At 58.5% G+C, this 44290-nt stretch carries 43 protein-coding genes and 2 pseudogenes; 12 read left to right on the top strand and 33 right to left on the bottom strand.

What is annotated here, in order from left to right:
* Window positions 1–126: 126 nt before the first annotated feature.
* From PHT20_RS10275 to PHT20_RS10260, 4 genes and pseudogenes are all read right to left on the bottom strand, one after another.
* A pseudogene (locus PHT20_RS10275) lies at window positions 127–228 on the bottom strand (NADH oxidase); the annotation flags it as partial.
* A gap of 45 nt (window positions 229–273) precedes the next feature.
* Window positions 274–765, bottom strand: coding sequence for a benzoate 1,2-dioxygenase small subunit (gene benB, locus PHT20_RS10270; protein WP_366520921.1), 492 nt, complete (start codon window positions 763–765; stop codon window positions 274–276).
* Complete coding sequence (gene benA, locus PHT20_RS10265) at window positions 762–2081, bottom strand: benzoate 1,2-dioxygenase large subunit (RefSeq protein ID WP_301020460.1); 1320 nt, start codon at window positions 2079–2081, stop codon at window positions 762–764. Before benA ends, benB begins: the two co-directional genes overlap by 4 nt.
* Before the next feature lie 126 nt (window positions 2082–2207).
* Window positions 2208–3452, bottom strand: coding sequence for an amidohydrolase (locus PHT20_RS10260; RefSeq protein ID WP_301020465.1), 1245 nt, complete (start codon window positions 3450–3452; stop codon window positions 2208–2210).
* 598 nt (window positions 3453–4050) lie between these two features.
* Between PHT20_RS10260 and PHT20_RS10255 the strand changes: the two genes are divergently transcribed.
* On the top strand, window positions 4051–5925 hold the full coding sequence (locus tag PHT20_RS10255; RefSeq protein ID WP_301020459.1) for a sigma-54-dependent Fis family transcriptional regulator: 1875 nt from the start codon (window positions 4051–4053) through the stop codon (window positions 5923–5925).
* A gap of 9 nt (window positions 5926–5934) precedes the next feature.
* Window positions 5935–7152: a benzoate/H(+) symporter BenE family transporter gene (locus tag PHT20_RS10250; RefSeq protein ID WP_301020458.1), complete on the top strand. Its 1218-nt coding sequence runs from the start codon at window positions 5935–5937 to the stop codon at window positions 7150–7152.
* Between the two features lie 52 nt (window positions 7153–7204).
* On the opposite strand, the gene PHT20_RS10245 is transcribed toward PHT20_RS10250, so the two are convergent.
* The 21 genes from PHT20_RS10245 to PHT20_RS10145 all read right to left on the bottom strand — a co-directional run bounded on the left by PHT20_RS10245 (window position 7205) and on the right by PHT20_RS10145 (window position 27246).
* On the bottom strand, window positions 7205–10651 hold the full coding sequence (locus PHT20_RS10245) for a pyruvate carboxylase (RefSeq protein WP_301020457.1): 3447 nt from the start codon (window positions 10649–10651) through the stop codon (window positions 7205–7207).
* Window positions 10652–10851: 200 nt separating this feature from the next.
* Window positions 10852–11061 (bottom strand): 2-hydroxymuconate tautomerase, encoded by a 210-nt coding sequence (locus tag PHT20_RS10240; RefSeq protein ID WP_301020464.1) that lies wholly within the window; start codon window positions 11059–11061, stop codon window positions 10852–10854.
* Between the two features lie 6 nt (window positions 11062–11067).
* On the bottom strand, window positions 11068–11856 hold the full coding sequence (dmpH, locus tag PHT20_RS10235; protein ID WP_301020456.1) for a 2-oxo-3-hexenedioate decarboxylase: 789 nt from the start codon (window positions 11854–11856) through the stop codon (window positions 11068–11070).
* Between the two features lie 13 nt (window positions 11857–11869).
* Window positions 11870–12901, bottom strand: a complete 1032-nt coding sequence (gene dmpG, locus PHT20_RS10230) for a 4-hydroxy-2-oxovalerate aldolase (RefSeq protein WP_301020455.1) — start codon at window positions 12899–12901, stop codon at window positions 11870–11872.
* 14 nt (window positions 12902–12915) lie between these two features.
* Window positions 12916–13827 (bottom strand): acetaldehyde dehydrogenase BphJ, encoded by a 912-nt coding sequence (bphJ, locus tag PHT20_RS10225; protein WP_301020454.1) that lies wholly within the window; start codon window positions 13825–13827, stop codon window positions 12916–12918.
* Window positions 13828–13847: 20 nt separating this feature from the next.
* Window positions 13848–14642 carry an SDR family oxidoreductase gene (locus PHT20_RS10220; protein ID WP_301020453.1) on the bottom strand — a complete coding sequence of 265 codons (795 nt, stop codon included), beginning with the start codon at window positions 14640–14642 and terminating at the stop codon, window positions 13848–13850.
* Window positions 14643–14654: 12 nt separating this feature from the next.
* Window positions 14655–15248 carry an antibiotic biosynthesis monooxygenase gene (locus tag PHT20_RS10215; protein WP_301020452.1) on the bottom strand — a complete coding sequence of 198 codons (594 nt, stop codon included), beginning with the start codon at window positions 15246–15248 and terminating at the stop codon, window positions 14655–14657.
* 16 nt (window positions 15249–15264) lie between these two features.
* Window positions 15265–16047, bottom strand: coding sequence for a 2-oxopent-4-enoate hydratase (gene dmpE, locus PHT20_RS10210; protein WP_301020451.1), 783 nt, complete (start codon window positions 16045–16047; stop codon window positions 15265–15267).
* A 98-nt stretch (window positions 16048–16145) separates the two neighbouring features.
* On the bottom strand, window positions 16146–16985 hold the full coding sequence (locus PHT20_RS10205) for an alpha/beta fold hydrolase (RefSeq protein ID WP_301020450.1): 840 nt from the start codon (window positions 16983–16985) through the stop codon (window positions 16146–16148).
* Window positions 16986–16996: 11 nt separating this feature from the next.
* The gene (locus PHT20_RS10200; RefSeq protein ID WP_161124055.1) at window positions 16997–18457 is read right to left on the bottom strand and encodes a 2-hydroxymuconic semialdehyde dehydrogenase; all 1461 of its coding nucleotides are present in this window, start codon (window positions 18455–18457) and stop codon (window positions 16997–16999) included.
* A gap of 18 nt (window positions 18458–18475) precedes the next feature.
* A complete protein-coding gene (locus PHT20_RS10195; RefSeq protein WP_161124056.1) occupies window positions 18476–18907 on the bottom strand; it encodes a heme-binding protein in 432 nt (143 codons plus the stop codon).
* Window positions 18908–19092: 185 nt separating this feature from the next.
* Window positions 19093–20004 (bottom strand): LysR family transcriptional regulator, encoded by a 912-nt coding sequence (locus PHT20_RS10190; RefSeq protein WP_161124057.1) that lies wholly within the window; start codon window positions 20002–20004, stop codon window positions 19093–19095.
* 267 nt (window positions 20005–20271) lie between these two features.
* Window positions 20272–21141 (bottom strand): transporter, encoded by an 870-nt coding sequence (locus PHT20_RS10185; protein ID WP_301020449.1) that lies wholly within the window; start codon window positions 21139–21141, stop codon window positions 20272–20274.
* A gap of 86 nt (window positions 21142–21227) precedes the next feature.
* Window positions 21228–22172 (bottom strand): catechol 2,3-dioxygenase, encoded by a 945-nt coding sequence (locus PHT20_RS10180; protein ID WP_301020448.1) that lies wholly within the window; start codon window positions 22170–22172, stop codon window positions 21228–21230.
* 35 nt (window positions 22173–22207) lie between these two features.
* Window positions 22208–22555 carry a 2Fe-2S iron-sulfur cluster binding domain-containing protein gene (locus tag PHT20_RS10175; protein WP_301020447.1) on the bottom strand — a complete coding sequence of 116 codons (348 nt, stop codon included), beginning with the start codon at window positions 22553–22555 and terminating at the stop codon, window positions 22208–22210.
* A 13-nt stretch (window positions 22556–22568) separates the two neighbouring features.
* Window positions 22569–23633 (bottom strand): phenol 2-monooxygenase domain-containing protein, encoded by a 1065-nt coding sequence (locus PHT20_RS10170; protein WP_301020446.1) that lies wholly within the window; start codon window positions 23631–23633, stop codon window positions 22569–22571.
* A 78-nt stretch (window positions 23634–23711) separates the two neighbouring features.
* Window positions 23712–24068 (bottom strand): phenol hydroxylase subunit P4, encoded by a 357-nt coding sequence (locus PHT20_RS10165; protein ID WP_161124061.1) that lies wholly within the window; start codon window positions 24066–24068, stop codon window positions 23712–23714.
* Window positions 24065–25624, bottom strand: a complete 1560-nt coding sequence (locus tag PHT20_RS10160) for an aromatic/alkene/methane monooxygenase hydroxylase/oxygenase subunit alpha (protein WP_301020445.1) — start codon at window positions 25622–25624, stop codon at window positions 24065–24067. Before PHT20_RS10160 ends, PHT20_RS10165 begins: the two co-directional genes overlap by 4 nt.
* Before the next feature lie 26 nt (window positions 25625–25650).
* Window positions 25651–25920: an MmoB/DmpM family protein gene (locus tag PHT20_RS10155; RefSeq protein WP_161124063.1), complete on the bottom strand. Its 270-nt coding sequence runs from the start codon at window positions 25918–25920 to the stop codon at window positions 25651–25653.
* A 39-nt stretch (window positions 25921–25959) separates the two neighbouring features.
* Complete coding sequence (locus tag PHT20_RS10150) at window positions 25960–26955, bottom strand: aromatic/alkene monooxygenase hydroxylase subunit beta (RefSeq protein ID WP_301020444.1); 996 nt, start codon at window positions 26953–26955, stop codon at window positions 25960–25962.
* A gap of 51 nt (window positions 26956–27006) precedes the next feature.
* Complete coding sequence (locus tag PHT20_RS10145) at window positions 27007–27246, bottom strand: phenol hydroxylase subunit (protein WP_161124065.1); 240 nt, start codon at window positions 27244–27246, stop codon at window positions 27007–27009.
* 408 nt (window positions 27247–27654) lie between these two features.
* On the opposite strand from PHT20_RS10145, the gene PHT20_RS10140 reads away from it, so the two are divergent.
* From PHT20_RS10140 to PHT20_RS10130, 3 genes are read left to right on the top strand one after another with little or no spacing between them, the layout of a single operon-like run.
* Window positions 27655–29355 (top strand): sigma-54-dependent Fis family transcriptional regulator, encoded by a 1701-nt coding sequence (locus PHT20_RS10140; RefSeq protein WP_301020443.1) that lies wholly within the window; start codon window positions 27655–27657, stop codon window positions 29353–29355.
* Window positions 29356–29359: 4 nt separating this feature from the next.
* Window positions 29360–30079, top strand: coding sequence for a GntR family transcriptional regulator (locus PHT20_RS10135; RefSeq protein ID WP_301020442.1), 720 nt, complete (start codon window positions 29360–29362; stop codon window positions 30077–30079).
* A 27-nt stretch (window positions 30080–30106) separates the two neighbouring features.
* Entirely contained in the window at window positions 30107–30283 is a 177-nt protein-coding gene (locus PHT20_RS10130; RefSeq protein ID WP_366520920.1) for a pirin-like C-terminal cupin domain-containing protein, read from the top strand.
* 185 nt (window positions 30284–30468) lie between these two features.
* Here PHT20_RS10130 and PHT20_RS10125 read toward each other — a convergent pair whose 3' ends face one another.
* From PHT20_RS10125 to PHT20_RS10105, 5 genes are all read right to left on the bottom strand, one after another.
* Entirely contained in the window at window positions 30469–31137 is a 669-nt protein-coding gene (locus tag PHT20_RS10125) for a trimeric intracellular cation channel family protein (RefSeq protein ID WP_301020441.1), read from the bottom strand.
* A 251-nt stretch (window positions 31138–31388) separates the two neighbouring features.
* Window positions 31389–31886: a hypothetical protein gene (locus PHT20_RS10120; protein ID WP_301020440.1), complete on the bottom strand. Its 498-nt coding sequence runs from the start codon at window positions 31884–31886 to the stop codon at window positions 31389–31391.
* A gap of 14 nt (window positions 31887–31900) precedes the next feature.
* On the bottom strand, window positions 31901–32581 hold the full coding sequence (locus PHT20_RS10115) for a phospholipase (protein ID WP_301020439.1): 681 nt from the start codon (window positions 32579–32581) through the stop codon (window positions 31901–31903).
* Window positions 32582–32597: 16 nt separating this feature from the next.
* A complete protein-coding gene (locus PHT20_RS10110) occupies window positions 32598–33413 on the bottom strand; it encodes a class III extradiol ring-cleavage dioxygenase (RefSeq protein ID WP_301020438.1) in 816 nt (271 codons plus the stop codon).
* A 45-nt stretch (window positions 33414–33458) separates the two neighbouring features.
* Window positions 33459–34091: an NAD(P)-binding domain-containing protein gene (locus PHT20_RS10105; protein ID WP_301020437.1), complete on the bottom strand. Its 633-nt coding sequence runs from the start codon at window positions 34089–34091 to the stop codon at window positions 33459–33461.
* A gap of 166 nt (window positions 34092–34257) precedes the next feature.
* On the opposite strand from PHT20_RS10105, the gene PHT20_RS10100 reads away from it, so the two are divergent.
* The 5 genes from PHT20_RS10100 to PHT20_RS10080 all read left to right on the top strand — a co-directional run bounded on the left by PHT20_RS10100 (window position 34258) and on the right by PHT20_RS10080 (window position 40662).
* Window positions 34258–35139 (top strand): LysR family transcriptional regulator, encoded by an 882-nt coding sequence (locus PHT20_RS10100; protein ID WP_301020436.1) that lies wholly within the window; start codon window positions 34258–34260, stop codon window positions 35137–35139.
* A gap of 284 nt (window positions 35140–35423) precedes the next feature.
* Window positions 35424–35666 carry a pirin-like C-terminal cupin domain-containing protein gene (locus PHT20_RS10095; protein WP_301020435.1) on the top strand — a complete coding sequence of 81 codons (243 nt, stop codon included), beginning with the start codon at window positions 35424–35426 and terminating at the stop codon, window positions 35664–35666.
* A 422-nt stretch (window positions 35667–36088) separates the two neighbouring features.
* A complete protein-coding gene (locus PHT20_RS10090; RefSeq protein WP_301020434.1) occupies window positions 36089–36712 on the top strand; it encodes a tyrosine-type recombinase/integrase in 624 nt (207 codons plus the stop codon).
* A 366-nt stretch (window positions 36713–37078) separates the two neighbouring features.
* The gene (locus PHT20_RS10085; RefSeq protein ID WP_301020433.1) at window positions 37079–38308 is read left to right on the top strand and encodes an IS110 family transposase; all 1230 of its coding nucleotides are present in this window, start codon (window positions 37079–37081) and stop codon (window positions 38306–38308) included.
* Window positions 38309–38808: 500 nt separating this feature from the next.
* Window positions 38809–40662, top strand: a complete 1854-nt coding sequence (locus PHT20_RS10080) for a PAS domain S-box protein (protein ID WP_301020432.1) — start codon at window positions 38809–38811, stop codon at window positions 40660–40662.
* 570 nt (window positions 40663–41232) lie between these two features.
* Here PHT20_RS10080 and PHT20_RS10075 read toward each other — a convergent pair.
* Complete coding sequence (locus PHT20_RS10075) at window positions 41233–41376, bottom strand: hypothetical protein (protein WP_301020431.1); 144 nt, start codon at window positions 41374–41376, stop codon at window positions 41233–41235.
* 118 nt (window positions 41377–41494) lie between these two features.
* Between PHT20_RS10075 and PHT20_RS10070 the strand changes: the two are divergent.
* Window positions 41495–41686, top strand: a pseudogene (locus PHT20_RS10070) (hypothetical protein); the annotation flags it as partial.
* Window positions 41687–42101: 415 nt separating this feature from the next.
* On the opposite strand, the gene PHT20_RS10065 reads toward PHT20_RS10070, so the two are convergent.
* Window positions 42102–42563, bottom strand: coding sequence for a transposase (locus PHT20_RS10065; protein WP_301020430.1), 462 nt, complete (start codon window positions 42561–42563; stop codon window positions 42102–42104).
* Between the two features lie 366 nt (window positions 42564–42929).
* On the opposite strand from PHT20_RS10065, the gene PHT20_RS10060 reads away from it, so the two are divergent.
* Window positions 42930–43352 (top strand): transposase, encoded by a 423-nt coding sequence (locus PHT20_RS10060; protein ID WP_366520919.1) that lies wholly within the window; start codon window positions 42930–42932, stop codon window positions 43350–43352.
* A 573-nt stretch (window positions 43353–43925) separates the two neighbouring features.
* Here the strand turns inward: PHT20_RS10060 and PHT20_RS10055 are convergent.
* Entirely contained in the window at window positions 43926–44207 is a 282-nt protein-coding gene (locus tag PHT20_RS10055) for a hypothetical protein (protein ID WP_301020429.1), read from the bottom strand.
* Between the last annotated feature and the right edge of the window lie 83 nt (window positions 44208–44290).

Below are 44290 nucleotides of genomic sequence, written 5' to 3'. Positions count from 1 at the left end.
TGTTGATTTTTCCTGGGGTGGCTGACATTACATTGCTGGATCAAGCGATTTCAGCAAATATCGTGTCACTCTTTCATTGGGGAAATCCGCTCGTTTTACCTTTTCGAGGGGATGGGCTCATTTAGCCATCTTGGCCCGGTAAGCGGCGTCGCAGACCAGTTCGTCGGCATCGCAGGGGATGATGCGCGAGACACCGTCTTCGAACTGCAGCGCAATGTTGTATGACATGAGAGCGGTTTCCTATGAAAAGTGGCAGAGGGCTATTGGATGAAATCAGATGTGGTAGACGTCGAGCCAATGGTGGATGCGGTCGTTTTTTAGCACCACGTACTTGCGCTTGATCACCGGCTTGGCACCCGAGGTGTCAATGGTGTAGGTGGAGTGGCCAAAATACACGTCGACAATGCTGTAGCGGTAAGCGTGTGTGGTCCAGTTGAAGCGCACTTCCACACTGTTTTCGTCCTGCTTGAGCACTTCAATGTTGTTCACCGCATGACCGACACGGGTGTCGGGAATCGCCGAAGCGGCGCGCTCGGTCTCGATGCGGAAAATGCGGTCTTCCAGACCGGCGCGGCTGGGGTAATAGATCAGCGAGACTTCTTTTTGCGGATCGGTGGTGAGCTCACCGTCATCGTCCCAGGACGGCATGTAGAACTCGACGTCCGGCGCGTAGAACGCCAACCAGTCATCCCAGCGGCGCTCGTCAAGGGCGCGGGCTTCCTGGTACAAAAAGCTTTGAATGGATTCGTAACTCAGCATCATTATTCTCCTTGTGTTTGTTCAGCGGCGTAAGCCTTCTTCATGGTGTCAAGCCAGTATTCGTGCTGGCCGATGTACAAACCTTCATCTTCTGTCTTGATGCAGCTGAGCTCGGGCTTGAGGCCGATCAGGTCCGCCGTGGCATCCGGCCCCTTGACCCAATGCGTGGCACCGCGGCTCATGTCGTTCCACTTGACGATGCGGGCCTCATAACCAGTTTGGCAGGCACGGAACTCTTCCAGGTCGTCGGGTGTGGCCATGCCGCTGGCGTTGAAGAAGTCTTCGTACTGGCGCAGGCGGCGGGCGCGGGCTTCGGCCGGTTCGCCCTTGGGCGCGATGCAGTAGATGGTGGCTTCGCTCTGGTTGACCGAGATCGGGCGGATGGTGCGGATCTGTGAGCTGAACTGGTCCATCAGGTAAACATTGGGGTACAGGCACAGGTTGCGCGACTTGCGCAGCATCCAGTCGGCACGTTCTTCGCCAAACTTCTCAACCCATTCGGCACGCTTGGCCCACAGCGGACGGTCTTCCGGGTTGGCCCAGTTGGTCCACAACAGGATGTGGCCATGCTTGAACGAGTAGGAACCACCCCCTTGCTGCGCCCATTTGCCGGCGCTCATGGCCTTGATGGTGTCGACCTTGCCGTCGGCGCCGCGACGGCCGGTGGTGGCCGCGTAGTTCCAGTGAACAGCGGTGACGTGGTAACCGTCGGCGCCGTTTTCAGCCTGCAGCTTCCAGTTGGCATCGAAGGTGTAGGTGGAGGTGCCGCGCAGCACCTCAATGCCTTCGGGAGACTGGTCGACGATCATGTCGATGATCTTGGTGGATTCACCCAGGTGCTCGGCAAGCGGCAGCACGTCGGCCGCAATGCTGCCGAACAGGAAGCCGCGGTAGCTGTCGAAAGCGCCGATGCGCACCAGGTCATGGCTGCCTTCGCAGTTGAAGCTGGGCGGGTAGCCAGCGTCGGCAGTCTGGTCCTTGACCTTGAGCAACTTGCCGCTGTTGTTGAAGGTCCAGCCGTGGAACGGGCAGGTGAAGCTCGACTTGTTGCCCTTCTTGTGGCGCGCCAGCGTGGCACCGCGGTGCGTGCAGGTGTTGGCGAAGGCATTGAGCTTGCCGTCCTTGCTGCGGGTGATGACAACTTGCTGGCGACCCAGGTAGACGGTCATGTAGTCGTTGATGTTGGGCAACTGGCTTTCGTGGCCCATGAACACCCAGTTGCCTTCAAAGATGTACTTCATTTCCAGCTCAAAGAGCTGCTCATCGGTGAAGGCCGCCCGGTCGAGCCGATGGACATGCTTGACGGCATCGTCTTCGAGCATGGCATCGAGTTGACTCAGCTTGGTCGCGTTATCTACGTTGGTCTGTATCACACTGATCTCCTGTTGGCTGTTTAAAAATGGTTCGGCTAAGGTTTTGAATGCAACATGCTGCTTGTTTTTTGGCGCTCAGCGCTGCAATGCCGTGAGCACCGCCAAACTCATTGCCTTGACCGAGCTCTTGATGGTCGGCTCGGGCACTGGCGCAAAGGACGGCGAGTGATTTCCCGGCAAGGGCTTACCGCCCGGTCGCCTCGACGCCTCGACATCCTTCGGGTCATACACACCCACGAGGAAGAACATCGCCGGGACGCCCGCATCGGCGTACTCTGAGAAGTCTTCACTTGGGGTAATGGGCGGCATGCGCTTGATGTTGGCGCCGAGCGCGGCCCTCAGCGTCGCCTCCGTGCGCTCAACCAGCGCCGCGTTGTTGATCACCGCGTTACCACCCGGCAGGATATTGACCTCGGGTTCGGGTGCGCCAGACGTTGCCGCTGCGGCCTTGGCCGTGCGACGGATACCCTCGTGCATCTTGGTACGCACGCTCTGGTCATAGCTACGGATGGTGCCGCGCAGTGTCACATTGTCCGGAATGATGTTGCCACTGGTGCCGCCCTGAATGGCGCCTACGCTGAATACGCCGAACTGAAAAGGATCTTTCTCACGGCTGATTACGCCTTGCACATCAACAACGAAGCGCGAAGCCATCAGCACCGGGTCGATGGATTTGTCAGGGGCCGAGCCATGAGCACCGCGGCCATGGAACACTGCCTCAAAGCCGTCCGAGTTGGACGTGACGGCGCCGACGTTGAAGCCGATCTCGCCATAAGCCATCGGCCAAGTGTGCAGCGCGAAGGCGAAGTCCGGCTTGCCGAAGCGCTTGAACAGACCGTCGTCAAGCATGGCCTTCGCGCCGCTCAACACTTCCTCGGCGGGCTGCGCCACAAACATCAATGTGCCCTGCCACTGCCCACGTATGTTGGCCAGGGTCATCGCGGTGCCGACCCATGCGGCCATGTGCAGATCATGACCGCAGCTATGCGCAACAAACGTTTCCTTGCCTGCGTAGGTAGTCTTGATGTTGCTGGCGTAGGACAAGCTCGTCTTCTCCTCCATCGGCAGCGCGTCGAGTTCGGTACGAACCATAATGGTCGGTCCCTGGCCATTGCGCAGAATGCCGACCACGCCCGTTTTGCCAACGCCCTCGGTGACATCAAAGCCCAGGCCGCGCAACTCATCGGCGAGCTTCTTCGCCGTCCGAACCTCAGCAAAAGCGAGTTCAGGGTTGGCATGGAGATCCTTGTAGAGGAGCTCGATGCCTGGGTAGTCGCGCGATATCTGCTCGTCGAGGTTCTTGCCGTAGCGATCGGCAATGCTAGGCGCCTGGCCGATCGCATGAGCAGCGACCAGCAGACCGACCAGGCCCAGTGCCGTGCGTGCAGGTTTAAAAATTGAAGTCAAGATGTCTCCTTGTTTTGTTTAATTCCGGGTTCGATCGAATCCTTCTCAATACCGTGCGCTTGGCATTTTTTTATTGATCAGCGTCCGGAACTTTCGGCTTACGGGATCACTTATCGCAAACGACATGCCAGCTTTTTCTGCCCTGTTCGGCAAAAGCAGCAGTCCTTGGGGAAACGAAAGAATTGAACCCAAAAACCTAGGGTTTACACCTACGAAAATCGCGACCAATCTAGGGTTTCTACTGAGGCGCGATCAGAGGTGAAATACATCAAATGATTTACAGTTTTCAAGTGTGTTGCAGCGCAATATGTATCTTTTGATTCACTCGTCCGTGGCCTTGGTCAACGTATAGTTCAAGTCAATTGGAAAACGCTCAGGGAAGATGCGTGAGTGACTGCGATGTGGCCTAGTTGGCATGGCTTGTGCTCGTTCAATACAAACTTACAAAACGCAGACATGCGATGGAGACAATCATGAAATTCAAACACCTCACCGGTGCTGGGCGGCTGCCATGACCCCGAAAACAACGTTTGGCAAAAACACGCGTTCGCCGGAATTGCGAGTGGCACCCAGCATTGCGCCAAGCCCCAAACTCCCGCAGGGCAACGAGATGGTTTTCAAGGCCACCAACTCCGAGGTTGACAAGGTGCGTTATCCCAACCTCCTTGACCTGATGGGGCGTTTGCACTTCTCCACCCGCGATGGCCGGATCTGGCTCGATGACCAGCGCATGCTGCTGGTCCATGCCAAGGCACTTGGCGCTATGCGCAAGGAATTGATCGCTCACGTGGGCTCCGACGCGGCACGCGGCTACATGACGCGCATGGGCTATTGCGCCGGCGTCTGCGACGCCCAACTGGCACGCAAAGTACGCGTCAAGGCCTCGCTCAATGACATGTTTGTGGTTGGTCCGCAGATGCATTGTCTTGAGGGCATTGGTCTGTCCGAAGTCGTCCGGCTCGACATTGACGTTGAACGCGGCGTCCATTACGGAGAATTCCTCTGGACCAGTGCCGTCGAGGATGAGGAGCACATGCGGCATTTCCTGGTCGACACGGAACCAGCGTGCTGGATGCAGACCGGCTACGCCTCAGGCTATTCGACTGAATTCATGGGGCGCCCAGTGCTGTACCGTGAAGTTGAATGTCTGTCGATGGGCCACATGACGTGCCGCATTGTCGGCAAACTGGTGGAGGACTGGGACGAGGAGTCCAGAAAAGACATGCGCTTCCTGGTGCCTGAGACCTCGGTCAGCTCGCCGGTGCCGCTTGTGCGTCAGGCCAGCGCGACCGCGCGCCCGGTCGCAGCAACGGGTGATCTGGACAACCCGGTGGGTATTTCACCAGGTTTCAACGCGGTGCTGCACCTGCTCAAAAAGGTGGCGCCAACTCAGGCCACTGTGCTTTTCCTTGGCGAGAGTGGCGTCGGCAAAGAAGTATTCGCCCGCATGTTGCATCGCTGGAGCTCGCGCCAAGCCAAGCCGTTCGTCGCCTTGAACTGCGCGGCGATACCTGAAAACCTGATTGAGTCCGAATTGTTTGGCGTTGAACGCGGCGCTTTTACCGGTGCCAGCCATAGCCGCCCGGGTCGGTTCGAGCGCGCCGACGGTGGCACGCTGTTTCTTGATGAAATCGGAACACTCAGCTTTGGCGCGCAAAGCAAGCTGCTGCGGGTGTTGCAGGAAGGTGAAGTTGAGCGTGTGGGTGACTCGTCAACCCGCAAGATCAATGTGCGCGTGATTGCGGCGACCAACGTCGATCTGCGCGAAGAGGTCAAGGCCGGCAATTTCCGCGAAGATCTGTTTTTTCGCCTGAACGTCTTTCCGATTCGCATCCTGCCCTTGCGTGAACGGCGCGAAGACATTCCGCTGTTGATGGCCCATTTTCTTACCAAATTCAATCACCGCCATGAGCGTCGCTTGACCGGTTTCACTCAGCGCGCCGTCGATGCCATGCTGTCCTACGATTGGCCCGGCAACGTCCGCGAACTCGAAAACATCATCGAACGGGGCGTGATTCTGGCCAGCGACGACAACGCCATCGATGCATCACAACTTTTTTCCTGTGGAGAGCAGTTCAGCGATCAGCGCTACGCCATCAACAGCGAGGGCAAACTCGTGTCTGTCAATCCGGCGTCATTTACCGTAGCGCCAGCCGAACAAGGCGAATTGGATCGCGTGACCCGGCGCGTGAACGATTTGCTGATCGGTGGCAGCGATCAGTCGCCAGACAATGTCTCACTCGAAGAGATCGAGACCATGCTGCTGCGAAGGGCGATTGACGCGGCCCAAGGCAACGTCGCAGCCGCAGCCAGGTCACTGGGCATTACCCGCCCGCAAATGCTCTACCGGCTTAAAAGCCGCGGCATCCTCCAGGAAAGCGACTAAGGTATTTCGATGTTCTCTCACCTTGAACGCCCGGCGCTTGCCCGCGCCGGCTGGCGTCAGCTGTTGGCAGACTTCAGCCCGCTGTACGCGGCCAACGGCTTCATTGGCTTCATGTTTGCCGCCACGGCACCGGTGGCCATCATTCTGTCGGTCGGCGTGGGTGGGGACTTAAGCGAAGCTGAACTGTCGTCCTGGATCTTCGGTGTCTTTTTCATCAACGGTCTCGTCACCATCCTGATGTGCTGGCTTTACCGACAGCCCCTGGCCTTCTTCTGGACCATCCCGGGCACCGTGCTGGTAGGCCCAGCGCTGGCGCATCTGAGCTTCCCCCAGGTCATCGGCGCCTTCTATGCCACCGGCCTGCTGATGCTGTTGCTGGGCGCCACGGGCTGGGTCAAACGGGTGATGCGGTCGGTCCCCATGCCGATCGTCATGGGCATGGTCGCTGGCGTTTTTCTGCGTTTCGGTCTCGACCTGGTTCGGTCATTGCAGCAGGATATCGGCATCGCCGGTCCCATGGTGCTGGTGTTCATTGTGCTGACCATGCGTCCGGCGCTGGGACGACGCCTTCCACCACTGATCGGTGCGCTGCTGGTTGGTGCGGTTGCCAGCGTCCTGCTTGGCCGCTTCAACAGTCACGCGCTGGAGAGCCTGCAACTGGTGCAGCCGGTGCTTCAGTTGCCGCAATGGTCTTGGGCGGCGATGGTCGAATTGGTGGTGCCGCTGACCATAACCGTGCTGGTGGTGCAAAACGGCCAGGGCATCGCCGTGCTCAAAGCGGTCGGCCATGAGCCACCGGTCGACAGCATCACGGTTGCCTGTGGTGCAGGCGCGCTGCTCAGTGCGGTGGTTGGCAGTGTCAGCACCTGTCTGACCGGCCCCACCAACGCCATCATCACGGCGTCCGGCGAGCGCTCGCGTCATTACGTTGCGGGCATCACCACGGGTGCGTTTGCGGTGGTGTTCGGCTTGTTGTCACCGGCCTTCACCAGCCTGATGCTGCATGCGCCCAAAACGTTCATCATGGCGCTGGCGGGCCTGGCGATGTTGCGGGTGCTTCAGTCGGCCTTCATGGCCTCGTTCAAGGACAAATTCACGCTGGGCGCGCTGGTCGCTTTTCTGGTCACGGTGGCCGACCTCAGCCTGGCCAACATCGGCGCGGCCTTCTGGGGTCTGGTGGCTGGCATCATGGTGTCGTGGCTGCTTGAGCGCCACGATTTTGGCTGACTGGCAACAGGCACCGCTGGCAAACAGGCTTGATGAAACAATTGCACCGCAATCAGTGCAGTTCAACCAGCAAATCCTTGGCATTGACTGTCTCGCCAGCACGTACATGGATTGCATGCACCGTGGCATCCCGCTCAGCACTCAGCATGGTCTCCATCTTCATCGCTTCCATCGACAGCAGCGGGTCACCCTTGGCCACTTTCTGGCCGACTTTGACCGCCACCGTGACCACCATGCCCGGCATCGGTGCGCCCACGTGTTTGGGGTTGCCCTCTTCGGCTTTGGGTTTGGCTTTGAGCGCACCCAAACCTGCCTTGTGGACACGCACCGTGCGCGGCTGGCCGTTGAGTTCAAAAAAGACCTTGATCTTGCCTTCTTCGTCCACCGTGTCAGAGCGGCCGGTCTGGCGCACCACCAAAGTTTTGCCCTTGTCAATGTCGATGGCGATTTCTTCGCGGTCCAGCAGGCCGTAGAAGAACGGTGAGGTCGGCAGCAACGACACGTCGCTGTAATCACGCCGATGTTCGGCGTAGTCCTTGAACACCTTGGGGTACATCAAATAGGAGGCCAGATCGGTGTCACTCACTTTGCGGCCAATGGTGTGCTCGGCCTCCAGCCGTTTGGCCTCCAGGTCCACCGGGGGCAAATGGTCACCAGCCCGGCCTTGCATCGGGGCTTCACCGCGCAGCACCTTCTTTTCCAGAGGTTTCGGGAAACCATCCGGTGGAAAGCCCAGTTCCCCCTTGAACAGTGAAATCACTGACTCAGGGAAGGCAATCTCACGCGCCGGGTTGCTGACATCCTGCGGTTTGAGGTCGTTGGCGACCATGAACAGCGCCATGTCACCGACCACCTTGGAGGTGGGGGTGACTTTGACAATGTCTCCAAACAGGATGTTGACATCCGCATAGGCTTTGGAGACTTCGGGCCAACGGTGCGCCAGCCCCATGGCGCGCGCCTGTTCGCGCAGGTTGGTGTACTGGCCACCGGGCATTTCGTGGTTGTAGACATCTGAGGTGCCTGAGCGCATGTCGGCCTCAAACGGCACGTAGGCACGGCGCACACCTTCCCAGTAATGCGACAAGGCTTGCATGGCTTGCAGGTCCAAAACGGGGTCGCGGGCTGAGCCGCTGAGTGCTGCGGCAATCGAGCCCAGATTGGGTTGAGACGTCAAGCCGCTCATGGCATCCAGCGCGCCATCGACCGCATCACAACCTGCATCAATCGCCGCCAGTACCGAAGCCGCCGAGATGCCGCTGGTGTCGTGGGTATGGAAGTGGATCGGCAAGCCCACCTCTTGTTTGAGCACGCGCACCAACTCGAACGCGGCACGGGGTCTGCACACACCCGCCATGTCCTTGATGCCCAGAATGTGGGCCCCAGCCTTTTCCAGCTGTTTGGCCAGACCCACGTAGTATTTCAGGTCGTACTTGCTGCGCTTGCCATCAAACAGGTCGCCGGTGTAACACAGCGCACCTTCACACAGGGCACCGGTCTCGATCACTGCGTCCATCGCCACCCGCATGTTGTCGACCCAGTTGAGGGAGTCAAACACGCGAAACACATCGACGCCGTTCTTGGCGGCCTGCTGGACAAAGTAACGCACCACGTTGTCGGAGTAGTTGGTGTAACCCACCGCGTTGCTGGCACGCAGCAGCATCTGGAACAGGATGTTGGGCGTGGCTTCACGCAGGCGCGCCAGTCGCTCCCACGGGTCTTCTTTCAAAAAGCGGAGTGCCACGTCAAAGGTGGCGCCGCCCCAGCATTCCATCGAGAACAGTTGCGGCAACATGCGCGCGTAATGCGGCGCAATGGCGGTCATGTCGTCTGAGCGCATGCGGGTGGCAAACAGCGACTGGTGCGCGTCGCGCATGGTGGTGTCGGTCAGCAGCACCTGCGGCTGGTCTTTCATCCACTGGGCAAACTGGTTCGGACCCAGCTCTTTCAAGCGGTCGCGCGTGCCTTTGGGAACGGGCGCGGTGAGGTCACACACCGGTTTGATCGGCAGCGACAGCGGCAACTGGGGCAGCGTGCGGCCTTTCATCTCGGGGTTGCCGTTGATGGCCACATCGCCCAAAAACTTGAGCAGCCGCGTGGCGCGGTCACGCCGCTTGACAAAGTTGAACAGCTCGGGCGTGGTGTCGATGAAACGTGTGGTGCATTCGCCCGAGCGAAACAGCGGGTGGGCGATGACGTTTTCCAGGAACTGCAGGTTGGTGGACAGGCCACGCACGCGGAATTCACGCAGGGCGCGGTCCATGCGGGCGGCGGCTTCGTCGGGCGTGTGGCCCCAGGCGGTGACCTTGACCAGCAGCGAGTCGTAATACGGGGTGATGACCGCGCCAGCGTAAGCCGTGCCTGCATCCAGGCGGATGCCAAAACCTGCCGCGCTGCGGTAAACCGCGATCTTGCCGTAGTCTGGGGTGAAGTTGTTTTCCGGGTCTTCGGTGGTGACGCGGCATTGCAGGGCGTGGCCGCGCAGGCTGATATCTTTCTGGAACGGGATGAAGGAATCGTCGTCACCCACCCTGGCGCCCTCTGTGACACGGATCTGCGCCTTGACGATGTCAACGCCGGTGACCACTTCGGTGACGGTGTGTTCCACCTGAATGCGCGGGTTAACTTCGATGAAGTAATACTTGCCGCTGTCCACGTCATACAGGTATTCGACCGTGCCCGCGTGGCTGTAGTGGGCGGCACGGGCCAGGCGCAGGGCAGATTCGCACAGTTCCTGGCGGGTGGCTTCATCCATGTAGGGAGCGGGGGCACGCTCGACCACTTTCTGGTTGCGGCGCTGCACCGAGCAATCGCGCTCAAACAGGTGCACCAGGTTGCCATGCTTGTCACCCATGACCTGCACTTCGACGTGGCGGGCGCGGCGCACCAATTTTTCCAGATACACCTCGTCGTTGCCAAATGCCGCCAGGGCTTCGCGTTTGGCCAGCTCCATCATCGGTGCCAGGTCAGCTTCGGTTTCGATCACCCGCATGCCACGGCCACCGCCACCCCAACTGGCTTTGAGCATCAGCGGGTAACCCACGGTGAGCGCCATGGCTTTGGCACCTTCGATGTCGTCGGGCAAGGCACCGGTGGCCGGGACGACTGGCACCCCGGCCGCGATTGCCACGGCACGCGCCGCCACCTTGTTGCCCAGGGTGCGCATGACATCACCTTTGGGGCCGATGAAGGCAATGCCGGCAGCCGCGCAGGCGTCGGCAAAATCCGGGTTCTCACTCAGGAAACCGTAGCCGGGGTGAATCGCGTCCACCTCGGCCTCTTTGGCGATACGGATGATGTCGTCAATGTCGAGGTAGGCCGAAATTGGCTTTTTGCCGGCACCCACCAGGTAAGACTCGTCGGATTTGAAGCGGTGCAAGGCAAAACGGTCTTCGTTGGAGAAGATGGCCACGGTGCGGATACCCATTTCAGACGCTGCGCGCAGCACCCGGATGGCGATTTCGCTGCGGTTGGCAACCAGGATGCTTTTGATTTTTTTCATGGTGGGTTAGAAAACTTTGTGGGTCAGACTACCTCGGGTAGCGACGTGCTCTGACCCCAACTGATGAATGAACTGCACGGTTAACGCAGAACAGGACAAAGGTGCCGAAACACCTGTGTCCTGATGACATGGACTGGCAGCGCAGCTGGTGCCCCAACATGGACAAGCGCAGTGACACAAGCTTTGTGTCTGCCAGGCTACTAACGACCCATATCTTTGGCGCTGACCCCAGCGATGCCCCAGTTTTCTTTGGGCACATCCTGAATCCAGACGCGCACATTGGCCAGCGGCGCACCGGTGGCCTCAACCAGGGCGGCGCTGACCTTTTCGATCACAGCGCGCTTTTGATCTTCGGTACGACCTTCAATCATGTATATCTGGGCAAATGGCATGGTGTTTCTCCTGAAAATTTGTGTCTAAACAAAACGGATGCTAGTGCTGCCCATGCCCTGCACGCGCAGGGTCACGTTGTCACCGGCTTGTACCGCCACGGCTTCGGTGATGCCACCAGACAGGATCAAGGTGCCAGCAGGAATGCACTCGCCACGCGCACCGAGCAAGTTGGCCAGTGCCGCAATGGCTGCCGCCGGGTGTCCCATCACCGCGGCGCCGGCTCCAAACGCGACGGGCACGCCGTTCTTTTCCATCACCACGCCCACCGTGCGCAAGTCGCAATCGTTCACGTTCATCGGCTGACCGCCCACCACAAAACGTGCGGCTGAGGTGTTATCGGCCACCACACTTTTTAGGTCAAACTTGAAGTCGCGGTAGCGGCTGTCAATCACCTCAATACCTGGCATGACAAAGTCGGTGGCGGCCAGCACGGTGCCAATGTGGCAGCCGGGGCCGCGCAGCTCAGTCTTGGTGACAAAGGCAATTTCGGGCTCGACCTTGGGGTGAATCAATTCGCTCACCTTGCACTCGCCGCCGTCTGCCACCACATAGTCGTCGGTCATGAAGCCAAACACTGGCGTGCTGACACCCATTTGCTTCATCTTGGCGTGTGAGGTCAGTCCAGCCTTCAGGCCGACGATGGTGCGGCCACGGGCCAGTTTACGGCGTCGGATTTCGTTCTGGATGGCGTAGGCATCATCCCAATCCATATCGGGATGGTCATCGGTGATTTTTGTGGTGTCTTTTTGCGCCAGCTGGCAGCCTTCCAGCCGATCAGCCAAGGCGTTGATGGTTTGAATATCGAGTTTCATAGGGTTCCTTGGGTTATGCCGCAGCACGGGCACGGGCCAGCGTCATGGCTGTGTCTTCAATCATGTCTTCCTGGCCGCCGACCATGCCGCGCCGACCCATTTCGACCAGGATGTCGCGGGCGCTGACACCGTATTTCTTCTCTGCGCGTTTGGCAAACAGCAAGAAGCTGCCATAGACACCGGCGTAACCCAAGGTCAACGCGTCGCGGTCAATACGTATCGGGAAGTCCATGATCGGCACCACCAGGTCTTCGGCCACGTCCTGGATCTTGTACACATCCACACCAGTGGGGATGCCCATCAGGTCCAGCACTGACACCAGCACCTCCATCGGCGTGTTGCCTGCACCAGCGCCCAATCCCGCAGCCGCTGCGTCGATGCGGTTGGCACCGACTTCAATCGCTGCCAGCGAATTGGCCACACCCATGGCCAGGTTGTGGTGGCCGTGAAAGCCCAATTCGGTCTCGGGTTTCAGCGCCTGCCGCACGGCGTTCAGCTTTTCTTTCACATCCTTGGGCAACATGTGACCGGCCGAGTCGGTGACGTAGATGCAATTGGCCCCGTAGCCTTCCATCAGTTTGGCCTGGGTAACCAGTTTTTCTGCGCTGGCCATGTGTGCCATCATCAGAAAACCCACGGTGTCCATGCCCAGCGCGCGAGCCTTGGTGATGTGCTGTTCGGACACATCGGCTTCGGTGCAATGCGTGGCGACACGGATGGTGTGCACGCCCAAGTCTTTGGCCATCAGTAGGTGGTCAACGGTGCCGATACCGGGCAGCAGCAGCGCGGATATTTTGGCTTGTGTCATCAGCGGGATCACGGTGCCGAGGTATTCCTCGTCGGTGTGGGCTGGAAAACCGTAGTTGACGGAAGAGCCGCCCAGGCCGTCGCCATGGGTGACTTCGATCAGCGGAATGCCTGCGGCATCCAGACCGCAGGCGATGCTTTTCATCTGCTCCAGCGTCATCAGGTGGCGTTTCGGGTGCATGCCGTCGCGCAGGGTCATGTCGTGCAAGGTGATTTTTTTGGCTTGTGTCATGTTCATTCTCCAGGTTGGGGTCAGGCTTGCAGGGGTTTGAGCGTCAAGCGACCCGCAATGATTTCTTCGGCAAACATCTCTGCCGTGCGAGCGGCGGCAGCGGTCATGATGTCGAGGTTGCCGGCGTACTTGGGCAAGTAGTCGCCCAGGCCCTCCACTTCCAGAAAGACCGACACCCGGTTGCCGTCAAACACCGGGCCGTTCACCAGTTTGTAGCCCGGCACATACTTTTGCACCTCTTTGATCATGGCGTGGATCGACTCGGTGATCTTGGCCTGATCGGGCTCGGTCTCCGTCAGGCAGTGCACCGTGTCGCGCATGATGAGCGGCGGCTCAGCCGGGTTGAGGATGATGATGGCCTTGCCCTTTTTGGCACCACCGACTTTTTCCACTGCACTGGCGGTGGTGCGAGTGAATTCATCAATGTTCTTGCGCGTGCCGGGGCCGGCAGATTTACTCGACACGGTGGCCACAATTTCGCCATACGCCACCGCTTGCACGCGGCTCACCGCCGCTACCATCGGGATCGTGGCCTGGCCGCCGCAGGTGACCATGTTGACGTTCATCTCACCCTTGCCCACATGCTCGATCAGGTTGACTGGCGGCACACAAAACGGGCCGATGGCCGCAGGTGTCAGGTCAATCATCAGCGCGCCAAGGGCATTCACTTTGCGGCTGTTTTCGGCGTGCACATAGGCACTGGTTGCATCGAAAACGATTTGCACGCCGTCTGCCACCATGTGAGGAATCAGGCCATCCACGCCTTCCGCAGTGGTTTTGATGCCCATCTCGCGGGCACGTTTGAGGCCGTCTGAATTGGGGTCAATCCCCACCATCCAGACTGGCTCCAGCACCGGACTGCGTTGCAGTTTGGCCAGTAGGTCGGTGCCGATGTTGCCGGGCCCGATCAGGGCACATTTGATTTTTTTCATAAAAACTCCGTCAGTTGAAATTAGATAAGAGAGCGAACCACGCCGCCATCGACGCGCAGCGCAGCGCCATTGGTAGCCGCCGAACGCGGACTGCACACATAGGCCACCATGGCGGCCACTTCAGCGGGCTCGATGAAACGCTGCAACAGCGAGGTCGGGCGGCCCGATTTGAAAAAGTCACGCTCAGCCTGTTCCAGCGTCTGGCCGGCTTCGCGAGCCAGCGTGGCAAAGAACTCGCCCACCCCTTCGGTGCGGGTTGGGCCAGGCAGCACGCTGTTGACGGTCACACCGGTACCGGTACAGGTCTCAGCCAGACCACGCGACACCGAAAGTTGCGCCGACTTGCTCATGCCGTAATGCACCATGTCGCCCGGTGGGCAAATGCCTGACTCGCTGGAGATGAACACAATGCGGCCCCAGCCGCGCGCTTTCATGTCAGCCAAGTGATGCCGTGCCAGACGCACACCGCTCATCACATTGACTTCAAAAAAGCGCATCCAGTCGTCGTCGCTGATCTGCTCAAAGGCCTTGGGCTCAAAGATGCCCAGGTTGTTGACCAAAATATCAAGTTCACCCGCAGCCGCCAGTAACTGCTGGCAACCGGCGGATGTCGACAGGTCAGCGGCGACGCCGTCGATTGAAGCTTGCGGCAACTCGGACTGAAGGCGAGCCACAGCGCTGGCCAGTCGCGCCTTGTCGCGGCCATTGAGGATCACATGCGCTCCTTCTGCCGCAAGTTCGCGGGCGGTGGCCCAACCAATGCCGGAGGTAGAGCCGGTCACCAGGGCGCGTTTGCCTTTGAGTAATAAATCCATACAGACTCCTTGTCAGGTGTTGCCGCGTGCAGGCGGATACAAAAAGGGTTTTAGCCAGCGGGTCAGGCGCGGCGCAACCACCCAAGTCATGAGCAGCAGCACCACCAGCAACGTGATGACCATCACGCGAGGCAGCAGCGGCCAGTTGGCCAGCAGCGGTGCCACGGTCAGGAACAGCACGTACACCGTGGGGAAGATGCCCAACCAGGTGACCACTGCCACTTTCCAGCGTGGTGGTGGCTGGTGCACTGCACCTGTGGGCGGGGTAAACCAGTGGCCCAGGCCACTGACCTCACGCAACCTGGTGCTGCCGAGCGTGTGCGGCGCAATGGCCTGCAGGCGCTCGGTGCGCACAGACGAGGTTTGCCAGGCTTGCATGTGCTCAGGCGTGTCAAAGGCAAACACCGCGTGGTACAGGTTGCTTTCCTCGTCGTCTGCCTGCGCGTCCGGACGCACCAACTGACCACCGAGGTAACCCGGGAAAAGCCGGGCGGCAGCGGTCATCGCCTCCGATGCCTGCTCGAAAGCGGCCTCATGAGCCGGCTTGACGCGGCGCGACACCAGCACGGTGACGGCGCTGGGGGCGTGAGGATCGGCTGTAGCCATGACGACTCAGGCAGTTTCAGGAAAAGCGCACCGAGCAGCTGCCCAGCCCGCCAATCGACACCCGGAAGTTGTCACCGGCCTTGGCGGGTGACATGGCGGCAAGTGCGCCTGACAGAATCACCTCCCCGGCTTTCATGCCAATGCCCAGGCGGCCCAAGGTGTTAACCAGCCATGTGACGGCGTTCACCGGTGAGCCCAAGGCGGCCGCACCGGCGCCGGTACCAATGATCTCGCCGTTTTTCTCCAGTACCATGCCGCAGGTGGACAAGTCGATGCGACGGGGGTCCACAGCGCGGTCGCCCAAGACAAAGACACCGCAGCTGGCGTTGTCTGCCACGGTGTCCTGGATCTTGATCTTCCAGTCGCGGATGCGGCTGTCCACGATCTCAAAACACGGCATCACACATTCGGTGGCAGCCAGCACGTCGGCGTTGCTGATGCCCGGGCCCATCAGGTCTTTTTTAAGAATGAAGGCAATTTCACCCTCGGCCTTGGGCTGGATCAGCGTGGCGATGTCGATGGACTGGCCTTCGTTGTAGATCATGCCGTCCAGCAGGTAGCCGAAATCGGGCTGGTACACACCCAGCATGTTCATCACCGCCGCCGAGGTCACACCAATTTTTTTGCCCACCACGCGTTCTCCCGCTTGGATGCGGCGTGACAACATGCGCTGTTGGATGTGGTAGGCGTGCTCGATGGTGATGTCGGGGTGACGCGTGGTGAGCGGGTCCACCACGGTTTGGGTGCTCATGGCGTGGTAGAGCTCGTCGCCCAGGGTTTCGATCAGTTTTGAATCCATTGAGGTTCAGTCCGGTTGGTTAATTAATGATGTTTTACGCCTCTAGCTCTTATGAAATAAGCACAAGTAGCTATCAACTTTGTATTTTTCTAAATCTATCAGGCAGCCTGTGCGTCGGCCTCGGCCAGGAAATTCCCAACCAGTTGGCAAAAGCGGGCTGCGTGCTCAATCTGCGTCCAGTGGCCACAGCGGCCAAACACATGCAGTTGCGCGCGGTCAATCCATTGGGCCAAGGTCAGGGAGTTCGACAACGGAATCACCAGGTCTTCCCGGCCATGCAGCACCAGGGTCTCGTGCGGCAGCGCGCGAATGTCGACCTCAGTGCTGGCCAGCGCATCTACGCCGTTTTGCCGGGGCGCAGGAAACATCGATTGAAAGGCTTCCTGAAAGCCGGGCTGGATGCTGGCCTTAAAACGCAATTCGGCCAGTTCGTCACTCATCAGTGAGCGGTCAAAGGCGAACAAGTCCATCAGCTTGCGCATGTTGGCAATCGAGGGCTGGTAGCCCCAGACCGCATCCAGACCGGGAGTTATCGGGAACGACACCCCGGCTGCGCCCATCAACACCAGGCGGCGCACCCGCTTGGGGTGTGAAATGGCCAGCGCGAGCGCCAGGCCACCGCCAAACGAGTTGCCGACCAGGTCGGCCTGCTCGATCTTCAGCGCATCAAGCAGGCCCACGGCCTGCGCCACCCAGGTGGCCATGTGGTACTGGATGCCGGCCGGGCGATCACTGTAACCAAAGCCCACCATGTCGGGCGCAATCACCCGGCGCTCTTTGGCCAGCACCGGAATGCTCAGGCGCCAGTTGGCCCAGGCGCTCACGCCCGGACCCGAGCCGTGGATCATCAGCAGCGGAAAGCCGGTGCCGACGTCGTGGTAGTTGGTGGTGATGCCGTTGGCAACAATAGATTTGCCGATTTCAGGATTCTGGGTCATAGATTTGTCTTTCAATACTTGATCATCACGTTGCGCAGTTCGGTGTAGAACTCCAGCGAGTGCACGCCGCCTTCGCGCCCGATGCCCGACTGCTTGGAGCCGCCAAAGGGCGTGCGCAGGTCGCGCAGGAACCAGCTGTTGATCCAGCACAGGCCGACTTCAATCGCGCCCGCCAGACGCATGGCACGGCTGATGTCCTGCGTGTGGATCGAGGTGGCCAGACCATAGCGGTTGGCGTTGACCATGTTGAGCACTTCTTCTTCGGTGTCAAACGGCTGGATGTGGCAGCAGGGCCCGAAGATTTCTTCGGTGACAACGGTGGCGGTTTCGGGCAGACCGGTCCAGATGGTGGGTTGCACCCAGCAGCCGTCCTTCAAATCGTCGGGCATGTCGGGAATGCCGCCGCCGAAGACGATGTTGGCGCCCTCTTCCTTGGCCTTCTGGTACATGCCCAGCACTTTTTTCTGGTGGATTTTGCTCACCAGCGGGCCGATCTTGGTGTCATGGTCAAACGGGCGGCCCGGTTTCATCTTCTGGGCCTGCTCCTTCAGCGCGGCGACGAACTTCTCAAAAATCGGGCGCTCCACATACACGCGCTCGGTGCCCAGGCAGACCTGGCCGGCGTTCTCGAAGCAGGAACGGGTCACCGTGGCGATGGTGTTCTCAAAATCGCAGTCGGCAAAGACCACAGCGGCATTCTTGCCACCGAGCTCCAAAGACACCGGGCGGATGCCGTCGGCACCGGCTTTCATGATGGCGGTGCCGGTTTTGGTTTCGCCAGTGAAGGTGATGCCGTTGACACCCTGGTGGGCGGTGAGGAAGGAGCCGGCGGAATTGACACCAAAACCGTTGACCACGTTGTAAACGCCTGGCGGCACGCCGACCTTGTTCATGACTTCGCCCAACAGGGTGGCGGTGCTGGGGGTGGCTTCCGACGGTTTGACCACCACGGTGTTGCCGCAGGCCATGGCCGGGCCACATTTCCAGGTCATCAGCAGCAGTGGCAGGTTCCATGGGCAGATGATGGCGATGACACCACGTGGTGTGCGTACACCGTAGCTGCGGGCGGTCTTGCCGTCGGGGGTGCGCATCTCGAAGGATTCGGTCGAGACGTTTTTGATGGTGTCGGTGAAGATCTTGAAGTTGGCGGCACCGCGCGGGATGTCGATGTGCGAGGCCAGGTGCGCGGGTTTGCCGGTGTCGGCAATCTCGGCTTGCAAAAAGTCATCAAAGCGGCGGTTGATCTCGGCCACCACGCCGTCGAGCATGGCGCAGCGGTCCACCACCGAGAGTTTGCCCCAGGGGCCGTGCAGGGCGGCACGGGCGGCGGCAACTGCCGCGTCCACCTCGGGCTGGCCGGCTTCATGGACCATGCCGATCAGGGAGTTGTCTACGGGATTGCGTTTTTCGTACGTCTTGCCGCTGACGTTGCTGACGTATTCGCCGTTGATGAAGTTCAGAATCTGTTTCATGGTGCAATTTTCTAAAAGTTAACTGTTCAAACCGATGGCTTTCAGTCCCGCTTGCGCGCAGGCCTCGTCCTGTTCCTCGGAGCCGCCCGAGACACCGATGCCGCCAATGCGCTGACCTGCTTCGACAATCGGTAAGCCACCGCCAAAGGCGACAAAACGTGGACGCAGCACGATGCCTTCACGTACCGCCGCCGAGTGTTCCTGCAACGCGCCGTGCCACTGACTGGTCGGCAAACCGAAACTGGCGGCGGTGTAAGCCTTGTCGATGGCGATGTCGATCGAGTGCAAAAAGGCACCCGGCATGCGCAAAAACGCGGCCAGATTACCGCCGAGATCAACCACTGCGATGTTGATGGCGATGCCCAGGCTGTCAGCGTGCTGCGCGGCAGCGCGGGCCGCTGCGGCGGCTGCATCCCAGCCAATCACCGCTTGTGAAACAGACACTTTCATCCGTGCACCTCGTTCAGCAGAGCTTGTTTAGGCACGCAAATCGGGGCATGGCCCGCGCGCAAAACACCTGTCATTGCCATTTTGAATATCTCCGGTAGCAGGTTGAGGGGGACAAGACGCTTGACGGTTCAACCACCCGGCAAACGCTCTTTTTCATGGCACTGGGACTTGGCATGATGACGGGGTCAGAAGACGCGATCTTTGCCGCCGCTTTCCGGCTGAAATTTGCGCACAGTCTCCAGGAAGGCCATCAGCACCGGCGAGACATCGCCCCGGCGGTACAGGCAAACCAGGTCGACCGTCGGCGGCGGATCGGCTTTAAGCGGTCGATACACCACCCCCGGCAGTTGCAGGCTGCTGGCTGCCTCGGGCGTCACGCACAGGCCAAAACCACTGGAGACCAGGGCCACTGCGGTGACGACGTCCTTCACTTGCAACTCCACCTGGGCTTGCAGCCCGGCCATGCGAAACAAGGACAACACATGGTCCGCAAAGCCTTCACGCGTGTTGTTGGGGTACAGAATGAGCGGCTGCGCACTGAGTTCGCGCACGCTGATGGCGGCTTGTTGCGCCAGCGGGTGCTCACCGTGCAACGCTACCAGCAGCGGCTCCTGGTACACCGGTTCGACCACCAGGTCCGGCTCGGGCCGGACATGGCGGTTGAAGCCAATGGTCAGACGCCGCTCACGCAATGCCCGAATTTGTTCGGCCTTGGTTTGTTCATGCAGGCTGATCTTCACCTGGGGGTAGAGGCTGCGAAACTGCAACAGCAGGCGCGGAATGTGGTGAAAGATGGCCGAGCCAAAAATGCCCACATCCAGGCGGCCCATTTCGCCCCGACCGGCCTGGCCCGCGCGGTCTTTGGCAGCGTCCACCATGCCCAGAATGCGCCGGGCATCGTCGAGCAGGGTGCACCCGGCGGCGGTCAGCGCCAAGCCTTTGGGCAGACGCTCGAACAGCGGCGCGCCGATCTCGCTTTCTATGGCTTGCACCTGGCGGCTCAAGGGTGGCTGCGAAATATGCAAGCGTACGGCCGCGCGGCTGAAGTTCAACTCTTCAGCCAACACCACAAAATTTTTCAGTTGTCGCAGGTCCATGGCTCAAACACCGGACGCGGTGACGCCCAGGGCCTGGATGGCGGTCCGGTGGTCTAGGTGGCTGATCGATTGGCGGCGCATGGTGTCTCTTGGTTGTGGGGCGATCCCCAGCCGCTGACCCGTGTCCAGCGTTGGGTTGCCGCTATCGTAGAAACGCATTGCGATACCGTCCAATACCATTTTCGAAACCAAGCTATACCCCTTTTGCATAGCGCAAGCCGTGCTGCGCCCCCTGGCACCGTCTCGCATCAGGGGGCGTGGCATGACTCAGAAGGCCTTGACAAACGTGAAGCGCAGGGTCGAGCCCTTGGCCTGGGGGTTGCTGCCGCCCTTGGCGGAATACTCGTCGTAATAAGCGGCCTTGAGCATCACACCGGCCTCTTTCATCAGCGGGTAAACCACCTCCACGCCGATGGCATGGCGCTCGGCGCGGTCGTTGCTGGCGCCGGTGCCCGTGTCGTCGCTGGTCTGCCATTGGTCGTAGCCCACCACGCCCACTTGCACCGGACCGATTGACTTGCCAAAACCCCACTCCATGGTGACCTGGTCGCCGGGCTCAAACCCACGGTCGTCTTTGGAATTCATCTCGTAGCGCAGCAGGGCCGAACCACTCCAGCTTTTGGCAGCGTCAAAGTAGTAAGTGCCGCCGCCGGTCAACATGGTGGACTTGTAGCCATTGCCGGGCTTGGAGATCGAATCACTGTTGGCGTTGTCAAACCACAGGCCCGCTGCCGCAACCGCATCCCAGTTGCCACCATGCCAGCCCAGCACCAGCGGACCCAGATAGATATCACCGACGCCGGAACTGGACTCGCCAGCGAAGGCCATCGACTTGCGGATCACCGGCACGATGGCTTCCACGCCGTAGTCGGCACCCAAGACCTTGGTGTTGGTGATGTAGACAAAGCGGTTGGCCAGCGCGCTGACGGTGCCGGTGTTGTTGCCTGGAATGCTGGTTTCGCTGCCGGGCGCGCGCAGCTCGTCAATGCTGTAGTTCACCAGGTAACCCAGGTAATACATGCCGGGTGGCGGCACGCTGGCGGCCTGAATGCCTTCAACGCCGGGCAAGTAATGCCCGCCTGCGGTGGCGCACACGCTGGCCACCGTGGCCAGGGCGGCTAAAACGATTTTTTTCATGGTTGTGTGGTTCAAAAAATGGAGGACAAAAAACATGGGCCGCCACGCCATGCAGGGGGCGCGGCGGGGAGACACCGCTCAGGCAATCAGGTGTACACCTCGGTGAAGGACGGCACCATCTCACCCGTGTGGTAAAAAATGCCGCTGCCCAGGTGTGATTCGTCCCAGGTGGTCACAGGCCGGTCGCGCTGGGCCAAGTAGCCCAGGCCGGCAAAGGTTTCGTTGCGGTTGCCGCTCGGGTCGAAGAAGTAGATGGTCTCACCGCGGGTGATGCCATGGCGTGTGGGAGCCACTTCGATCTTGGTCTTGGTCTTGGCCATCACGTCGGCCGACTTCAGAATGTCGTGCCACGAATCCAGGAAGAAAGCAATGTGGTGCAGCCCCATGCGCGGACCGGCCACAAAAGCGATGTCGTGCGGCATGGTGGTGCGCGCCAGAAAGGTGGCAGCCTGCATGTCACCATTCGGGCCCACCAGGAATTGTTCGGTCAGGAAAAAGTCGAGCACCTCAATCACGAACTTGGTGTTTTCCGCCACCTTGTTGACACCCGTTTCCGGGTTCATCTCGCACATCAGCAGGCAGTGGTCGAGCCAGTGGGCGCCCGCGCCCTTGAGGTTGTCCGGCCACGGGTCCGGGTTGTTGGTGCCGACCTCGGTACCCACGTACTCTTTCATGGCATACAGGCGCATTTCATGGCCGCTGGGCAGGTTGAACTGCAACAGGCGACCGGTGGACGGCAGCGTGCCTTCTTCGAGGATGGTGGTGGCGACACCGTAGGCTTCGACTTTCTTTTGCAAGTCGTCGAGGTCGCTGTCTTTTTCGACTTTGTAGGCGACGTGGTTGAGGCCGGCCTGATCGGACGGCGTCAGGATCAGGGAGTATTTGTCCCACTCGTCCCAGCACTTGAGGTACACATTGCCGTGTTTGTCCTCCATCATTTTTTTCATGCCCAGCACGTTTTCATAGTGCTTCAGAGCCGCTGCCATGTCCATCACTTTGATGCTGACGTGGCCAATTCGCATAATGCCCATTGCTATCTCCTTGTGGTTGAAAGTTGAATAAAAAATCAGGCGCTTGCCGTGCTGGCAAACCCTTGGCGGAACGGCTTTTCGAACTTGCCTGTCACCTCCAGCCGAACGGCGGTGACCGGTGCCACACGGCAGGCCAGGGTGAAGCCGGCGGCTTCTTCTTCGACGCTGACGTGGGCGCGACTGACGGGGCCCAGGGATTTGATCTGGCCTTCCATGATGTGAACCTTGCAGACACCGCAGCCGCCGTTGACGCAGCCCACCGGGATGCCTTTGCGACCCAGCCGCAACATGCCTTGCAACAAGCTTTCATCATGCGCGCAGGGAAATGTTTCGCCGGTTTGCGCGACGTGAACAGCAACCTTGGGGCGGGTGTCAAAAAACATCGTGCCGCTCCCCTCAGACCCGTTTAAACAAGGGGCTGCGCTGCTGCTTGGTATCTGCTGCCGAGAGGAACTTCTCGGTGTAGATGTCGCGCTCGTACAGACGCCCTTGCATCAACGTGGAAATACAGGCCTCGATCATGACGGGCGGGCCGCACAGGTAGGCCTTGTTGCCGGAGAAGTTGCCCGCAAAGTGGGCCTTGGCCACGTCGTGGACATAGCCTTGTGCGCCCTGCCAGCTATCGCCCAGCGCCGCGTCGGAGAGCGCCGGCACGTAGTTGAAGTTGGCGTGCTGTTCGGCCAGCGCACGAAACTCGGCGTCGTAATAAAGCTCTTCTTGCGAGCGCTGGCCATAGACCAGGGTGATTGGCAGCGTGCTGCCGGACTCGAGCAAATCCAGAATCATCGAGCGCGGGCTCGACAGGCCTGAGCCGCCGGCAAAAAACACCACCGGCTCGTTGGCCGACTTGCGCACAAAGAAGCGGCCGTAGGGCCCGGAGATGCGCAGGGCATCACCCGCCTTGAGCTGCTCGTGCAACCAGGTGGTGCCCGCGCCGCCCTTGAGAATACGCACGTTGAGCTCGACTTCACCCGTGGCTTGAACTTGTGCCGGGGAATTGGCAATGGAAAACGCGCGGCCGCCTTCGATGCCGGGAATCACCACCTGCACATACTGGCCGGCCTGGAAGTGCAAAGGCTTGTCAAGCTTCAGAAAAATGGCTTTGATGGTGGGTGTGAGCGATTCGATGCGCGACACCGTGCAGTCAAAGTCACGTACCGGAATGATCTCGGCGTCGGGCTCTTCGTCGATGTCGGCCTCGATGGTGGCATCGCTTTGCAGCGTGGCGCAGCAGGCCAGCGTCTTGCCGGCATCGCGCTCAAAATCCATCAACGCGAAGGGATTGGCGTGGCCGTGGTCGACCTCACCGTCGCTCACCTGCACCTTGCAGGTGCCGCACAAACCATGACCGCAGGCGTGCGGAATGTAGATGCCCTGGCGCAGCGCAGCATCCAGCAGGGTCTGGCCTTCTTCGACTTCAATGGTCGCGCCCAGCGGTTCAATGGTCAGTTGGTAACTCATGGTCTCTTTGGTTGGTGAAAGATGGCAATGCAGCTGCCGCAGCAGGCGGGTTGGCCCCACCTGCTGAAGCTGGAACACTTAGTTGCAGGATCCGTTCAGGCCGGACAGGCCGGGCGTTTTGAAGCGGATCACGTCCTTGTGCTTGAGCCCGTTTTCCGCCAGGGTCTTGGCCGGGTCGGGCGTCCAGGGTTGGCCAGACTTGGTCCATTGCACTGTCGCCCAGTCGATCTTGGCAAAGTCAGGGTGGTAGCCATAGGTGCCGGGCAACACCGCGCTGCCCAGGGCACCAAACGGCGTGTCGGCGGGCAAGGGCAACACAATCGGCGCGCCAAACAGCAGGTGCTGGTCCCAGCCGATGAACAGCAGCGGCGCCGGAAAGTTCTCCCGCACGTCCTTGGCGGGAAAGTCATAGGGTTTCAGGGCGTTGACGCTCATTTCGTGCTTCCTTCTGCAGAGTCACCGCGCCAGGCGGCAAAGTTTTTCTGGTCTTCTGAACCCTCAAAGTCGAAGTTGTCGCGACCGACGGTCATGTTGTAGTAATCCAGCAAGGCCAGCAGGGGGTCGAAGCCCTCGGCGGTGGGATCAACCCCTTCCTTGAAGCAGTGGCCCTGGTAGACCTGCTGCGGTGGCAGCCAGGCCTGGACATACTTCTCGGGCTCGTTGTCAAAAATTTCCTTGCAGTGGTCGCTGCAGAAGTGGTACTTGTAAGCCTTGTAGTCGCTTTCGCGGTAGGCGATTTTGGTGGCATCACCTTCCTCGGTGAAGATCATCGGGACCTGGCAGATCTGGCACAGCATGGGCAGCGTCTTCTGGTAGAAGCGGTTGCCTTGCTCCGCCTGCTCGCGCCAATAGTTCCAGCGCGGACGGTAGTACTTGTCGAAGGTCTCGGGGTACTTCTCCGACAGCCAGGCCATCTCTTCTTCCTTGGGGATCCAGGTGTGCAAGGGGGCGGCGGCGTTGTAGTTGTAAAACACGGCAAAGGTCTGGTGGCTGATGTGGTCCTTGCCTTCGCAAGCCTGGATCCAGCCCTTGGGTTTGCGGATGCCGTAACGCGCCAGGTCCTTGAACAGCGCCTCGCCGTTTTCCTCGACGTACATTTCCCAGCTCTCGCGCCAGCTCATCACGCGCTTGGGCAGCATGTAGTCTTGCATCATGGCCACGATGGACAGCAGCCGGTAACCACGCCAGAACCATTTGTCGATCCAGCCCTGCACGATCGGCACGTTGTCGGGGTCTTGCTCCAGCATGAACTTGATGCACTCGATGCCCAGCGTCATGTGACGTGATTCGTCAGATTGCGCACTGAAACCAAAGGTCACGGTCGACATGTCGCCGTTGTGGGCGGCGCCGCTCATGAAGGGCACGAACAGCAGATTGGTCAGCACGTACTCGAACGAGAAACTGACTGCGGTCAGGAACTCGAACGGGCCGCCGGTGTAGGCGTCTTCAAAGAACGACTTCGGCACCGACAGGTACCACACGCGGTCAAACATGTGTTTGGCGCTGTGCAGACCATTGAAGTACTTGTTGTAGTGGCTTAACGCATGGGTTTCGGTTTGGTAATGGCGCAGTTCGTCGATTGACTGCATCTGGCAGGCCACGCGCGCGCCGGCACCGGTGAACTGGCGACCCACGTGGGCAAACCCACGGTAGGCGTAGTACTCCAGCGGAGTCACGCCAGTGAGGAAAAGCTTGAGCGCGCTGATGTAACGCGCGTCGGTCACACCGAGCTGGCCGTTGTTTTGTGCAAACGCCTCGATCACGGCATAGAGCTTTTTCTCTTTTTCGCCCTGGTATTTCCAGTAGGCGTCCATGGTCAGGCGGAACGGGTCTTCCCACTTGTCCCAGTCGTGGATCTTGATGCCTTCGTATTTATCATACGGAAACACTTTGTCCATGGGCTGGTAGGTGGTGTCCCAGGCCAGGCCACGCGTCATGGCGGCATAACGTTCTTTGAGACCGAGTTTCTTTTTGATAACAGGGGTATCCATGAATGCTCCTTGGTGTAAATTCTACTTCAGTTGGACCAGCTCAGCGAGAGCTCGTCATCGTCTTCGTCGATGCGGCCCGACAGGGTGACCAGATTGACGTGAATCTGCTGCAAATCGAAGGCGCGTCCGACCAGCTCCTCGATGGTCTCGCGGCGGATCACCAGGCGGCCGGGCGCATCGATCTTGACCAGTCCGGTCGGATAAGTGGCCTGCGCGGCCGCGTTGTCGGCCAGGATGGCCTCGATGATGGGACGCGAATCTTCGTTGTCCTGGAAGGCGATAAAAACGTTGGACATGCTGAGGTCTTTCGTGAATGAATGAAGGGCTTGGCGCGCTCAGGCCACCAGACCGGCTTTTTTGCAGCGCAAGTCGAGCGCCTCGCGCACCTCTTGCAAGATGTCGACCCCGTGGGCACCCAGCGCCAGCTCGGCCACCGGTGTCAGGGCGGTCTGGGCGCGATCCGTCCAGGCTTTCACCCAGCCCGAGATCAGCTGGCGGTTCTCGTCGGATTCAGCCGCGGCCACCTTGACCACCGCGTCAATCCAGCGTGCGCTCTCGGTATGCCACTCGGGCATGAAGGCAGCCAGCATCGAGACCGCGGTGCCGCCCTGCAAGGCAATGTGATCATCGACGAAGTTGCCGTAAATCAGCGGATAGAGCTGGCCGTCGAGCGCCAGGTTTTGCGCAATGAACAACTCGAACGGGTCCTGCACCACCAGCGTGTCTTCAACATAGTGGCGCAGCGGCTGCCAGCAGGCGGCGTTGAGCCAGTCGTTCTTGCCGGCGTCCAGAATGGCGGGCTCATCGAGGGCCAGACCCAGGCGGGTGATGAACTGCGCCGCGCCCAAGTGGTCCATGGCGTGGAACATGGCAGGCGCGGTGAACGGCGTGCCGTAGCCGTAAGCGCCGATGGAACTGTTGTTCATGTTGCCGCCCCAAGCCACATGGCGCAGTGGCATCAGCACTTCGCAGGCCTTGCTGCGCACGGCGTCCGACATCTTGGCGACCAGGCCGCGCGACTGGACAAAGTCATAGCTCGACTCGATCGCGTCCTGCTGGCGGGCCCGGGCCATGGTCCAGGTGGCGTAGTAGTACTGGCGCGGGTCACGCAACACGTTCCAGTCGGCGAGCTTGATGGCCGAGCGTGACTTGTCGAAGATCTCGTGCTCGGGGTCCCAAGTCGGGCGGTAGTGGAAGTTGTCGGTGGGCTGGGTGTCAAGCGTGGCTTCCTGGTAGCGCGACGCTGGTTTGTCATTGCCAACGTATTTGGCCGTGTGGCTAAAGGTGTTGCGCAGGGGCTTGATTTCACGCGTGTGGAGATCAACTGACATAGGGGCTATCCTTTTTAAAAAAAACGACGAAGGGATTGAAAACCTTGCGGGTCAGACCACTCGCGAAGTGACGTGCTCTGACCCCAACTGACCCAACAGTTGCACCTGGTTTTGAACGCAAAAATCGTCAAAAGCAGCTTGGGGCAACATCAAATCAACAAACAACTCGGGCCAACCAATGGCGAACTCAAAACACACCAGACCGCTTGGGAGGGTTTCCCTGATGCGCACAAACTTGTGTTTGACATCGACGGCGGGCTCGTTGGCACCGGGGGCTATAGACTTATTCATGGCAGACACCTTGGTAATCGTTTGACAGCGAACAGGACCTTGCGGTCAGATCGGTGAGTGAAGTAAGGAACATGGCTGGGCTGTAACAAGTAAGACAGACAAGACTTTGCAAGGACCTTGCCAGCTTTGCCCCAGACGCCAATAATCTCGATATTCCTAGGGATAACCCCTAGAAATGGAGGTCCTCATCGTGCCAAAAACGGTCGCCTTCAGAGCGCTTACGGGTTAACCCTTAGCCCAAAATCAAGCTTCGATTTTCGAGTTTTGCCTATTTGAATGAGTCGAAACACGTAAAATTTACCAAATGGTAAAAAATTGACAGCCGCAACCCAGGTCGCCCCCAAGAACCTGCATCGGTTTGAAAATATCGAGATAACTGTCTTCACCCTACCGTGAGATGATCCGCCCATGAGCTTCAAATACCCCCCGGACAAGGATTTGCGCCGTCTGCTGCGCTTTGAACCCGACAGCGGCGCCATCTGGTTGGGGGACCGGCGCATGGTGTTGATGCACACCGCCGCGCTGGCCGCCCTGCGTCAGGACCTGATCAATTCGGTCGGCACCGAGCACGCGCGGCGCATCCTGACGCGCATGGGTTACGCCTCAGGCCTGTCGGACGCCGAGTACGCCAAAAAAACACGGCCCGGCGAGAGCGTGCAGGACAGCTTCCTGGTCGGGCCTCAACTGCACATGCTCGAAGGCGCGGCGCGGGTCACGCCCGTCAAAATCACGTTCGACATCGCGGCTGGCCTGTTTAATGCCGACTTCCGCTGCGACGATTCCTGGGAGGCCTACGCCCACCGGCAAAAGTTCGGCCTGGTGGACGAACCGTCCTGCTGGACGCTGCTGGGCTACGCCAGCGGCTACACCAGTGCCTTCATGGGCCGGCTGATTTTGTACAAGGAAACCCTCTGCGCCGCTTGTGGCGCAGACCATTGCCAGATCGTCGGGCGCCCGATCGAGGAATGGCCCGATGGCGAAGCCCATCGCGTTTATTTCACCGACGACTCGCTGATGGACAAGATGGAAGCACTGCAATCGCAGGTGGAGGCGCTGAAGTCGACACTGGAGCCTGTCAGCCTGGGTGGCCAGCTGATTGGTGACTCCCTTGGTTTTCGCAAAGCCTACACGCTGATGCAAAAAGTGGCGCCAACGCAGGCCACGGTGCTGTTGACCGGAGAGACCGGTGTGGGCAAGGAGCGCTTTGCACGCGCCCTGCATGAACTCTCCAACCGCGCGGACAAACCGTTTGTGGCGGTGAATTGCGCCGCCCTGCCGGCTGAGCTGATCGAGGCCGAACTGTTTGGCGTCGAGAAAGGCGCTTACACCGGCGCCCATGCCGCGCGCGCGGGTCGCTTCGAGCGCGCGGACGGCGGCACCTTGCTGCTTGACGAGGTGGGTGAAATGCCGATGGCCGCCCAAACCAAGCTGCTGCGCGTGCTGCAGGAAGGTGAAATCGAACGCGTCGGCGGCGAAACCACGCGCAAGGTCAATGTGCGTCTGGTGGCGGCCACCAACGTGGACCTGGCGCAGGCCGTGCAGGCCGGACGTTTCCGGGCTGACCTGATGTACCGACTCAATGTGTACCCGATTTGCATCCCGCCGCTGCGTGAGCGCAAGGCCGACATTGAGCCGCTGGCGCAGGCCATGCTGGCCCGTTTTTGCGCACTGCACGGTAAGCGGGTGATGGGCATTGAAGAGCGCGCATTGCAGGCGCTGCGCCAGCATGACTGGCCTGGCAACGTGCGCGAGCTGGAAAACCTGATCGAGCGCGGTGTGATCCTGGCAACCCAGGCCGGCATGGTCGAAGTGGAACACCTGTTTCCGAACCAGCCCGATACCGCCCAGACAGGTCTGAACGCCAATGGCCAGCTGGTCAGGTTGCCCAGCGCCCAGGATGACGACCTGAGCACCCGCATTCTCAACAGCGGCAGCTCGCTCGACGAGATCGAAGCCCGTGTGCTGGACCATGCGGTGGCGCGCGCAAGTGGCAACCTGTCAGAAGCCGCCCGCCTGCTGGGCCTGACTCGACCTCAGCTGGCTTACCGGCTGAAGCGTCAGCACGCCAGTGAGGCCGACGCCCCCGCAAGCAAACCGGCTCAGGAGTGATGTGATGCACCAGCTCAAGCGACCGGCGGCCAGCCACGTTGAGGCCGAACCGCACCTCCCGCGCACCCTGGTCGAGCGCGCCTACCTTGGCCTGCGTCACGACGTGATCAGCGGCAAGCTGGCGCCCGGCGAGCGCCTGCGCGTGGAGCACCTGAAAGACCAGTACGAGGTGGGCGCCGGCACCCTGCGCGAGGCCTTGTCCTTGCTGGTATCGGATGCACTGGTGACCTCGGAAGGCCAGCGGGGTTTCCGGGTGGCGCCGATCTCAATGACTGATCTGGAGGACGTGACCAATACCCGGGTGATGTTGGAAACAGATGCCTTGCGCCAGTCCATCCGCCATGGGGATGCTCAGTGGGAAGCAGCGCTGCAGCAAAGCTACGATCTGTTGAGCAAAACCGAAAGAGATTTGGCAGAGTCCGGCTCTGACCTCTGGGAGCGACGCAACAAATCCTTTCATGAGGCACTGATTGCAGGCTTTGATTCAAACTGGAGCAAGTACCTCCTGTCCATCCTGTACCGCCACGCTGAACGCTACCGCAACATCAACTGGCGGCTGACCGCCGCCCACGCAAGCGGACGCGATGTGCACAAGGAACACGAAGACATCTTTCGTGCCGCATTGAGCCGACAAGAGGCGCGCGCGGCATTGGCACTGGAAGCGCATATCCGGTTGACGCATGACATCGTGCGATTGCAGACGAAACAAGCGGAACTGAAGTAGCAGCAGGTCAAACGAAAAAATTGATCAATCCTGGAGCCTCAACCCTACTGCGATGCCACTACCTCTGGCGCGAGCAATCCTGAAACGACTCAACTTAAGAATGAGTCTCTAGGCGCCGAGGTACTGCCAATTGCAGGCCAGCCTTTTAGCCCGCCGATTTTTCAGTACGGACTGTTTATGATGAACTCACAGGATGAAATCTAACGAACATTGAGTGATTTTAGAGATGGTCTTCTAGCGGAAATGGCCTTCGAATTCCGCGGCTGCACATTAGACTTGAATCTGCCCTGCCTCACCAAGGCCAGACTTTTATTTATAAAGCTCGTTACTCTCACGCCGTGGAAATTCGCAAGAGAGTTAATCAAGCGTGCCAACGCGAAAGACGCCTGTCAGTAATTCTCTGAGTCACCCGCGCGCCAACCGGGCAGGCTCCAGCCCCGTTGGAGCGCGACTAAGCGTAAAAGAGTCGCCGTTGCGGCGGCGCCCACCAGACCCACCCACTGAGGTGCCCCTGCGGATTGGGCCGCAATCATGACCCAGCCACCCACAAAAGAACAAACCGCATAGGGTTGGTGGTCGCGAAACGCTCTGGGAATTTCATTGCACACGATGTCGCGCATCACTCCACCAAACACCGCGGTGACCATGCCCATTAAAACCGCCACGAACATCGGCATATGAATATCAAGGGCGATCTGTGTTCCGCCGGCCGTGAAGAGCCCAAGACCCAGGGCGTCGGGCCACTGCAAGGCCCGTTCGGTCGGCTCGAAATGTCGGGCCCGCATGAAGACCATCGCCGCAATGCAAAGGGCCAGCAACACCCACAACCATCCCGCATGTTGCACCCAGAAAAATGGCCGCCGGTCCAGCAAGATATCACGCAGCGTGCCCCCGCCAAAGGCCGTCAGCCCCATCACCATGCAAATCCCCACGACATCAAGCCGCTTGCGCGCGGCCTCGATCAGCCCTGATAGCGCAAACGCCAGGGTGGCCGCGGCTTCAATCGCAATCTGAGTGTTGGATAAGGTGAGGATTTCGGTCAAGCGGGAAATGGTCATCGGTCAATCAGGCGTCAGCCGCCGTGTCGGAGAACAGGAAATTCAACAGCATGACAATCAGTATCGCATCCCATGTCCGCTGTTAGTTCGCGTAAAACCGTTCGACTGGCAGGAGCAATCGACTGGCCCTGTGGGGTCGCCGTAAAAAAGCCTTGGCCGGAGAGTAAGCTCGGATGCACACACACCCATCAGGCACACCTCCCCATGTGATAGTTGACCCAAAACGGTGGCACGAATGCGCGCGAGCCTGATCACAACTGCGTGTGATCAGGCTCGATGACGATCGACGCAAACTGTAGGTTGTGCATGAACTCACGCAAGATCAGCAAGCTGGCGGCAAAGCCTGAGTCGAGCGGAATGCCCGCACTCGACCCAGGTCGCCCCTGCACCCAGGCGGCCAGGAAGTCAAACTGTTGCTCGACAGCCTCCACCGACAAAACCATGCAGGCACGGTCGGCCACACCGGCCAGTTGGGCGATCTCGCGGATGCCAAGGTCGCGAGTGCACAGGGCTGAGCCCTGCGCCAACCACTTGCCCGCGCGAATTACCTCGTCCTCCACCGCCATGATGGCGTTTTCCAACTCAAACGGCGTCGGGGGTAAGTGTTTGAAAAAGTCCGTGGCCGTTTTACCTGAACTGATCCTCAGCACTAGGGTGTCATCAGGCTGGCCACCACCGGTGCGTGTGACACGGGTGAAGTCAATGCCAATATGTAGCGTCGTGCGGGTCCCCGTGGGTGTTACCGTCATGCAAACGTCCTCATTCAAAGGCCTTCAAGCCAGTTCAAAAAATCGTCCCGCATGGCAGTGCTGATGGTGTGGCCGACCGGGTACAGACGCGTCAGGTGTGCCACACCGAGTTCACTCAACCACTGGTCAGACCGTTTCGCCCAGCTCAGCGGCAGCTTGGTATCCAACTCACCATGGCCGATGAATGCCTGCAGGTGCGCCCGTTTCACGGGGTCTGCAATGTGGGGTTTTAGCTCGGGCAGGATGCGGCCGGACAACAGGGCAAATCCCTTGACCAGCTTAGGCGCGCTCAGTGCCACACTGGCACTCAGAATGCCGCCCTGACTGAAACCCGCAATCACCGTGTCCATCGGTGCAATGCCATGCCTGGCCTGCACCTGCTGCACAAAGTGGATCAGGGCAACCCGGCTTTGCTCGGCTTCTTCCGCCACGATGCTGGGACCCGCCGCAGTGAACGTCACCCGAAACCAGGCAAATTGCTGGGCCCCGAGTTGCAGCGGGCCACGCGGAAAAATCAGCAGGGTGTGCGGGTCCATGCCCGCTGCCAGGCCCAGCAAGTTGGTCTCATTGCCGCCAACGCCGTGCAAAAGAATCACCACTTTGCGGGGTGTCTGTGGCACCGGTTGCGCCAACCGATAGACCAGGCCGAATTCGTCCTGGCTGTATAGATCAGACAGGGAGGTGGCTGCAATCATGTGTGGCTCCAATGGGTCAGGCGATGGCGTTGTCAACGGCGGCGGGCATGCCCCAGACATACGAGTCCATGGACAACACACCGTGGGTGATGTCCCCCTCGATGTATCGCACTTGGTCGGCTTCCGTCTGTGCCCCCATGGCCACCAGCAGGGGCAAAAAGTGCTCTTGCGTCGGGTGCGCCCGTTCGGCATGGGGCGCCTCGGCGCGGTAGTGAATGAGCGGATGGCGGGCGTTGGCCAGCACTGCGGTTTTCACCCAGGTGGCGAATTCCGTTGCGTAGGCGACTGGCTGGCTGCCAGGTGGGTGCAGTTCGTACAAGTTGTGTGTCATGCTGCCCGAGGCAACAATCAGCACACCCTGCTCACGCAGCGGTGCCAGTGCCTGGCCCATCTGCACCGCTTGCTCAGGTGTCAGGCTGACAGGCAGCGACACCTGAAACACCGGCACTTTGGCATCCGGCAACAGGTGCATCAGTGGCACCCAGGCGCCATGGTCAAGCCCACGGTGCTCGTCAAGTTCTGCAGCGAAACCCGCCGCAGTCAGCAGCCGGGCCGCCTCCCTGGCCAGCTCAGGCTGACCCGCCGCTGGGTACGTCAAGGTGTACAAGCTGGCAGGGAAACCACCAAAATCATGCACTGTTTCTGGCTGGGTCGTGCCCATGACCTTCACGCCCCTCGTTTGCCAGTGCGGCGACACCACCAGCACCGCCTTGAGTTCAGACAGTTGCCGGCCCAGCGCCTGCAATTGAGGACCAAGTTGTCCCGGCTCAATGGCGAAGGTTGGTGCACCATGCGAGATGAAAAATACAGGGGCTTTGGGCGTGGATGTCATGGCAACTCCGTTGGTTTCGTTTCAGTTTAGGTCAGCATTCGCGGTTCAGGCGCGCTTGATCCAAGTGGGCGCTATCGACGTGCCCTGGCCCGCCCCATAGGCCAGGTAAATGTTCAGGCCGGCAACCGGTTCCAGGTAGCGTGTGTTCTTCAGGCCGCCGGCGTCCACGGTTGCAAAACCCATGCTCTCGGCCAGTGCCTTCACGGTTTGCTTGGCGCCCCCGCTGTCGCCGGCCACAAAGACCGGCACAGTCTGGCCGTTGACAAAGTCAGCACCCTCAGACAACACCTGGGCAAAGACCGTATTGAAGGCCTTGACCACCTCGGCACCGGGAATCGCCTTGGCGATTTCTTCGGCCGCCGAGGTGTTGTGGCCCAGCGTCAAACCCATGTAGTCGGCGGTGAGTGGGTTGGTGATGTCGATGACCACCTTGCCCGCCAGATCCCCCGCTCCCTTGAGTGCCGCGACCGCGTCGCCATAACCGGTGGCCAGCACTACCACATCCGCGGAGGCAGCCGCATTGGCCGCGATGACGGCGGCAGCGCCGGGGTGGGCTGCTGCCAGGGCCTGCGCTTTTTCGAGGTTGCGGGCTGTCACGGTGACCTGGTGGCCAGCGCGGGTGAGTTGTTTGACCAAGGCTGCGCCCATGTGGCCGGCGCCGATGACTGTGACTTTCATGATGATTCCTTATGTGAATAAAGCAGGTTGAGAGTTAGACACCACATTGGCTAATCAGACGTTTGTGATGCATGGCATGTACTGTATTGGCTTCTAATAATTAGATAAATATCTAAAATAGTGATTTATTGTTTCACTAGGAGAGACAGTGGACAGATTCCTTGAAATGCAGACCTTCATAGCGGTGGTCGATGCTGGCAGCTTCGTCAAGGCCGCCGATGCGCTGGACATGTCCAAAGCGGCGGTGTCCCGGTATGTGGTGGACCTGGAAAGCCGCCTGGGCGTGCGCTTGCTGCACCGCACCACACGGCGCCTGTCCCTGACCGACGAAGGCCGGGTGTTTTACGGCCGCAGCAAAGACCTGATGGCTGAACTACAAGAGGCAGAAGACGAAGTCACCGCACGCAGCGACGCTGCCAGTGGCTTGCTGAGGGTCAATGCCCCGTTCACCTTTGGCATTCTTCATCTGGCGCCGCTGTGGGGCGTGTTCAAAGCCCAACACCCAAAAGTCACTCTGGAGGTGATTCTGGCGGACCGGCTGGTTGATCTGGTGGAGGAAGGGTTCGACATGGCGATCCGCATCGCCACACTGGAAAGCTCAACCCTGGTGAGCAAGCGGCTGGCCACCACACGCATGGTGTTGTGTGCGTCACCGCGTTACCTTCAACAACACGGCACACCCACACATCCGGCAGAACTGGCGCAGCATGCAGTCATTTCCTACAGCCACTGGTCAACCAAGGATGAATGGCACTTTGACGGGCCAGACGGGCCGGTGCGGGTCAAAACAAATCCCTGCATTCACACCAACAGCGGCGACACCTGCCGCGCCGCGGCCCTGGCGGATCAGGGTGTCATCTTGCAGCCAGGTTTTCTGGTGGGCAAGGATTTGTCCGACGGAAGTCTGCTTGAATTGATGCCGCAGTATCGGTCAATTGAAATCGGCATTTACGCGGTCTACCCGACGCGCAAACATGTCTCAGCCAAGGTGCGTGCGCTGATTGATTTTTTGGCGCTGCATTTTGTGAAGAGTGAGACAAACTGGTGACCCTTGCAAACGCGAACCAGATGGCAGGTATTTCGTCAGTAGTGTCCCAACGTTGTTACATTGAAACGTCGTAAGTTAATGATTTACTTGTCAAATTTGGTGTTTAAGTCTGGTGTCGATTTGAACGTCGTGGCGCGTCAGACTGTCGGTTTTTTGCGGAAGCCTGCCCAAAACCGTCATGCACCAAGGAACGCTCGTATTTGCGCAACTCATGCTGTACCGTCCACTGAGCACGTTTCGTCGCTGTGTGGCCGATCACAACGGCGTACGCGCTGGCCGCTGAAATGGCGATTTACAGTGCGCAGCTCAGTTTTTATCTTGATGGTCAGACGATTGAGGCTCAGGAGATGGCCGTTCTGCCTGGAGGTTCAGGTGCCATTTTGCACGCTGGTGCGCAAGGTGTCAGGCTGGTGGTCATTGGTGGCGCGCCTCTGGCGCAGTCTGTTCGGATGTGGTGGAACTACGTGGCAACGGATCGTGAGCGCATCGCCCATGCTGCCAAGCGCTGGGAAGACGGTGGTTTTTAGTCCATCCCTGGGGAGACTGATCGAGTGCAGGGCCCCAAGTGGGTGGGGTAATCAGCCAAGCTCACCGAGATGCAACTGCAACGACGCAAACGGCCTTCAGGTTATGAACGACAGCATGCGGATTTTCATGCGCCAAGTTGAATGACTTCTTCCTCCAACGGTGGCTGACCGCCATGGGCACGTAGCCGAATGCCACGAAAGGCTTCTGGCTGGAGTTGAACTGGACAACCGGAAAGCTGCCAGTCGTGAGCGGCTCTTATGGGTCTTAAACGGTCGACCACTCGGGAAATTTGGCTGGCCGCTTGCCATTTTTGATGAAGATCAGAAGTTTCAAACTACCTGCGCTAAAGCTGAAAATCGTACTGGCCATCGCCGCCAAAAAGCGGGAAAGTTGAATTCCTTTCAACTACAAGGAATTCATCATGGAAGAATCAAGCAACAAGTCCCACCACGAACCGTGGAACAAGGACAAGTTGGTGGGCCAAAAGGCGCCATTCAAACTGAAGGAAATCTGGGCCATCCGCGTGCGATTGCAGGTCGAACACCGGGTCAGAGAACTGGCCATGTTCGATTTGGGGCTCGACAGTAAGTTACGGGCTTGCGATCTGGTGAAACTCAAGGTTCGTGACATCTGTCATGGTGATCGCGTAGCTGCACGCGCCATCATCATGCAGCAAAAGACCGCCAGGCCGGTGCAATTCGAGATTACCCCACCCACCCAGGAAGCGGTGAGTGCTTGGATCAAAGAGGCCAATCTGAGGTCTGAAGACTTCTTATTCCCAAGCCGAATACATGACTCCCCGCATCTGGGAACCCGTCAGTATGCCCGCATCGTTGACAACTGGGTGCGTGAGATTGGCCTCGACCCCGCCGCATACGGAACCCATTCCATGAGGCGTACCAAGGCGTCGCTCATCTACCGACGCACCAAAAACCTGCGGGCTGTGCAACTTTTACTTGGCCATGCAAAAATTGAAAGCACCGTGAGGTATCTGGGAATTGAGGTTGATGACGCCCTGGAAATGGCCGAGGACACGGAGGCTTGACCTCGCCGAAAACCTTAAGACAGACTGAAAGCTGTAGTGCTGAGCTCGGACAATTTCACAAATTCTGAGAGAGAACTTGGTTTGGTGCTCCTAACTTTCATGAATCCAAGCCGACACCCCGGATGATGAAAGAAACTTGAGGGTGGAGGTGCCGGGGTAGATGCCGAGAAAATTCTTTGGGAGCAGGCATCCCGATAGCTAACTTGGCACGCCTTCACCGACTCGTACCCCGAATTGACTCCATCGGTTGCCCGATGAGATCTCACGTTAAATAGGGCTGCTGAGTGTTGAGCTCAGACAAGCAATTTCGGTGGGGCACTCCAGCACCTCCAGTTTTGAAGTTTACACATCAACTGGAGGAAATCGATGGACATTGCTCCCATCTACAAACGCTCAATAGGTCTGGACGTGCATCAAGCGCAAATCACGGGCTGCGCCATCACCGAACAGCCCGACGGCAGTGTGACGTATGAGTTGCGGCAGTTTGGTGGCTTCAAGCGCGACCGCAAGGCGCTGGCCGAGTGGGCGCGCTCAATCGGCCCGGATGTGGTCGTCATGGAGAGCACCGGCATTTACTGGAAGAGCCCTTACGCGGCGCTGGAGGGGGTGGGCATCATCGCCTGGGTCGTCAACGCTCGCCATGTCAAAGCGGTGCCGGGTCGCAAGACCGACGTGGCTGATGCGCAGTGGCTGGCCTCGCTGGCACGCGCTGGGCTTTTGCGCGCCTCCTTCATCGCCAAGGCGGACCTTCGCAGCCTGCGCCACATTGCGCGCCAGCGCCAAAAGCTCGGCAGCATACTCGCTGCTGAGAAAAACCGGCTGCACAAATTGCTCACCGATGCGGGCATCCGTTTGGGCGTGGTGGTCTCTGATTTGCACGGGCAATCGGCACGCGCCATGGTGAAGGCACTGATCGCAGGCAAGAGCGTGCCCGACGTATTGAGCCTGGCCAGCAATCGCCTGCGTGCCAGCCGGGAAGAGATCTTTGAGGCCTTGCAGGCCGAAGAGATCACACCAGCGCATCGATTTGTGCTGGGCGAGATCATGGCGCATATTGAGGAGCTTGAAGTGCGCATGGCTCGCTTTGACTCTGAGTTACTGCGTTCCTTGCACAGCGCTGGTTACAGCGTTCCTTTGCAACTGCTGCAAACCTTGCCTGGCATTGACCTGATGGGTGCGGCCATGCTGCTGGTTGAGATTGGCTCTGACATGAGTGTCTTTGGCAGCGCCCAGCGACTGGCCAGTTGGGTGGGGATGTGTCCGGGCAACAACGAATCGGCGGCAAAGCGAAAGAGTGGGCGCATCAGGAAGGGAAACGCCTGGGTGCGTCGCTTGTTGTGCGAGTTTGCACAGGCCGCCGGGCGCAGTCGCTGTGCACTCAAAGACAAGTTTCAAGCCCTGAAAGTGCGCAAGGGTCACAAGCGTTCGATTGTGGCGCTGGGGCACAAGATGCTGCGCACGATCTACGCCATGTTGAGCAAAAAGACGCACTACGTGGACAAGACCGTGGACTACGAGGCATTGATGGTGGCGCGCAACGCGCCACGGTGGTTGCAGATGTTGACCAAGCATGGGTTCGTGCCAGCATCCGCCTGAGACACTGATCAGTTGAGATTACCTTGATGTGCGATTGACCTTGCAGGGGTCAGGATCGTGCTCGTTTACAGGTACGTTTCTTTCACGTTAAAGTCGGCGGCTGTTTGCCCGGGTGTGAACTATGCAGCCGCCGATTGTCAGCTTTAGAGCGGCCAGTCTGAGGCGTGAAATCACAGTGGTAGTTGGGGTGCAGTCACCCAAGATTCACCACTGTCCGGCTCTTTAAGACCCTTACCCGCCGTTCAACAGAGCCGCAAGGACACCACCGGAAAGTGGGAAAGCTGACCTTCAATTTCGCCGGAAGCAGACTTTCGTTTTTGGCGCCCGAATCTCGGGAGCGGTCATTCAGCCGTGAAAATCAGTTTTTCAAATTGGTGGTCGGCACTGCAGCGTTACCTGACGGCCACCAGTACCCGGTTCCGGGTAAGCCAGTTTCATGATTTTGGAGACAGGTCGGCCGACCTTCACCACCAACTCCATCGTGCCCATAGCTGTCGGACGTGGAATTCAGGACCAGTCGTCCAGTGCTCACCAAAAAGTCCGCAATCTTCTTTGGAGGCAAGGCCAAAGCGTTGCAAAATGGCGCGATGACGATTACTTGCCACTCTACTCCTTTGGGTCTGTATACAAGCGAGACTGAACTCCAGGCCCTGATCAACGCAACCCCTGGTATTTCGTTGCTAATTGATCTCGAAGGGACAATCGTTTGTGCAAACAGCAAATCCACGACTCACTTCGGGATTGAACTCGGTGAGCTGATTGGACGCAATGTGTTTTCGCTCTTTGATGAAGCAACATCCATTGGACGCCGCTCTATCGTCAAGCAGGCAGAGACTCAACGTGTACCGGTCTTTCTTGAGGATGAGCGAAATGGCGTCCACTATCGACACAGCCTGATTCCTGCCATTGACCATGATGGTGTGGTGCGGCGTGTCGCTGTCTTCGCAGAGGACATTACGGAACGTAAGAAGGCAGAAATTGCCTTGCGTGCCAGTGAGGAGAAATTTCGCTTTCTGGCAGAAAACACGGCGGACACGGTCTGGCAGCTTGACGGTCAGATGCGCTTTACCTACGTCAACGCGGCCTACACCCACCTCAGTGGATTTTCCCAGGAAGAGATTATTGGCCGCCCTGTGATGGAGTTCTTTACGCCTCAGGGGCGCACTACCGTTGCGGCCATGATGGTCAAGCGAAAGGAGAACGAAGCACTTGGAAAAGTCAATGTTGCACTCAGGTTTGAGGTTCCCCATATTCGCAAGTCAGGTAAACCGTTCTGGGCAGAAATCAATTCAAACCCCATTTATGGCCAGAACGGTGTCATCACCGCATTTAACGGAATCATGCGCGACATTGATGAGCGCAAGAACATGGAATTGGCACTGAGAGTCAGTGAGGAGCGTTTCCGTTTCCTTGCGGAGAACACCGGTGATGTAGTCTGGGAACTTGACTCACAGATGCGATTCACGTACATCAACGGCGCTGACCAGCGCTTGCGCGGGTTTTCCAAGGACGAGGTATTGGGTCGATCTGTCCTGGAACTGTTCACTCCGGAGGGAAAGTCGATAATCACCGACTTGAGTGCCAAGCGGCGAGCAGATGAAGAACTGGGCAAAGTGGATCCCCAGTTTGTATTTCGAGCTCCCCAAATCCGCAAAGATGGCACCAGCGTCTGGACAGAAGTGAGCTCCACTACGAGCTACAACCCTGACGGTAGGGTCATCGGCTACAACGGGATCACCCGAGACATTGATGCCAGCAAACAGCATGAGAGACGGCTCGAGGATGCAAATGTCCGGCTGCAAGAACAGTTGCAGGAGATACTGGCGCTGCAGACGCAATTGAAAGAGCAGGCTGTGCGCGATTCACTGACGGGTCTGCACAACCGTCGGTACATGGAGGAAACGCTCCCTCGTGAACTGTCGCGAGCCAAACGTGAAGGATATTCGCTCGCATTGATCATGTTAGACCTTGATCACTTTAAGCGAATCAACGACACCTATGGCCACCCGACCGGTGACTCGGTATTGAAGGCCATGGCATCGATTCTTTTGCATGGTGCGCGCGAAGGCGACATCATCTGTCGCTATGGAGGAGAAGAATTCTTGGTTGCATTGCCCAATATGAGCACGGACCAGGCGCTGGTGCGGGCAAAGAATTGGCAGAGCACCTTGGCTGCTAGACCTGTAATACACGGCACATTCAGTGTTGAAGCCACCTTTTCGGCTGGCATTTCAGTCTACCCGGACAATAGTTCAGAAGTTGAGGGCCTATTGCGATTGGTAGACAACGCCCTTTACCGTGCAAAGGAAAATGGGCGTAACTGCGTTGAGTACGAGCCAATGGTGGAACCTTGAAGTGCGCAGCGGTGTGGAAATTAGTGTGAGAAGGGACTTGGTGAAATTCCAGGATTGGCTTCAGTGGATGGGGCGGTCGATATGTCGTTTGGCAGCCATGCGACGCGCATTCGCAAGGAGTTACCAAGTGGCACGTTCGCTGTAGCAAGTGATGAACTAAGTCAGGATGAGATATTGAAGTCAGCCGATGTAGCCATGTAGCAGGCCAAGGACGCCGGCCGGAATTCAATCCGATTTCACGTCGAGTCTGCTGACGCAGGAACTGCCGCAAGTGGCATTACTGAATGACAATGACTGCCACGGAGAACGAAAATCCACTTCCGTTCTTGGCCAACTGCCGTCACTCGCTGGTGGCTGCTTTGGAGGAGAGACTTCTTCATGCGTTCACCTTTCGGGTGCTCCCGCATGAAAGAATAAACTCGTGGCTCGCAGACTGCGTTCGTCGTGCTTCCGATGCATCGAAGTGTGAGCGCACCCCTCTACCGAAATAGGTTTTGAATCTATTCCAGGTCGGATTTGCCTCGATCGCGCCGTGGTAGAGAATCGCGAAACGCGTCGAATGACTTCCATTCAGGCACCGGCGGTGTGGTGGCATTCGCGAATCAGCAAAGCCAGCTGGATCAGCAAGTTATCACGCAAGGCATGCAGCTCGCCCAGGTGCGACAGCGCTTGTGTCTTGCGACAACCGAGCTGCAAACCATCATGCTGAGGCACATTGCAGTGTTCCCCATGCACGTGGGGATGAACCGATGTTTGGCAAATCAGGCATGGAGCTCATTCCGTGTTCCCCATGCACGTGGGGATGAACCGCCGCTGTGATGCGGCTGGTACTGAATCTGCAGTGAATCAGGTTGTCAGCCATCGCATGGCGAAGAAGCAACAAATGCGGTGGACCGACGAAGGAGCGCACTGCTTGGCGCAGGTCAGGGTCGCTGTACTAAATGGCGAATTCTCCGTGGCGAGACTTGCAGAATTGACCAAGATGCCATGCGCGAACTCGTCGCACGCACGCCAGGCCGCATGATCTTGCCTCCCACGGTTTGGTTCACTCTCATGCGACGCTGGTGAATGGTTGACTAATGAGTCCCCGAACGAAGCGTTTTGACCGCCAGTGCTAAGAGAATCGACTTTAGTCAGGAGGGTTGCCTGCTCTCCCTTCGGGCCGCTAAATTCTTCCGGAACCGATTCGGTCAACGTAGTAGCGGAATACATACTGGGGGCAGCTATTCTGGTGTTTTTCCGTCATGCTAGTAGCGGAAGACACAGTGAACGAGTCGTGGCTGTACCCTTTGGCAACAACACACTTTTTCTAAACTGTGCAAATAGTAGCGGAACACACATTGGGGCAGTCTGGTGTCCTTGCTGGCACGAATAGTAGCGGAACGCACAGTGAACGAGCTTTTTTGCGTATTTGTGCTTTCCTGTAGGCACCGGAGCCATCACTGTGCACCAGTGAACCTGGTGCCACGGTCTGCTGGATGCGGGCGGCGCATTGCCATTATCGGCGCAGGCCTGCAAATAGGCAGTGTGAGCCAGGTTCGCAGATTCAGGCCCCACAGCTTCATGGTGGCAAACAAGCTGTACATCGTGGCGGCCAATTCTGCGGATCCTACAGATCCTGAGCCGTTAAAGTTTTTTCTTCCAACGACTGGTATGCGCATGCTGCGCTCGGCCGCGTAATTGTCAATTTTTACCCATGGGCTGGCGACAAAAACTGTCAAGCCAGCCCAGTGCGCGGTCATGCTCTGCAGCACTTTGGCCGCCGGTGGAAAGGTTTCGAGATCGGCTAACCGCCTTGCGGGGCGGTGTAATGTCTGCCGACTGCGGTCTGCCAACTTCAATTCAATGTGTTCTTGCTTATAGATGCGGCCCTGTGAAGTTTGAACTTTCAGCTTGGGCATCTATAGGCGGGCAGTAGAAAAATGACTTCAAACTTAATCGGGCCGTATCAATAGTGATCGTTACAAATGCCAGCAAGCGCACGGCGGATTCGATTTGGGGGCTCAGAATTGTGAGATTCTGGGGTGAAGCTCGGGCGCAAATTGGTCAGATTTTGGGTTTTGCGTGGCGAAGGGAAATTTGCCAGCGATGAGATCAAAAAATATTGAGGGTAAACCCTATGCGTCTAAATTTTAGGCACAGCATTTTCAAAAAAATGGGGGTTTTCGGTCAGACACAAATTAGTAGCGGAATACACACTGGGGCATCTATTCTGGTTTTTTCCCGTCATGCTAGTAGCGGAAGACACAGTGAACGAGGTTTAGTGTGTGCTGCGTTCGATCTCAACATACTTTTGTGTCGTTCAACGTAGTAGCGGAATACACAGTGAACGAGTCGTGGCTGTACCCTTTGGCAACAACACACTTTTTCTAACCTGTGCAAATAGTAGCGGAACGCACAGTGCGCGGGTCTTGGCCAATTTGATTGGCCGACTGCGTGATTACAGCAACGACGTTTGGCGCTTCATGACACAGCCAGACGTGCCATTCACAAACAACTTGGCCGAACAGACCGTTCGTATGCCCAAGGTCAAGCAAAAAGTATCCGGCTGCTTTCGCACACCCTTGGGTGCGACAAACTACTGCGTCATCCGCTCTTATTGCGCCACCATGCACAAGCAATGGGTCAACATCTTTGATTCCCTCGCCGCAGCCTTCAAAGGTTCACCACTTCAGCCCTGCTTCGCCTGAATTAGTATGTTTGCCTGATACCGGGCTTTCGAGAAACATCAAAGTAATGAGATCAACAAGTTACGCAGGACTAAAAGTTAGACGCGCATGCAACAGTGACTGACCGCTCAGTAAAAGGTGCACGCAGGGCTGGCGTAAATATGGCAATCTTTCGAACGGGGTAGCGTAAGCTCCACCAATGTAATGCTCGCAATCAGCCCCAAACCATGCTCACTTAATCGGGCACTAAAGGCACCAATGAACTACCGATTTTGGCGTGCAGGTGCAAGCTTAGCTCAAATGTTTATCAACACCAAATGGGCGGGCCGCGGCGCGCTGGGCTCACAAACACAGGTCGAGCGCAAGCAACATTTACGGCACCTCGCGCATGCAGGAAAAAGCACCACGACACCCTTTTTCGAAGATAGACATACATTTTGCTGCGATGTTCGTCTCCATGACGATCTTGGCACTTCGCCAGGCGATGTGACTTCATGTGGTCGATGAAACTGTTACGCATGCAGCGTTAACGATTCCGCCGACTCCTTCGTTACCTGGGATTTTCCGCCTTCTGCGGCCCAGGCTCCCCGGCTTTCAATTCTCCGAAATTCGATCACTGGAGCCAATCCAGAATTCCTGATATCCGCAATGCTCGGTAAACACTGCAATTCGATGGATGGCACCATCAGCGGGCGTCTCCCCTACGTAAAACGCATGCCGAAACGTCAGATCGGTGCCATCCTCAAATTGAACGCGAACACTGGCATTTGAAAAGTCTGTCGCCAACAGGCTGTTTTCAACAATGTCTTCGGCAGAACGCTCCAGTCTTTTTGAAAGTGCCATCTGCCAGTTCTCCAGCATACCGATCCATGGCATGGCTGCTTATTGTTTGAGGTGATCAAACTCTTCCTGGGCCGCAGCCCGGATATCGTCCTGAGATGAGATGTTGTCCCCACTAA

It is taken from the genome of Rhodoferax sp. (assembly GCF_028715765.1).
Classification (GTDB): domain Bacteria; phylum Pseudomonadota; class Gammaproteobacteria; order Burkholderiales; family Burkholderiaceae_C; genus Rhodoferax.
The sequence above is the reverse complement of the archived record's forward strand: the minus strand, read 5'-3'. Positions and strand labels throughout refer to the sequence as shown.

Bases quoted from the DNA above. Each gene is read 5' to 3' on its own strand.
- PHT20_RS10175 (WP_301020447.1), bottom strand. From the start codon at position 22,555: ATGTTTTTTGACACCCGCCCCAAGGTTGCTGTTCACGTCGCGCAAACC.
- PHT20_RS10180 (WP_301020448.1), bottom strand. From the start codon at position 22,172: ATGGGCATTATGCGAATTGGCCACGTCAGCATCAAAGTGATGGACATG.
- PHT20_RS10120 (WP_301020440.1), bottom strand. From the start codon at position 31,886: ATGACGGTAACACCCACGGGGACCCGCACGACGCTACATATTGGCATT.
- dmpH (WP_301020456.1), bottom strand. From the start codon at position 11,856: ATGAAACTCGATATTCAAACCATCAACGCCTTGGCTGATCGGCTGGAA.
- PHT20_RS10125 (WP_301020441.1), bottom strand. From the start codon at position 31,137: ATGACCATTTCCCGCTTGACCGAAATCCTCACCTTATCCAACACTCAG.
- PHT20_RS10140 (WP_301020443.1), top strand. From the start codon at position 27,655: ATGAGCTTCAAATACCCCCCGGACAAGGATTTGCGCCGTCTGCTGCGC.
- PHT20_RS10155 (WP_161124063.1), bottom strand. From the start codon at position 25,920: ATGTCCAACGTTTTTATCGCCTTCCAGGACAACGAAGATTCGCGTCCC.
- PHT20_RS10245 (WP_301020457.1), bottom strand. From the start codon at position 10,651: ATGAAAAAAATCAAAAGCATCCTGGTTGCCAACCGCAGCGAAATCGCC.
- PHT20_RS10145 (WP_161124065.1), bottom strand. From the start codon at position 27,246: ATGAATAAGTCTATAGCCCCCGGTGCCAACGAGCCCGCCGTCGATGTC.
- PHT20_RS10220 (WP_301020453.1), bottom strand. From the start codon at position 14,642: ATGGATTTATTACTCAAAGGCAAACGCGCCCTGGTGACCGGCTCTACC.
- PHT20_RS10095 (WP_301020435.1), top strand. From the start codon at position 35,424: ATGGCGATTTACAGTGCGCAGCTCAGTTTTTATCTTGATGGTCAGACG.
- dmpE (WP_301020451.1), bottom strand. From the start codon at position 16,047: ATGGATTCAAAACTGATCGAAACCCTGGGCGACGAGCTCTACCACGCC.
- benA (WP_301020460.1), bottom strand. From the start codon at position 2,081: ATGCTCGAAGACGATGCCGTCAAGCATGTCCATCGGCTCGACCGGGCG.
- PHT20_RS10160 (WP_301020445.1), bottom strand. From the start codon at position 25,624: ATGGATACCCCTGTTATCAAAAAGAAACTCGGTCTCAAAGAACGTTAT.
- PHT20_RS10115 (WP_301020439.1), bottom strand. From the start codon at position 32,581: ATGATTGCAGCCACCTCCCTGTCTGATCTATACAGCCAGGACGAATTC.
- PHT20_RS10195 (WP_161124056.1), bottom strand. From the start codon at position 18,907: ATGAAAGTGTCTGTTTCACAAGCGGTGATTGGCTGGGATGCAGCCGCC.
- PHT20_RS10190 (WP_161124057.1), bottom strand. From the start codon at position 20,004: ATGGACCTGCGACAACTGAAAAATTTTGTGGTGTTGGCTGAAGAGTTG.
- PHT20_RS10090 (WP_301020434.1), top strand. From the start codon at position 36,089: ATGGAAGAATCAAGCAACAAGTCCCACCACGAACCGTGGAACAAGGAC.
- PHT20_RS10105 (WP_301020437.1), bottom strand. From the start codon at position 34,091: ATGAAAGTCACAGTCATCGGCGCCGGCCACATGGGCGCAGCCTTGGTC.
- PHT20_RS10185 (WP_301020449.1), bottom strand. From the start codon at position 21,141: ATGAAAAAAATCGTTTTAGCCGCCCTGGCCACGGTGGCCAGCGTGTGC.
- PHT20_RS10100 (WP_301020436.1), top strand. From the start codon at position 34,258: ATGCAGACCTTCATAGCGGTGGTCGATGCTGGCAGCTTCGTCAAGGCC.
- PHT20_RS10110 (WP_301020438.1), bottom strand. From the start codon at position 33,413: ATGACATCCACGCCCAAAGCCCCTGTATTTTTCATCTCGCATGGTGCA.
- PHT20_RS10150 (WP_301020444.1), bottom strand. From the start codon at position 26,955: ATGTCAGTTGATCTCCACACGCGTGAAATCAAGCCCCTGCGCAACACC.
- dmpG (WP_301020455.1), bottom strand. From the start codon at position 12,901: ATGAACATGACACAAGCCAAAAAAATCACCTTGCACGACATGACCCTG.
- PHT20_RS10255 (WP_301020459.1), top strand. From the start codon at position 4,051: ATGACCCCGAAAACAACGTTTGGCAAAAACACGCGTTCGCCGGAATTG.
- PHT20_RS10055 (WP_301020429.1), bottom strand. From the start codon at position 44,207: ATGCCATGGATCGGTATGCTGGAGAACTGGCAGATGGCACTTTCAAAA.
- PHT20_RS10065 (WP_301020430.1), bottom strand. From the start codon at position 42,563: ATGCCCAAGCTGAAAGTTCAAACTTCACAGGGCCGCATCTATAAGCAA.
- PHT20_RS10200 (WP_161124055.1), bottom strand. From the start codon at position 18,457: ATGAAACAGATTCTGAACTTCATCAACGGCGAATACGTCAGCAACGTC.
- PHT20_RS10170 (WP_301020446.1), bottom strand. From the start codon at position 23,633: ATGAGTTACCAACTGACCATTGAACCGCTGGGCGCGACCATTGAAGTC.
- bphJ (WP_301020454.1), bottom strand. From the start codon at position 13,827: ATGAAAAAAATCAAATGTGCCCTGATCGGGCCCGGCAACATCGGCACC.
- PHT20_RS10085 (WP_301020433.1), top strand. From the start codon at position 37,079: ATGGACATTGCTCCCATCTACAAACGCTCAATAGGTCTGGACGTGCAT.
- PHT20_RS10215 (WP_301020452.1), bottom strand. From the start codon at position 15,248: ATGGCTACAGCCGATCCTCACGCCCCCAGCGCCGTCACCGTGCTGGTG.
- PHT20_RS10135 (WP_301020442.1), top strand. From the start codon at position 29,360: ATGCACCAGCTCAAGCGACCGGCGGCCAGCCACGTTGAGGCCGAACCG.
- PHT20_RS10250 (WP_301020458.1), top strand. From the start codon at position 5,935: ATGTTCTCTCACCTTGAACGCCCGGCGCTTGCCCGCGCCGGCTGGCGT.
- PHT20_RS10165 (WP_161124061.1), bottom strand. From the start codon at position 24,068: ATGAGCGTCAACGCCCTGAAACCCTATGACTTTCCCGCCAAGGACGTG.
- PHT20_RS10205 (WP_301020450.1), bottom strand. From the start codon at position 16,985: ATGACCCAGAATCCTGAAATCGGCAAATCTATTGTTGCCAACGGCATC.